The sequence below is a fragment of the Methylomagnum ishizawai genome, assembly GCF_900155475.1.
Lineage (GTDB): Bacteria > Pseudomonadota > Gammaproteobacteria > Methylococcales > Methylococcaceae > Methylomagnum > Methylomagnum ishizawai_A.
In genome coordinates, this window is the sequence record NZ_FXAM01000001.1 from 297,501 (window position 1) to 353,589 (window position 56,089).

Genomic DNA, 56,089 nt, shown 5'->3' on the forward strand with positions numbered 1-56,089 from the left:
CTCGGGTGAAGGAACTAGGCAAAATGGTACCGTAACTTCGGGAGAAGGTACGCCCCCGGTACGTGAGGCCCCTCGCGGGCGCAGCGGATGGGGGTTGCAAGAAAACGGTGGCTGCGACTGTTTATTAAAAACACAGCACTCTGCAAACACGTAAGTGGACGTATAGGGTGTGACGCCTGCCCGGTGCCGGAAGGTTAATTGATGGGGTCAGCGCAAGCGAAGCTCTTGATCGAAGCCCCGGTAAACGGCGGCCGTAACTATAACGGTCCTAAGGTAGCGAAATTCCTTGTCGGGTAAGTTCCGACCTGCACGAATGGCGTAACGATGGCCACACTGTCTCCACCCGGGACTCAGTGAAATTGAATTGGCTGTGAAGATGCAGTGTACCCGCGGCTAGACGGAAAGACCCCGTGAACCTTTACTATAGCTTTGCACTGGACTTTGACTTCGCTTGTGTAGGATAGGTGGGAGCCTGTGAAACCGGGACGCTAGTTCCGGCGGAGGCAACCTTGAAATACCACCCTGGTGAATTCGGAGTTCTAACCTAGGTCCGTGATCCGGACCGGGGACCGTGCATGGTGGGTAGTTTGACTGGGGCGGTCTCCTCCCAAAGAGTAACGGAGGAGCACGAAGGTGCGCTCGGCACGGTCGGACATCGTGCTATGAGTGTAAGAGCAAAAGCGCGCTTGACTGCGAGACATACAAGTCGAGCAGGTACGAAAGTAGGTTCTAGTGATCCGGTGGTTCTGTATGGAAGGGCCATCGCTCAACGGATAAAAGGTACTCCGGGGATAACAGGCTGATACCGCCCAAGAGTTCATATCGACGGCGGTGTTTGGCACCTCGATGTCGGCTCATCACATCCTGGGGCTGTAGCCGGTCCCAAGGGTATGGCTGTTCGCCATTTAAAGTGGTACGCGAGCTGGGTTTAGAACGTCGTGAGACAGTTCGGTCCCTATCTGCCGTGGGCGTTGGAGATTTGAGGGAAGTTGCTCCTAGTACGAGAGGACCGGAGTGAACGAACCTCTGGTGTTCCGGTTGTCACGCCAGTGGCACAGCCGGGTAGCTATGTTCGGACAGGATAACCGCTGAAAGCATCTAAGCGGGAAGCCCCTCCCAAGATGAGATCTCCCTGGGACCTCGAGTCCCCCGAAGGGCCCTGGTAGACCACCAGGTTGATAGGCTGGGTGTGGAAGTCCAGTAATGGATGAAGCTAACCAGTACTAATTGCCCGTGAGGCTTGACCATATAACACCCAAACGGTGTGGTGTTGACACATTACGCGACGTGTACGTTTTCCAGTGTTGTTGAGCTACGCAGCTCCGACCAACCAGTTTTGCCTGGTGGCCATAGCGAGCGGGAACCACCCGATCCCATCCCGACCTCGGAAGTGAAACCGCTTAGCGCCGATGATAGTGTGGTTACCCATGTGAAAGTAGGGAACCGCCAGGCACCCAAACAAGGAAAGCCCCTTGTCCTCCACAGGACATGGGGCTTTTTCTTTGGCCGTGAATAGCGAGGCAATATCCCTGAACGCTAAAATGGGCCATGGTCGATACCCTCATGCCCGCCGAGCGCAGCGAACTTATGGCCCGGGTCCGCTCCAAGGATACTCGCCCGGAAATCTTGGTGCGGCGTTTAGTCCATGCCATGGGTTATCGTTACCGTTTACATGTGGGGCGGTTGCCGGGTTCCCCCGATTTAGTGTTCCCGCGCCTGCGCAAAGTCTTGTTCGTACATGGCTGCTTCTGGCACCAACACCCAAATCCAAGATGCAAGATTGCCCGTTTGCCCAAATCCCGACCGGAATTCTGGCACCCCAAATTGGAAGGCAATCGCCGCCGCGATGAGCGGCAGCAGGAAGCCCTGCTCGACCTGGGTTGGCATTTCATGGTGGTCTGGGAATGCGAAACCTGGGATATTCCCAGCCTAATAGAAAAAATACAGATGTTCCTGGCGGAGGATGAATAAACCACATGCGGTCGGTTGAATTGTTCGCCGGAGCGGGCGGCTTGGGGATGGGGATCAGCCGGGCCGGGTTCGAGCCTGTGGCGGTGATCGAGTGGAACCGCCATTGTTGCCATACCCTGCGCCAAAACCAGGCTAAGCGGTTGGAACCTGTGGCGCATTGGCCCTTGGTCGAAGGCGATGTCCGCGACTTCGATTTCAGCGCGATCCGGGGTGGGGTCGATCTGGTGTCTGGGGGGCCGCCTTGCCAGCCGTTTTCGCTCGGGGGCAAGCATCGCGGTTGTCTGGACGAACGCGATATGTTCCCGCAGGCCATCCGGGCGGTGCGCGAACTCCAACCCAAAGCCTTCATGTTCGAGAACGTCAAGGGATTGACCCGCGCCAATTTCATCCCCTATCTCGAATACATCCGCCTGCGCTTGTCCTATCCCGAAATGACGCCCAAGCCCGGCGAAGATTGGACCACGCACCGCGCCCGTTTGGAAAAGCACCATTCGGGCGGCAAACACGACGGCTTGTATTATCACATCCTGACCCGCGGCCTCCTGAACGCCGCCAACTACGGCATTCCCCAGCGCCGCGAGCGCATTTTCCTGGTCGGATTCCGTGCCGATCTGGGTATCGAATGGTCTTTCCCGGAACCTACCCACGATCTGGACGCGCTGCTGTGGTCGCAATGGCATAGCGGCGAGTATTGGGAACGCCACCGGATCGCCCAGCGCCACCGCCCCGAGGGCGGCAAAGCCAAAGCCCGCGCTTTGACGCTCGCGGAAGAACCCAGGTCGCTTCCCTGGCGGACGGTGCGCGATGCCATCGCGGATTTGCCCGACCCGGAAATCCAGCCTACGGCGGCCGCGGCCTATGCCAACCACCGTTTCCAGCCGGGAGCCCGCAGCTATCCTGGGCATACCGGCAGTCCGCTGGACGAACCGGCCAAGACCTTGAAGGCGGGCGACCACGGGGTTCCGGGCGGGGAGAACATGTTGCTGCGTCCCGACGGCTCGGTGCGTTATTTCACGGTGCGGGAAAGCGCCCGCCTGCAAACCTTCCCGGACGATTTCCGGTTCGAGGGTTCTTGGACCGAATCGATGCGCCAAATCGGCAACGCCGTCCCGGTGGAACTCGCCGCCATCGTGGCGGGCAGCATCAAAGCCCATCTTGCCCAGGCGGCGACCCCGGACCGCGCCTGATGCCGGGCTATCGGGAATTCGAGTTCGATCTGCCCGCCGCGCTCTTGCGGAACCTGGTCGAGGTGTTCGGCGCGATGGCGGCCGCGCCCTTGTTGCCCGGCAATCTGGTGGGGATTCCCGAGACCCAGGGCGTCTACCAATTGTTGTTGCGGGGCGATTTGGTCTATATCGGCAAGACCGACGCCGAGGCCGGCCTGCGCAAGCGGCTGGAACGCCACGCCCGCACCATCCAGCACCGTGTCAAGCTCGAACCCGCCGAGGTGGCTTTCAAGGCGGTGCGGGTATTCGTGTTCACGGCGATGGACCTGGAAACCCAACTCATCAAGCACTACGGCAATATCGCGCCGGTGCCGTGGAACAACAGCGGTTTCGGCTCGAACGATCCGGGCCGCGAACGCGATACCACCAATCTCAAGCCCGAGGGTTTCGATGCCCAATATCCGGTGGATATCGACCGCGGCATTGAACTGGGCCTGCCTTTTCCCGCCACCGCCGCCCTGGCCTGCACCTTGCTCAAGGAGTGTTTGCCGTATACCTTCCGGGTCGAGAACGCCGGGCGCGGCAGCCGTAGGCCACATCCCGATCTTGTGAATACCCAGGTCGTCCCGCCGCCCAAGCCTTATACCACCCGCCAATTCATCGAAGCCGTCCTCAAGCGCTTGCCGCCCGGCTGGCAGGCGACCGCCTTGCCCAGCCGGGTGATCCTGTATAAGGAGCAACGGGCCTATGCCTTCGGGACGGTGATCGCACGTTCGGATTGAGCCTCTCCGTCGCCAGCCTCCCGTAAAGCTTCCAGTGCCGCGCCCAGGGCGGCGAAGGGAGCCACGGAAGTGGCGGCGGCATCGGTCAATTCCCGTGCCAGCCGTTGAAAGTGGGCCAGACGGGTTTGTAGCGCGGGGGTGGCGGACAAGGCCGCAGGCTCCTGGATTCCTTGCCGCGATAGAGATGCGCCAAGACGGGCCGGGGCGGTTTGGAAGCGGTCGATCAGCGCCAACCGCGCCCGGCGTTCCCAGCGGTCGCGGGACTGGACCGCCGCCAACCAGGCGATCAAGCGCGGCAATCCGAGCTGGGCGGCGATGGTATCGGACAGGCGCGCCACCTCGGCCAGCGCCAGACCTTGGGCTCCGGCCCATTCCAGCAAGGCCGGGAATTGGCCCAGCCGTTCGGCATGGACCAGCAAACACGCCTGTTCCTGGGTGAATCCCGCCGCGGTTAACTCGGCCAGGGTTCCGGTCGCGGTGGTGTCCGCGGCCAAATAATCCAGATAGTCCCGCAGTCCGCCGCGTCCGGCTGCGAAGGCTGGGATTGGGTTCCGGTCCAAAGAGCGGCGGCATAATTCCGCCAGCAAACCTTCCAGCCGCAAGAGCCCAAGGTATTGCCGGTCGATGGCCCAAGAGCCATCCAGCTTGTGGATTTGTTCCCGCAACGCGCGACCCCCGACGATGCGGTCGAACCGCGCATAGGCTTCCACGGCCCGAGCCAACAGGGTCGAATCTAATTCCTCCACCCAGGCCAGGAAACCCACCCCGGCTTGGTCGATGACCGCATTGGCGATCTGGGTGACGGTGATTTCCCGCGCCAGGGGATGTTCTGGCAGATAAGCGCCGAACTCCTCCCGCAACGGCCCAGGAAAATAGGCCGACAGGCAATCCTGGGTCCACTCGCCCGGGAAGTCCGGGCGGTCCAGCAAGGCCCGCTTCAACGCCAGTTTGGCATAGGCCATCAACACCGCGAGTTCCGGCCGGGTGAGTCCGCCACCCCGCGCCAGGATATCCTTGCGGGCGGGGAAGTCCTCGACCGCCCGGTCCAAAAGTCCGGCGTTGGCGAGCCGGTCGGCCACGTCCAGGAAGGGTTCGGCGTCCAAGGCGCAGCGCTGCCGGTCCAGCGACAGGCAGAGGCTTTGCGCGGCGTTGTGGGCCAGCACCGACCCGACCACCGCGCCGGAGAGATCGGCGAGCCGCCGGTTCCGTTCCTCTACGCCGTCGATCAGCCCGCGTCGGCGCAACAGGGCCAGCAGCATCTTGAGGTTGACCTCGTGGTCGGACAGGTCCACCCCACCGGAGTTGTCCACGGCGTCGGTATTGATGCGGCCCCCGGCCAGGGCGTATTCGATGCGGGCTTTCTGGGTGAAGCCCAGGTTCGCGCCTTCCCCGACCACCTTGGCCCGGACCTGGACCGCGTCGATCCGCACCGCGTCGTTGGCGCGGTCGGCCACTGATTCATGGCGCTCGGAACCGGCTTTGACATAGGTGCCGATGCCGCCCAGCCACAGCAGATCGACCGGCGCGGCCAGCAACAGCCGGATCAATTCCTCGCCATCGACCGAGGCATGGCGCAGGCCCAGCCAAGCGCGGACGGCGGGCGACAGCGGAATATCCTTGGCATCGCGGGGAAACACCCCGCCGCCCGGTGAAATCAAGGCGCGGTCGTAGGCTTCCCAACCGGGCGCGGCCAGTTCGAACAACCGTAGGCGCTCGCGGAAGGACACCGCCGGGTCGGGGTCGGGATCGAGGAAGATTTCGTGCGAGCCGAAAGCCGCCAGCAAGCGGATATTCTCCGACAGTAACATCCCGTTGCCGAACACATCGCCGTCCATGCTGCCGATGCCCACCACGCTGAAGGGGCGGTCCAGCGCCAGCCCGGCCTCGCGGAAATGCCGCTTCACGCATTCCCAAGCGCCCCGCGCGGTGATGCCCAGTTTTTTGTGGTGGAAACCCTGCGAACCGCCGCTGGCGAAGGCATCGCCCAGCCAGAAGCCATACTCGGCGGCGATGCGGTTGGCGGTGTCGGACATTCGCGCCGTGCCCTTGTCGGCGGCGACCACTAGGTAAGGATCGGCGGCGTCGTAGGCGATGCGGCGGTGGGGCGGTTCCACGGTGGGGTTGTCGGTCAGGTCGAGCAAGCCCCGCATCAGGGTGGCGTAGGCGGTTTGCGCCAGCCGCTCGCGTTCTTCCGGGCGTGGCTCGGTCGAATTCAGCACGAAACCGCCCTTGGCGCCCAAGGGTACGATGAGCGCGTTCTTGATCATCTGGGTCCGCATCAGGCCCAGGATTTCGCTGCGGAAATCGTCGGGCCGGTCCGACCAGCGGATGCCGCCCCGCGCCACCTTGGCCCCGCGCAGGTGGATGCCCTCCATCAGCCGCGAATGTACGTAGATTTCGAACAAAGGCCGGGGCGCGGGCATATTGATGATGCCCAGGCTGTTGATCTTGAAGGCGATGGCGTGTTGATCCGGGGCTTTGGGCAGGTAGTAGTCGGTGCGGAGGGTGGCGTCGACCAGGTTGAACACATCGCGCAGGATGCGGTCCTCGGCGCTGTCGGCCACGCCGTCCAGGAGGGTGGCGAGTTCCTGCCGCAGCGGCGACAAGGCTTCTTCCTCGCGCTGGCCGGGCGTGTCCCAGCGGCCATCCGGCTCGAAGCGGGCGGCGAAATAGCGGAACAACAAGCGGGCCACCCCAGGGTGGGCCAGCAGGGCTTGGTGGAAACGGAAGCGGCCAAAATGGCTGCCCAGTTGGAAGTAATAGTTGCGGTAGGCCCGGAACACATCGATTTCGCGCCAGGACAGCCCCGCCGATAGCAGCAGGCCGTTCAGCGCGTCGTTGTCCACCCGGCCCGCCAACAGCGCGTCCAAGGCTTCCAATACCTGGGCCTTATACGCCAGTGGATCGACGCCGGGGGCTTGCGGCCGCACCGCGAAACCGCGCAGGCACCAGCGCCGCGTCCCCAGTTCCAGCCGGAACGAGCTTTGGTCCAATACCCGGAAACCCAGGCTTTGGACCAGCGGCATGATTTCGTCCAGCCCGCGTTCCCGTCCGCTATAAAGCCGCAGTTGGTGGCAACCACCCAGGTCGGGATCGGGTTCCCACAGATCGAAGCCTTCGCCGCCATCCCGGTCCAAGGCGGCGAGGCGGAGGGCGTCGCGGGCCGCGAGTCCGGGCGGGGTGGTGGCGCGGTATTCCGGGGCGAAGACGGCGCTGGCGAGCGAATCGGGGCAGGGCTGGCCGGCCGCGGCCAGCCTACGGGCGAGGTCGGCCTTGAAGGCGCGTTCCCAGGACATGGCGAAACTCCCCCCGCGGGTTCGGGCGCGGGTGTTATTCGAGTTTTTTATACATTTCCAGCACGTTGCCGCTCTCGGTCTTGCGATAGGCGACGGTGTCCATCAGGGTGCGGATCAGGAAGATGCCCCGGCCCCGTTCGCAAGGGTCGTCGAAGTCGGGGGCGGGCACGGCGTCGAGGTCGAAGCCCTGGCCCTGGTCGTGGACATGGATGTTGAGTTCCTTGTCCGCGATGTAGATGCAGACCCGCACGGTTTTGCGGGGTTGGTTTTCGGGGCAATGTTCGATGGCGTTGACCATGGCCTCGGTCAGCACCAGGTTGAGATGGTAGGCGAGGGCGTCGCGGTCGCCGCTGTAGCCGTCCAAGACCCTGGCCAATTCCTCGGCGATATTGCCGATCAGGCCCAGATAGCGGGTCTGGTTGGGCACCACGATATCCAGGTGTATGCAGCAGCCTTCTTCGCACATGGCCACGTCCTCGCTTAGGCTTTGTTGAGGGCTCCTTCGACGCTGGGGTAGATATCGAACACCCGGTGCAGCCGGGTCAGTTCGAACATCGATTGCACCCTGGGCTGGAGTCCGGCCAGCACGAACGAACCCGATCTCAGCGAGGCGTTCTTGTAGCCGGAGAGCAGTGCCCCCAGTCCTGAACTATCGATGAAGCGGACGCCCGCCAGATCGACGATGAGTTGGGTGTCGCCGTTTTCCAGGAGTTTGAGGATATGGTCCCGGAGGTCGCTGGAATTGTGGGCGTCCAGCCGTTCTTCCTTGAGGCTCAGGACCGTTTTGCCGTCGTGTTTTGCGGTCGCGATTTGCATCTTGGCACCTTGTGGAGTTCTTGCGGAGCGGGGCGCGGTTTTTCCTTGCGGTGACGGCGGACCCTGCCCGCATCGGTGGGCGGAGGGCCGGGCGGTTCCCCGGTCCAAGCGGTGTGGAATCCCGGTCCTGCCTGCTTAGACGGGGCGGGGCGCGGTGGAATTCAATCTGCCGCGGCCCCTCAAGGAGAATATAAACCATGGGCGGTCGGATGGGGGGCCGGAGTGCCGGCTTGTTTCATATATGGGAGGTCCGGCATGTTTTCCCGCGCCGATTTCCGGCTTGGCTTCGCCTTGGCCGCGGTCTTGTCCCTGGCCGCGCCGCGTGCCGATGCCGCCCGCGTGTTCTCGCCGCCCGGCATCCTGGGCGGCGACGACCGCGCCCCCTTGGATTCGACCGCCTGGCCCTGGCAGGCCATCGGTCGGCTCAATCAACCCCATGGCGGCTATTGTACGGCTACTTTGATCGCTCCCGACGCCGTGTTGACGGCGGGCCATTGCCTGACCGACCGCCGCACCGGCCAGCGTCTGGCGGCGCGGGATTTGGTGTTCGTGGCCGACCTCCGGCGCGACGACGATTTGGGCTATGCCCGTGGCCGGACGCTGGACCACGCCCCCCCCGCCGGCCTGGGGACGGCCCCTGGGCTGGAAGCCTTGGCCGGGGATTGGGCGGTGGTCCGGCTCGAACATCCCCTGCCGATCCGGCCCGTGCCGATCCGCCCGTTGCCGGACGCGGGGCCGTCCCCCCGGCTGCAACGGGCCGGTTATGGCCAGGACCGGCCCAACCTCCTCTCCCTGCACGATGGCTGCCGGGTGAGTGGCAGGCTGGCGGAAGGCCGGGTGCTGGTCTGCGATTGCGACGGCACCCACGGCGATTCCGGCTCGCCGCTGCTGCTGCGTGAGGGGGGGCGGGCCTGGATCGTCGGCGTGTTGTCCGCCGCGGGGGCGGGCGGTGGCGGCAATTACGCCATCCATGCCGCCGTGTTCCAGGGCGCGCTGGCCGAGCCGGTACCGCCGCGCCGCCCCTGACCGGGGTTCCCGGCGGTCCGCTCGCCGTGCTTGCTCTTCCAGGGCAATCCGCCTACCCTTGCCCCGACGCCAGCCCGCCCCCAGTCCGACCGGCCACCGCACCGTCGTTCCATCCTCAAATAAGCCATATAGTCAAGGAAACTTCATGGATACCAGCTATCTCTCCGATCTGCAAAAGCGCTTCGGCCTATCCGGCACCGTGGATTTCACCGAGCGGCACGGGATGCCGGTGGTGGAGGTCAACAACGCCCAGGGTTCCGGCGTCCTGGCGTTGCAGGGGGCGCAATTGCTGACCTGGGCGCCCAAGGATCAGGCCGCCGTGGTGTGGCTGTCGCCCCAGGCCAAATTCGCCTGCGGGAAATCGGCGCGGGGTGGGGTGCCGATCTGCTGGCCCTGGTTCGGACCCCATGCCGAGGAGGCCGCGTTCCCGGCCCATGGTTTCGCCCGCACGGCGGCTTGGGAGGTGATCGAGGTCGCCACCCTGGAAGGCGGGGCCAACCGGCTCGGCTTCCGGTTATTGCGGAATGACGCCGACGACCTGTTATGGCCGCACTGCACGCCGCTGGAAGTGCGCTACACCTTCGGCGCGGCCCTGGAAATCGAACTCGGCACCCGTAGCCGCAGCCCGAATCCCCTGGTCCTGGGCGAGGCGTTGCACACCTATTTCGGCGTCGGCGATGTGCGCGAGGTCCGGGTGTTGGGCCTGGACGGCGTCGAATATATCGACAAGGTGGACGGTGGCCGCCGCAAACGGCAGGCCGGGCCGGTCACCGTGGGCGGCGAGGTGGACCGGGTCTATCTGGGCACCGGGTCCACCTGCCTGATCGAAGACCTGTCCCTGAACCGCCGCATCCGCATCGAGAAGAGCGGCAGCCGCGCCACCGTGGTGTGGAATCCTTGGGAGGACAAAGCCGCCAAGCTGGGCGACTTCGAGGCGGGTGGCCATCTCAAGATGCTCTGTGTCGAGAGCGCCAACGCGGCGGACGACGCCGTGGTGCTGGGACCGGGCGCGGAACATCGGCTGTGGGTGCGCTATTCGGTGGAGCCTTTGGCTTGAGGCCCGGACGACCCGCGCCAGTCGTCCGGGGTGGCCGCGCTTGATCGATATCCTTTATCAAGATGATTGGCTGGTCGCGGTGCATAAACCGGCGGGACTCTTGGTGCATCGCTCCGCCATCGACCGCCACGAAACCCGCTACGCCTTGCAAATGACCCGCGATCTGTTGGGACGGCGGGTGTATCCGGTGCATCGCCTGGACAAACCCACCGCCGGAATTTTGCTATTCGCCCTGGATGTGGACATGGCCCGGCGACTGACCGGCGTGTTCGCCGCGGGTGGTGTCGAAAAGCTTTACACCGCCGTGGTGCGCGGCCATACCGCCGGGTGGGGCGTCATCGACTACGCCTTGGCCGAGGAGGCCGACCCCATGACCGATGCCTTGGCCCAACCCGACAAACCCGCCCAGCCCGCCCTCACCCATTACCGCCGCCTCGCCACCACCGAACTGCCGTTTCCGGTTGGGCGCTATGCCAGTTGCCGCTATTCCTGGCTGGCGATCTCGCCCAAGACCGGCCGCAAGCACCAAATCCGCCGCCATATGAAACATATCTTCCATCCCGTGGTGGGCGACACCAGCCATGGCGATGGGCGGCATAACCAATTCTTCCGCGGCCATTTCGGTTGCCACCGGCTATTGTTGGCCGCGATCCGCCTACGTTTCGTCCATCCCGCCACCGGGGCTGGCTTGGCGCTCACCGCGCCGCTCGACCCGGAATTCCGCGCCATCCTGGCCGGACTGGGCTGGAACCCCGCGGCGCCCCTGGATTATCCCCTCCACCCCGATGGCCCCTGATTCCCATGTCACAACCGCCCAATACCCGCATCATGGCCTTGTACTGCGACTTCGAGAACGTCGCCCTCGGCGTCCGCGCCCTGAAATCCAAAGCCTTCGATATCCAGAAAGTGCTGGAACGCCTGCTGCTCAAGGGCAATATCGTCGTGAAAAAGGCGTATTGCGATTGGGAGCGTTACAAGGAATTCAAGGCCGCCATGCACGAGGCGGCGTTCGAGTTGATCGAAATCCCCCATGTACGGCAATCGGGCAAGAATTCCGCCGATATCCGCATGGTGGTGGACGCCCTGGACCTGTGTTACACCAAGGCCCATGTCGATACCTTTGTCATCATCAGCGGTGATTCGGACTTCTCGCCCCTGGTCAGCAAGTTGCGAGAAAACAACAAGTTGGTGATTGGCGTCGGGGTGAAGGAATCGACTTCCGACCTGTTGATCGCCAATTGCGACGAGTTCATCTATTACGACGATTTGGTGCGCGAGACCGAATCCAAGGAACAGCGCAAGGCCAAGCGCAAGCCCAAGGCCACGTCCGCTAAAGCGGCCAAGGCGCCCGCCGAACCCGTGGCCGAACCCGCCAAGCCGCCCGACAAGCGGCAACAGGCCTTGGATTGGGTGGTGGAGACGGTGGAGGATTTATTCGAGGAGCGCGGCGACGAAGGCAAGGTCTGGGGTTCGATGGTTAAGCAAGCGCTCAAGCGGCGCAAACCCGGCTTCAACGAAACCTACCATGGCTTCCGCAGCTTCGCCGATTTGCTGGAAGAGGCGCAGGCCCGCAAGCTCCTGGCCTTGGAATTCGACGAGAAATCGGGGGGGTATATCGTGCAGGGTTTGGCGCGGGAAGATTGAGGGGAGCCGAACGGCTGGGTTTGATAGCGGCTATTTTGTCTAAGTCAAGCAGGTTTAGACAAAAAATATGCGAACCAATCTGCGTTTCTCTCGATCCGGTAAGCCCGTGTGTCGGAATACTTTACGCAATCCGGGGGGAAACCATGGGCCGATCCCGGCGTGGGCCGACCCCCCTCCGCCGGGTGGATTGGGAAAACCTTTTTTTTCATGGCCTTATCCTGATCCAAAGCGGCGGAGAAGAGATGTCAAAAAGATTTACACGCTGGTTCCAGCGGCTGGGCTGAAAAAATAAATCTTTTATATTCAGTCATTTGAGTTATAGGCATGGAACATGCTTGATCGAAAGTATCGATAAGCCAAAAAGCGTTGATGTAAAAAAATCAAAACATCTTATCGTAAGGTTCGATCAACCTTAGTACATGGAGACCTCTCAGCATGAACATCAATTTAAAGGCGGTTGCCAGCGCCGCGGTTTTCGGTGTGGCAACCCTTGTGACCGCCCCGGCGCAAGCGCTTGGGATTACCGCTTCGCTTAGCAATATCACCCTGACCCTCAACGGCTTTTCGGGCGGTACTTATCTCAACACGGCTACCACCTTGAGCTTCGCTGCCAACCTCCCTAACGTCGCCAATCCCACACAGGACGGCACCAAGGCCGTCGCGGGTTCCGATGGTATCGGCGATATGGCTCCGACCGGTCCGATGCCCATAACGGGCGGTGAAATTACCGGCGCTTTTGACTTCAATGGCAGCGCCGTTGGTACCAACGGCAATATTTGGGCGCTAGCGGTGGGGACTTTATCTTCACCGATACTGAATTTTCTGCAATTCAATCGAAGCGGGAGTGTATTCACTTTCGACCTGACGAGTATCAGTAGCATCGCCCGCAACCTTTTGGCGACCACTCCCACGGTCCAGGCGAACCTGAGCGTCGCGACCTACGGCATTTTGCACGATTCCTCCCATACCCGGGCCGATACCTTCGCGGCGTTGACCTTTTCTTTCAGCCAAACGGGTAGCGCGTTGTCGGGTTCCGCCACACTCAACTCGCCCGCGACCCCTCCCAGCCTGCCCGAACCCGCCACCCTGCTGCTGTTCGGTACCGGATTGGCGGGCATGGCCACCCGCGCCCGCCGCAAATCCATTTAAGCGCCGCGCCCGTGGCGAAAAGGCAATTCAATCACAGACCATTGGGGGGCGGGCACAGGGGGAAAGAGGCTTGAATGTCAAGCCATTATTTGTCCGAATTTTTGACAATCGCCGGGGTTACAATGGGCGCTTGGTTCGCGGGGTTGTCTAGGCCGATGAAATATAACTATAAATTCTCGCAGGCATGGATGCTGCTAAAAACGGATAACTTTAATTAACGGCATCAGCAGCCTTTAAGGGTCTTTTTCGACCCTGCTTTGCAAGATGGAGCAAGCGACATGTTTAACCGAAAACCAGCCTACTTGGCCCTGTTGGCCGCCTTGGCCGGCGCATCCACGGGCGCGGACGCCCTTATGGTGGATAACTTCAAAAACCCCAATCCCGCCAACGATACTTTTTTAAACCAGCAGACGGATACATCGGCTTGGTCGACGGACGACAGCGCGAGCGGGGCTATCGGTGGCTATCGGGACCTGTATTTGAACCATCCTAGCGGGGGTTCCGATAGTACGTTCACCTGCCTTTCCGCCGGAGATTCCTCGGGCAATTGCGCGCCCTATATCGGGACTACCGGCTTGGTGGTTTACAACGAAGGCGCTGTCAACGCGACCGCGCAGGTCTTGTGGGATGGCACTAATAGCGCTCTCGAATCCGGCTCGACCACGCCCGCGATGGGCTTGACCGGCGCAAACCTCTCGGCTTCCGGGGCTCAAGGATTCTATCTGGATTTGAACTACCTCAGCGCGGGCGTGGACCTGACCATCACCGTGTGGTCGAATTCGGGCGCGGTATCGGCCAGCAGTACGCTGCATAATTTGCTGGATTGTCCCCTCAGCAGCCCTCTGTGCGGTTCCCTCTATAAGTTTTTCTCCTTCAGCAGTTTCACGGGCGGCGCGGTGGACTTCGCGGATGTTAACGCCATCGCCCTCAGCATCAGCGGTCCGCTCGGGTATTATCTCGAAGCCACCTCCCTGGAAACCCGTAGCGATCCGGGCGTCCCGGAACCCGCCACCCTGGCGCTCACCGGCCTGGGCCTCCTGGGCATGGGGTGGTCCCGCCGCCGCAGCAATGCCAGGCGATAGGTCTCCGCCAACACGGGCCTAAAAAAACCGGGTCGCCCCCGGTTTTTTTAGGCCCCGCTATTTCTTCGCATGTTTTATCAGCCTGCGCCGCTTGCGGATTTGCCGTTCCGTGAGCGGGTTGCGCCTGCCCTGGTAGGGATTTTCCCCGCCCTTGAATTCCAGCCGGACCGGCGTGCCGTGCAGGTCCAGCGCTTCGCGGAAGGCGTTGCCGAGGTAGCGCTTGTAGCTGCCGGGGATTTCGTCGGTCTGGTTGCCGTGGATGACGATGGTGGGCGGGTTGCTGCCGCCTTGGTGGGCGTATTTCAGCTTGATGCGGCGGCCGCGCACCAAGGGTGGCTGATGGGCGGCGACCACGTCCTGGAGCAAGCGGGTCAGCCGGGCGGTGGACATGTCCAGCATCGAGGCGGCATGCACGCCTTCCACGGCGTCGAACAAATTGCCGACCCCGGTGCCGTGCAGGGCCGAGATGAAATATTTCTCGGCGAAATCGACGAAGCCGAGCTTGAGGTCGATCTGGCGGCGGATTTCTTCCTTGTGGTCGTGGGCCAGGCCGTCCCATTTGTTCAGGCCGACGATGAGCCCCCGGCCGATCTCCAGCACCATGCCCAACAGGGTCGCGTCCTGGTCGGTCACGCCCTCGCGGGCGTCGATGATATAGACCACCACATGGGCCTTCTCGATGGCCTGCATGGCCTTGATGACGCTGAACTTCTCGATGGTCTCGGCGATGCGGCCGCGGCGGCGGATGCCGGCGGTGTCGATCAGGGTGTAGGGCTTGCCCTGGCGCTCGAAGGGGATATAGACGCTGTCGCGGGTGGTGCCGGGCTGGTCGAACACGACCACGCGCTCCTCGCCCAGCATCCGGTTGACCAGGGTGGATTTGCCGACGTTGGGACGGCCCACCACGGCGACATGGATGCCGGGGGCTGCGTCGGCGGAATCTCCCGGGTCTTCCGCCGGGAGCTTGTCCCGCACGGCGTCGAGCAGGTCGTCTATCCCCAGGGCGTGGGAGGCGGACAAGGGATGCGGCTCGCCCAGGCCCAGGGCGTGGAATTCGTGGGCGGCGAGGGTCTGGCCGGGCCGGTCGAGCTTGTTCACCGCCAGCAGCACCGGCTTGCCGATCCGCCTGAGATGGGCGGCGATGGCCTCGTCCCCGACGTTGAGGCCGTCGCGGCCATCGACCAGGAACAACACCAGGTCGGCTTCTTCCAACGCGACCCGCACTTGGCGCATGGCCTGCTCGTCGATGCCGAGTTCGGTTTCGACGATGCCGCCGGTGTCGACCACGAAGAAATTCCGCTGCCCGCCACGCTTGACCCGGCCATATTGGCGGTCGCGGGTCAGGCCGGGGTAGTCCGCGACCAGGGCGTCGCGGGTTTGGGTCAGATAATTGAACAGGGTGGATTTTCCCACATTGGGGCGGCCCACCAGGGCGACTACGGGTAACATGGCTACTCCAGCGCGACGGCGGCGAGCACACCGCCGGCGGTATATACGTAAATGATATCGTCGTAGACGACGGGCGCGGCGCGGATCGGTTGGTCGTCGTCCAGGCGCACCCGACCCAACAAGCCGCCGTCGTCCTGGGACAGGGCGTGCAGGTAGCCCTCGAAATCGCCCAGCACCAGATAATCCTTGACCAAGGCGGGGACGGTGAGGCGGCGCATGTGCAAATCGGTTTGTTTCCACAGGTCGTTGCCGCTGTGGATATCCAGTTCCCAGACATCGCTATTGGCGTCGGTCAGGAACAGGCCGCGGCGGTCGCCGGCCAGGCCGTGGCTGGAATAGACCTGTTCCTGCCGCCACTCCACATCGCCACCGTGCAGATCGACCGCCGCCACGCCCGCCTGATAGCCGGTGACATAGGCGGTGCCGCCTTTGATATAGGCGTCGGCGTCCAACTCGACCAGGCGCTCGACCTCGGAACGGCCATGGGGGAGGGCGACCACGGCTTCCCAGGCCGGTTTGCCGTCGGTGATCCCGAGCGCGGCCAGTTTGCCGCCGCCGAAGCCGTCCAGCACCAGATCGCCCGCCAGGGTCGGCGAACCCAGGGAACGCACCGACAAGGGCGGGATGCTGCGTTCATAGGACCAGCGGGTGCCGCCGCTCGGTTCGTCCAGGCCGATGACCCGGCCATCGCTGGTGCGGACCACGATGGTGTGGTTTTCGACACGGGGCAGGGCCAGGATTTCGCTGGTCAAGGTGGTTTTCCAGGCCAGCGAGCCATCCAGCGCGTTCAGGGCCACCAATTCGCCGTTGCTGGTGCCGAACAAAAGCTTGTCGCCCGCCGCCACCGGACCCGAGGAAAACGCGAATTCGGTTTCCACCGACCAGAGCTTGTCGCCCTTGAGGCGGTTGTGGGCTTCGACCACGCCCTTGCGGTCGGCGGCGTAGACCCGCTCCTCGGTCACAGCGGGCACCAGGTTCACCACTTGTTCGTCGTAGCCGTCGCCGACGGTGGCGTCCCACAGCACGGTGAGCTTGACCTTGGGTTCCAGGGGTTGCAATTCGTTGGGTGGGTCGGCGTTGTCGGTGCCCGAGATCAAGCCTTGCACCGATTCGGCCAAATCCTTGAACGCGCTGAATTCGGCGCAGCCCGACAATAGTCCCAAGCTCAGCAAAAGAAGGGTCAGGCGCATCAGTTCGCCGTGCCGGGCAGGTCGTTGAGTTTGAGTTCCAACAGGGGGGAGTTTTCGCCGAGTTCCTTGGCTTTCCCGTAGGCGAGGCGGGCATCCGCCGGACGTTTGGCGGCGGCGTAGAGATCGCCCTTGAGTTCCTCGTACAGCCCGGCCAGCTTGCCGGTTTGCTGTTCGGTGACCGGCTCGATCAGCTTCAAGGCCACGTCGGTTTCGCCGCCCGCCAGCAAGGCCCGGCCCAACCGCAGCCGGGCCAGGGCTTTGAGGTTGTCGTCATGGCTCTTGGCCAATGCCTGTTCCAGGGCTTGTTTGGCCCCGGCCAGATCGCCTTTGTCGGCCTTGGCCTTGGCGAGGAAAAGACGGGCGTATTCGGCGTAGCTGGTCGAGCCATATTGCTCGATGAGGCGCTCGCTCAGCTTGAGGGCCGGGTCGGTTTGCCGGGCTTCCGAGGCTTTGAGCAATTGCTGGTAGAGGTTGCTGGCCTGTTCGACGGTGCCGCGGCGGTTGTTTTGCCACATGTTCCAAGCGCCCACCATGGCGAGTCCCAGCAGGACGCCGAGGAACGCCGATTGCTTGTTGGTTTTCCACCAGCGGTGTAGCGCTTCGAGGCGCTCTTCTTCGGATAAATCTTCCATTCCGGTCCCTTCGCCGTCAGATGAGTGTTTGTAGGAAAGACACCAGTTCCGCCTGGGCCAGCGTGGTTTGCCCGGCGTCGGTGCGCAGGTGCTTGATGCCGATGGTCAGGTCACGGGCCTCGTCGTCGCCGAGGATCAAAGCCACCTGGGCACCGCTCTTGTCGGCTCGCTTGAACTGGCTTTTGAAGCCGCCGCCGCCGCGATGTTCTTGTAGGCGCAAACTCGGCAGGGCGTCGCGCAGGGATTCGGCCAGGGCCACGGCCTTGCGTTCGGCCAAGCCACCCACGCTGATGAGATAGGCGTGTGGCTGGGCCGCCGCCTCGAAGCGCTCGGGCTCGTCCAACAGGTCGATGAGCCGCTCCATGCCCAAGGCGAAACCCACCGCCGCCGAGCCTTTGCCGCCCAGTTGCTCGATCAGCCCGTCGTAGCGGCCCCCGGCGCAGACCGTGCCTTGGGCGCCTAGTTCCTGGGTGACCCACTCGAACACGGTGCGGCAGTAATAATCCAGCCCGCGCACCAACCGGGGATTGACCCCATAAGCGACACCGGCCTCATCCAGCCGTTCCAAGAGTCCTTGGAAATGGGCCTTGGATTCTTCGCCGAATTCCTCGGCCAGCACCGGAGCACCTTCGATGACTTCCCGCAACTCGGGATTCTTGCTGTCGAGGATGCGCAGGGGATTGGTTTCCAGCCGCCGCCGGCTGTCCTCGTCCAACTGTTCATAATGCGCCCGGAAGTATTCGACCAGCTTGGCGCGGTAGGCCAGGCGCTCTTCCGCCGTGCCCAACGAATTGAGCTGCAATTCCAGCTTGTGGCCTAACCCGAGTTCGCGCCACAGCCTCCGGCACAGCAGGATCAGTTCCGCGTCGATATCGGGGCCGGGCATCCCGTAAGCCTCGACGCCGAGTTGATGGAATTGGCGGTAGCGGCCTTTCTGCGGGCGCTCATGACGGAACATCGGCCCGGCGTACCACAGCCGGTGGGCTTGGTTATGGATCAAACCATGTTCCAAACAGGCCCGCAGGCAACCCGCCGTGCCTTCCGGGCGCAGGGTCAGGGAATCGCCGTTGCGGTCCTCGAAGGTGTACATTTCCTTCTCGACGATATCGGTGACTTCGCCGATGGAACGCTTGAACAACTCGGTCTTTTCCACCAGCGGCATACGGATTTCGCGGTAGCCATAGGCCGCCATGACCCGGCGCAGCACCGCCTCGACATGGTGCCAGCGCGGCGTTTGGTCCGGGAGGATATCGTGCATCCCGCGGATCGCCTGGATGTTTTCAGCCATTGATACTCCTGATGAAGATTCGCCCCGGCGGTACGGGGCGGCGGATGCTCGGGGCTATTTGCCGCCGGGGAAGCGCTGCCTGAGCGTGGTGGCGTATTCCTGGGCGGCTTCCTCGTTGCCCAGCGCGGTTTCGATTTCGATGCCGAGCTTGAGCGCTTCGGGATTGGGGCCGGCGGCGGCGAAATAGCGTTCTAGGAAGGCCCGCGCCGACATGAGCTGGCGGTTCTCGCGGCTCAGTTTCGCCATTTCCAGCAAGCTGGGCGGGAAATTGGGTGCGGCGTCCAAAGCCTGCCGCAAATAGCCTTCGGCCTCGGTTTTCTTGCCCGTTTTGCGGGCGCAGATGCCGGCATTGGTCAGGACCACCCAGGGCTGGTCGTACAGCTTGTTGCCGATGATCTGGTTGAATTGCTCGAAAGCGTCCTGGGCCTTGCCGTGGTTGCACAGGAAGCGCCCGTAATTGTTGCGAGCCCCGTAATTATCGGGCTTGAGCGACAGCGCCTTCTTGAAACTGGCGTCGGCGTTGGGATAGTCGTCGATGCGTTCGTAGAGTACGCCGATGGAGTTATACGCCTCGCTGTTGTCGTCGTCCAAGTCGATGGCCCGCTTCATATCCTGCAAGGCGATTTCGTAGCTGCCCGCTTCCATGTATTTCACGCCTTTTTCGACATAAATCTTGGAAGCCTCTTGCGGGCTGTATTTGACGGGCGCGGGTTGCGGCAAGGTTTGGATGGTTTCTGGACTCGACGAACAGGCTCCGAGCAAGCTTGCGAAAACCCAGGCGGTCGAGCGGTGGACGTTCATGGCGCGGCGGTGGCGGCCTGTTGCAGGCGGATTTGCCTACGGGTGCGGTCGTTGACCTTGCCCACCAATTGGCCACAGGCTGCGTCGATATCGTCGCCGCGGGTCTTGCGGGTGGTGGTGATCAGCCCGGCTTGTTGCAGGATTTCGCTGAACCTACGGAGGTTTTCCGGGGTGGAACAGCGGTAGTCGGTGCCGGGGAAGGGATTGAACGGGATCAGGTTCACCTTCGAGGGCACATGGCTGAGCAGGCGCACCAGCGCCTTGGCATGGGCCGGGCTGTCGTTGATGCCATCCAGCATGACGTATTCGAAAGTCACTTTGCGGCGGCCATCCTGGCCGATATAGCGCTTGCAGGCGGCCAGCAATTCCCGGATCGGATATTTGCGGTTGATCGGCACCAGCACATCGCGCAGTTCGTCGTGCGGCGCGTGCAGGGATACGGCGAGGCTGATATCGGTGACTTCGGCCAGCCGGTCCAGCGCGGGCACCACGCCGGAGGTGCTGAGCGTCACCCGCCGCTTCGATAGCCCATAGGTGAAATCGTCCAGCATCAACGAGATGGCGGACACCACGTTGTTGAAGTTGAGCAAGGGTTCGCCCATGCCCATCAGCACCACGTTGGTGATGCGGCCTTCGCCCAATTCGCGCTGGGCGGTCCACACTTGGCCGATGATTTCGGCCACGCTCAAATTCCGGTTGAAGCCTTGCTTGGCCGTGGAGCAGAACGAGCACTCCAGGGCGCAGCCGACTTGCGAGGACACGCACAAGGTGCCGCGGCCTTCCTCCGGGATGAACACGGTTTCGACCCGGTTTTGGGAGTCGGTTTGCAACACCCATTTGCAGGTGCCGTCGGCGGATTTCTGTGCCAGGACGATCTCGGGGGCGCGGATTTCGCAAGTGTCGGCCAGCTTGGCGCGGAATACTTTGCTGAGATTGGTCATCAAGGCGAAGTCGTCGACGCCGCGCTGATGGATCCATTGCAGCAACTGCGAAGCGCGGAACGGCTTTTCGCCGATCCCGGCGCAGAAGGCCTCCATGGCCTTCCGGTCGAGACCGAGCAGGTTGGTGGTTCCGGGGATTTCGCCGGAATCAACGGGTGCGGGGACAGAGTTCATTCGGTTGGAAGAAGTAAGCGATTTCCTGCGCCGCCGTTTCCGGGCTGTCGGAGCCGTGCACCGCGTTCTCGTCGATGCTGACGGCGAAGTCGGCGCGGATCGTGCCGGGGGCGGCGTCCTTGGGGTTGGTGGCACCCATGATTTCGCGGTTTTTGAGGATGGCGTCCTCGCCTTCGAGGACTTGGACCATCACCGGGCCGGAGATCATGAAGCCCACTAGGTCGTTGAAGAAGCCGCGCTCGCGGTGGACGGCGTAGAAGCCCTCGGCCTGTTCGCGGCTGAGGTGCAGCATCTTGGCCGCCACGATCTGGAGGCCGGCCTGCTCGAAGCGGCTGTAGATCGCGCCGATCACGTTCTTGGCAACAGCGTCGGGCTTGATGATGGAAATGGTGCGTTCGACCGCCATGGAATCTCCTGGGTTCTTGGGTTGCGGGTAAAAGTCGCGGATTTTACTGGAATTATGTGCGGGAAGTAAGAAAAGCCGCGTCAGACCGCGAAACTTTCGCCACAGCCGCAGGTGGCCTTGATATTGGGGTTGTGGAATTTGAAGGCTTCGCTGATGCCTTCGCGGCGGAAATCGATTTCGACGCCGTCCAGGTAGGCAAGGTCGCCTTGTTTGACCACGACCTTGGCCCCGTGCTGCTCGAACACCGTATCGTCGGCCTCGATGGCGTCGGCGTAATCGACCACATAGGCGAAGCCGGTGCAGCCTGCGGGCTTCACGCCCAGCCGTAGCCCTAGCCCGGTGCCGCGTTTCGCCAATTGCTTGGAGACCTGGGTCGCGGCGGGTTCGGTGAGTATGATGGACATGGTGGGGAATCCTCTGGGTGGGGATGGAATGAGTCGGGCTGTGTGCTTTAGACGGGGTTCCGTCAGTTTATCACGAGGTTTCAGCCGCGTAGGGTGCTGGTCAGGGTTCGCAAAGCGGCCAGGAAGCGCTCGATATCGGCTTCGGTGTTGTCCTGGCCCAGGCTGGCCCGGATAGCCCCCTTGGCCAAATCCGCCGGAACGCCCATGGCGGTCAAGACCGGGCTGGGCTCGCCGCCGCCGCTGGCGCAGGCCGAACCGCTGGAGACCGCGATGCCCTGGCGGTCCAGGTTCATCACCAGGGTTTCGCCGTCGAACCCTGCGATGGCGAATTGCACGGTATTGGGCAGGCGCTCGGCCCGCTCGGCAAAAATGTTGATTCCGGGCAGTTCCCGCAAGCCCGCTTCCAAACGCTGGCGCAGTTGCAGCAGCCGGGCGCTACGCGCTTCCAGTTCGGTGAGCGCCAGTTCCGCCGCCTGGCCGAAGCCGACGATTGCCGCCACGTTTTCGGTGCCGCCGCGTTGGCCGCGCTCTTGTCCGCCGCCGTGCAGCAGGGGTTCGAGCGGCACCGAGCGGTCCACCACCAAGGCACCGACGCCCTTGGGACCATAAATCTTGTGTGCCGACAGCGCGAGCGAATGCGCCCCGCCGCGCTTGAAGTCCAGCGCAATCTTGCCCGCCGCCTGCACCGCGTCGCAATGCAGGAAGCCGCCGCGTCCGGCCACCCACTCCGCCAGCGGGCCGATATTGTGGATCACGCCGGTTTCGTTGTTGGCGAGCATCAGGGTGGCGAAGCGGAAGCCATCGCGGGGCAGCGTATCGAGATGATCGGTCTCGGGCTGTCCAGCGCGGTCCACTGGCAGGGTTACCACCCGCCAGCCCAGTTGTTCCAGGAAGCGCAAGGGTTCGCTGACGGAGGGATGTTCGGTGGCACCGGCCACGGCGAGGCCGGGCGGCAGCGCCTGGGCCAAGCCTTTCAACGCGAGGTTGTTGGCCTCGGTGCCGCCGCTGGTGAAGATGACTTCGGCAGGATCGGCCCCGACCAGGGCCGCGACTTGTTGGCGGGCGGTGTCGATGGCGCTGCGGCTCAGGCGGCCGAGCTTATACAAGCCGGATGGATTGCCGTAGAAAGCCTGGAGATAAGGCCGCATCGCCTCCCACACCCGCCCGTCCAGCGGGGTGGTGGCGTTGTGGTCCAGATAGACCATGGTCTTGAGGGATCACATCATGAGGTCGCGTTGCAGCGGTATGTCCAGGCCGAAGGTGGTGGCTTGCTTGTCCTGGCGTTCGGCGACCTGGCGGACGTTCTTGCGTTGCAGGACGTCTTGCAGGCTGATGGAATCCAAATACTGGCGGATTTGGTCGCTGAGGCCCATCCACAGATCGTGGGTCAGGCAGGGCTGGCTGTTCTGGCAGTTGCCCTTGCCGCCGCAGCGGGTGGAATCGATGGTCTCGTCCACGGCGGCGATGATATCGGCGATGCTGATCTGGCCGGCGTCGCGGCTCAGTTGGTAGCCGCCACCCGGACCCCGGACGCCTTCCACCATACCGGCCCGGCGTAGACGGGCGAACAACTGTTCCAGATAGGACAGCGAGATATGCTGTCGCTTGGCGATGTCGGTCAATGTCACCGGCCTTTTTTCGCTATGATAGGCAAGATCAAGCAAGGCGGTGACCGCATAGCGGCCTTTGGTGGTTAAGCGCACGGTGTGGCTCCCTGGAATTCACACGGATAGCATGTAAATTGTAGGGTTACATATCCTAGCAAAAGAGTCAACTATTTCGCCCGCCGCCGGGATTTCCCGCCGTTTCCTCCCCCTTCCAATCCTATGACGACTTGGCAATTCTGGATTGACCGTGGCGGCACCTTCACCGACATCGTGGCCCGCCGTCCCGATGGCGCTTTGCTGACGCATAAGCTGCTGTCCGACCATCCCGAGCGCTATGCCGATGCCGCCTTGCAAGGCATCCGCGATATTCTGGGGCTGGCCGCCGACGCGCCCTTGGCGGGGATCGAAGCCGTCAAAATGGGCACCACGGTCGGCACCAATGCCCTGTTGGAGCGCAAGGGCGAACCCACGCTGCTCGCCATCACCCAAGGCTTCGCCGATGCGTTGCGGATCGGTTATCAGAACCGGCCCGATATCTTCGCCCTGGAAATCCGCCGCCCCGCGCCCTTGTATGCGCGGGTGCTGGAAATCGAGGGCCGCCACGATGCCGAAGGCCGCGAACTCGCGCCGCTGAATCTGGACGCCGCCGAGCGGGATTTGCGTGCCGCCTACGACGCGGGCTACCGCGCCCTGGCCGTGGTGCTGATGCACGCTTGGCGGGCGCCCGATCACGAACGGGCGCTCGAAGCCCTGGCCCGCCGCATCGGGTTCACCCAGGTTTCGCTGTCGCACCAAGTGAGTCCCGGATTGCGGCTGGTCGGGCGTGGCGATACCACGGTGGCCGATGCCTATTTGTCGCCGGTATTGCGCCGCTATGTCGAACGGGTGGGCGAGGGTTTGGCCGGTGGCGAATCCGCGCCCCGCTTGTTGTTCATGCAGTCGAACGGCGGCTTGGTCGAGGCCGGGCGTTTCCAGGGCAAGGACAGCGTTTTGTCGGGTCCGGCGGGCGGCATCGTCGGGGCGGTGGCGACGGCGGAGGCGGCGGGTTTCGGCAAGATCGTCACCTTCGACATGGGCGGCACTTCCACCGATGTGGCCCATTATGCCGGTGAATTGGAACGCGCCCTGGAAACCGAACTGGCCGGGGCGCGGTTGCGCGTGCCTATCCTGCATATCCATACGGTGGCGGCGGGCGGCGGTTCCATCCTGGCTTACGACGGGCTGAGTTTCCGGGTAGGACCGGAATCCGCCGGGGCCAATCCCGGCCCGGCTTGCTACCGGCGCGGCGGACCGTTGTGCGTGACCGATGCCAATGTGCGGCTGGGCAAACTCCGCCCCGAATTCTTCCCCCAGGTATTCGGCCCAGAGGGGAATCTGCCCTTGGATACCGCCAGCGTGGAGCGCGGTTTCGCCGGATTGGCGGAAGCGGTACGGGCCGCGACGGGCCGGGCGGTGACGCCGGAAGCGGTGGCCGAAGGTTTCATCGAGGTCGCCGCCACCCATATGGCCGCCGCCATCAAGCGGATTTCGGTGCAGCGCGGCTACGATCTGGCCGATTACGCCCTGTGCTGTTTCGGCGCGGCGGGCGGGCAGCACGCTTGCCGGGTGGCGGATCGTTTGGGAATTTCCCGGATTTTGCTGCACCCCCTGGCCGGGGTGTTGTCGGCCTATGGCATGGGTTTGGCCGATTACCGGGTGTTGCAGGAACGGGCGGTGGTGGCGGTGTTGGACCAAGCTTTGATGGCGCGCTTGGCGGCCCTGCTCGCCGAACTCGAAAGCGCCGGGCGGCGGGAGTTGGCGGAACAGGCCGTCGCGCCGGAGCGAATCCAGGCCCGGCCCCGGCTGATGTTGCGCTACGAAGGCACGGAGACCACGTTCCCCGTGGCTTTCGGCGAACTGGCCGGGCTGAAACAGGACTTCGAGGCGCTGCACCGGCAGCGTTTCGGCTTCGTCTACCCGGACAAGCGCTTGCTGGTCGAAACCGCCGTGGTGGAATTGGTCGGCCTGAACCCGCGCCCGGATAGCGGGGTCGCCTTGCCCGCCGCGGGTTTGCCGCCCGTGCCTATCGCCCGCGTGCCCATGTATTCTGGCGACCGCCACCACGATACGCCAGTGTTCCGGCGCGAGCATTTAGCGGCGGGCACCCGGCTGATCGGCCCGGTCCTGTTGATCGAGCCGACCGCCACCACGGTCATCGAACCGGGCTGGTGCGGGGAAATCACCTCGCGCGGCGATTTGATCCTGACCCGCGCCGTGGCCTTGGCGCAAGAATCCACCGGGGACGCCGGGGTCGATCCGGCTCGGCTGGAAATCTTCAATCGCCAGTTCATGTCCATCGCCGAGGAAATGGGCTACGCCCTGCAAAACACCGCCCATTCGGTGAACATCAAGGAGCGGCTGGATTTTTCCTGCGCCCTGTTCGATGGCGCGGGCGATTTGGTGGCGAACGCACCGCATATCCCGGTGCATCTCGGTTCCATGGGCGGCAGCGTGCGGGCCTTGATCGAAAACCACGGCCCGGAACTCCGCCCCGGCGATGCCTGGCTCATCAATTCCCCCTACCACGGCGGCACCCATCTGCCGGATATCACCGTCGTCACGCCGCTGTTCGACGCCGCGGGCCGGTCCATCCTGTTCTATCTGGCCTCGCGCGGCCATCACGCCGATGTGGGCGGTATCACGCCGGGTTCCATGCCGCCCTTTTCCCGGAGCATCGACCAGGAAGGCGCGTCGAGCCCGGGTCTTAGGCTGGTCGAGGCCGGGCAAATGCGGGAAGACACCGTGCGGGCCTGGCTGGCCGCCGGCCTTTATCCCGCCCGCAACCCGGCACAAAACCTCGCCGACCTCCGCGCCCAGATCGCCGCCAACGCCAAGGGGGCCGAGGGCTTGCGGCGTTTGATCGAACGCTACTCATTGCCCACGGTGCGGGCCTATATGGGCCATGTGCAGGATTACGCCGAAGCGGCGGTGCGGCGGGTCATCGAGCGGCTGGCCGATGGGGAATTCGCGGTCGAGATGGATTCGGGGGCGATGATCCGGGTGGCGGTCGCTATCGACCGGGAACGGCGGGCGGCGCGGATCGATTTCACCGGCACCTCGCCCCAGCAACCCGACAATCTCAACGCGCCCGCCGCCGTGTGCCAAGCCGCCGTGTTGTATGTGTTCCGCACCCTGGTCCGCGAGGAAATCCCGCTCAACGCCGGTTGTTTGCGTCCCTTGGAGATCATCATTCCGGCGGGTTCCTTGCTGAATCCGCGCCCGCCCGCCGCCGTGGCCGCAGGCAATGTCGAGACCTCCCAGCAGATTTGCGACGCGCTGTACGGGGCTTTGGGCGTGCTGGCGGCCTCGCAGGGCGGCATGAATAATTTCACCTTCGGCAATGCCCGCCACCAGTATTACGAGACCATTTGCGGCGGGGCGGGCGCGGGCCGGGGTTTCGACGGCGCGGACGCCGTGCAGACCCATATGACCAATTCCCGCATCACCGACCCCGAAGTGCTGGAATGGCGCTTCCCGGTGCGGCTGGAAAGCTTCGCCATCCGCCGGGGCAGCGGCGGCGCGGGCGCTTGGCGCGGCGGCGATGGCGTGGTGCGCCGCATCCGGTTTCTGGAACCCATGACCGCCGCCATCTTGTCGGGACGCCGCTATCACGCGCCGTTCGGGCTCGAAGGCGGGGCGGCGGGCGCGACCGGACGTAATCGCGTGGTGCGCCAGGATGGCACGGTCGAAGCCCTGGATTTCCGGGCCGAGGTGGCGATGGCGGCGGGCGATGTATTCGTGATTGAAACGCCGGGCGGCGGTGGCTACGGACCCCCGGACACCGGGCCATGAACACAAGCGGCGCGATCTTGGTCGCGGCGGTGCGCAATGAGGGGCCGTGGCTGCTGGAATGGATCCTCTACCACAAACTCATCGGCTTCGATGACATCTTGATCTTTTCCAATGACAACGACGACCACGGCGACTTCCTGCTCGACCGGCTCGCCGCCTTGGGCTTGATCCGGCATGTGTCCACCACCGACCATATCCCCGAGGACCAATCGCCCCAGGCATTCGCTTATCAATCGGCCATGCGCTCCGATTATGTCCGCTCGTTCCACTGGATATGCGTGTTGGACGCCGACGAATTCCTGTGTTTCAAGCGCCATGCGCGGCTAGTCGATTTCTTGAGGGAGCATGAGTGGTGTTCGGTGATCTATATCAATTGGTTCCTCATGGGGTCCAGCCATCGCTTCCAACGTGGACCGGAGCCGGTGATCCAGCGTTTCACCAGGGGTATCGCCAACCCGTTTATAAAAACCCTCGCCAAAACCCAGGTGATTGCGGACTGGAAAGACCCGCATCTGCCCGAACTCCGGGTGGAAAATACCGTATTCACCCGGCAGGTTCCCGCCCATGGAAATTCTGGGGAGGCCGCGCCCCATTATATTTATCAGCCGGATAGGGCCATCGTCCAGGTGAACCATTATGTGGTGAAATCCCTGGAGGAGTTCCTGATTAAACGGGGACGTGCCAGAGGGGCCGCCAATATCGGCGGCATCCGGCGCGGGACGGCGGAATCCCAACGCGACCTGCTGTTTTTCGTCTCCCATGACTGGAACAGTATCGAGGACACCACGCTGGCCGGGCGTTATGGTGCCTTGGTGGGCGAAGCCATGCGGAAATTCGTGGAGCAATTCCAACTCGGCGATCTATTGCGCGGCATAGAAACCCGGTATGCCGAAAAAGTCCGGCAGGCCATCGCCGCTGCCGGGATCGACCCTGGAATACCTTGTGGTCAAACCTCGCCGTCCGCCTTGATCCTCAAGCGGGAATTGGGCGATCAAGTCGATGATGAGTTATTGGCTGGGTTCGACGGAGAATGGTATCTCCAGCACTATCCCGATGTCGCGGCGGCTTATATCCATCCCCTATTGCATTATGTGCTATATGGTCGCCAAGAAGGCCGGGAATGGCGGTCCTTATAACCGGCGGGAGTGATGTCATGCGAAGAATTTGCGTTTTCTGCGGCTCCCGGTCGGGGGCGCGACCCGAATACCAGGAAATAGCCGGACAACTGGGCCGCCTACTGGCCGGGCGCGGCGTGGAACTGGTCTATGGCGGCGGCAATATCGGCCTGATGGGCGTGGTGGCGGATGCTTGCCTCGCGGCGGGCGGCGGCGTGATCGGGGTGATTCCCCGGTCCCTGGTCGGGCGCGAGGTCGCGGGCCGGGCGGTGGAACATGCCGGCCTGACCCGGCTGGAAGTGGTGGATTCCATGCACGCCCGCAAGGCGCGGATGGCGGAATTGGCCGAGGGTTTCATCGCCTTGCCCGGCGGCTTCGGCACCTTCGAGGAATTGTTCGAAATCCTCACCTGGGCGCAACTCGGGTTCCACCGCAAGCCCGTCGGCCTGTTGAACGTGGCGGATTATTACCGGCCCTTGCTGGCGTTGTGCGATCAGGCGGTGGCGGAGGATTTCCTCCGCGCCGATGACCGGGGCTTGTTGTTGGACCGGGCCGAACCTTCGGCCTTGCTCGAAGCCTTGGCGGCGTATCGGCCCGTGACGGTGGAGCCGTGGTTGCGCGAGGAGCGGGAGCTATGAAGCCTTCAGCAATCCGGCGATCAAATCCCGGTGCCGCTCGGCTTGCCGCGCCCTCCGCATCCGGTGGGCGATGACGATGGCGCGTAATTCCCGCAAGGCCACGGCGAAATCGTCGTTCACCACCAGATAATCGTATTCCCCATAGTGCGACATTTCGGAAATCGCGTCGCCCATCCGGCGGGCGATGGTTCCGGGATCGTCCTGGCCGCGCCCGGTGAGGCGCTGTTCCAGGGCCGCGAGCGACGGCGGCAGGATGAAGACCGAGACGCTGTCCGGCAGCAGGGTCCGCACCTGCCGGGCACCTTGCCAATCGATTTCCAGCAATACATCCCCGCCTTGCTCCAAGGCCGCTTCCACCGTGGCGCGGGCCGTGCCGTAATGGTTGTCGAACACGCGGGCATGTTCCAGGAATTCGCCCGCCGCGATCATGCGCTCGAATTCGGCCCGGTCCACGAAGCGATAATCCCGCCCGTCCTTCTCGCCCGGCCGCGGTGCCCGTGTGGTGTGCGATACCGAAACGGTGAAGCCGTCCATCCCCTTGCGCAGCGCCTTCACCAAGCTGGTTTTGCCCGCCCCGGAAGGCGCGGACACCACGAACAGCGTACCTTTGCACATGGCTATACCCGTATCTTGTGGATTTTGAAGGCTGCGGATTATCGCATAGCGGGGCGGGGCGGTGCCGCCGTGGAGGGGAAAGGAAAAAGCCCGGCCTAACGAGGGATGTGGGGGGGAGGGGTTAAGCCGGGACGACGGCAGCGTCTGTCCGTCAAAAAACATGGCCCGTGACACAAAGCAAAGCCCGCGCCAGCGGCACGGAGCAAAGCGGGGCCGGAAATTCAAGGGCTTGGCGTGCCGTCTCCGTGGGTGGGACGGGGACCGGCGTATATCCACCTGGGGGCTGGTGCATAGACACCGTATGACAGCGGGCTTGCGGTATCCCGGATTCTTCCGTAAGCTGGAATTTATGTGATGTTATCACAATACCCCAGCCGCCTACGGAAGACCCCCATCATGCACCGCGCCCTTGCCCCATTCACCCTTTGCGCCTTGGTTCCCCTGGCCCAGGCCGAGGAAGCCGCCCAACCCTTGGAAGAAGTGGTCGTCAGCGCTCCCTTGGAGCAAAAACTGTCCGAGGTCGCCCGTCCCGCCACCGTGCTGACGGGCGACGAACTCGACTTGAAAGTGGGCGCCACCATCGGCGAAACCCTCAAGAACGAAGCCGGCGTCACCAGCCAGTCGTTCGGTCCCGGCGTCGGCACCCCGGTGATCCGGGGCCAGAGCGGTCCCAGGGTCCGGGTGATGAGTAACAGCCTCGGCAATGGCGACGTGGCCCAACTCAGTCCCGACCACGCCAACAGCATCGAGCCGGTGCTGGCCGACCGGATCGAGGTCTTGCGCGGGCCCGCGACCCTGCTCTATGGCAGCGGGGCCATCGGCGGCGTCGTCAACATCCTCGATAACCGCGTCCCGGAACGGCGGGCGGAACAGCCGGTTTCCGGCGTGTTCGAGCAACGCTATAACTCGGTATCCGACCAAAGCATCAGCAATCTCAAGTTGGAAGGCGGGCAGGATGCGTTCGCCTTCCATCTCGACGGCTTCTACCGCGACGGCGGCAATCTGCATATCGGCGGCCCGGCCATCGCCGAGAACGCCGCCCGCCAGAGCGACGCCGCCTTGCAGGGCGTGGATATCCAAAATTCCGACGGCGTCATCCCCAACACCAGCGCCAGGGCCAAGGGCGGCACGGTGGGGTTTTCGCTGGTGGGGGAGCAGGGTTATGCCGGGGCGTCGATCAACTATCTGGGCAACAACTACGGCATCCCGCCGGATGGCGCGGGCGGTCCCGATACCCGCATCAATATGAAGCAGACCCGCTACGACTTCAAAAGCGAACTCAAGCACCCGCTGGCCGCCATCGAGGCGCTGCGCCTGCGCTTCGCCCATGTCGACTACACCCACACCGAACTGAGCGGGGGCGAGGCCGCCACCCTGTTCAACAACCAGACTTACGAGGGGCGGTTGGAACTGGCCCATGCGCCCATCGGGCCGGTCAAGGGTGTGCTGGGGTTCCAGGCGGTGTCCAGCGATTTCGGCGCGATATCGATGGAAGACCCGGTGCCCTTGGTGCCGAATTCCCAAATCCAGAACTACGGGGCCTTCGCGGTCGAGTCTTTCGAGCATGGGCCGGGCCGCTATGAATTGGGTTTGCGGGGCGAATCGGCCTCGGTGTCGCCGCAGGGCGGGCCGGGCCGGGATTACGCGCCGATCAGCGCATCAGGGTCCGGGCAATGGAAGATCGACGAAGCCCACGCGGTCAGCTTCGCCGTGACCCGCTCCCAACGCGCCCCCCAAGTGCAGGAGTTGTTCTCCCATGGCTTCCACGACGCCACTCACAGCTATGAGAGCGGCGACCCCAACCTCAAGTTGGAAACCTCCTACAACCTCGATTTGGGCTACCGCTTCAAGGCGTCGTGGATGAGCGCCGAACTGGACCTGTTCCAGAACTGGGTGAACGATTACATCTATCAGCAACAGACCGGCGGTGTGTTCAACGACGATTTGGGGGTTTTCCAGGCCAGTTGCTCTTCGCCCGGTGCCTGCGCCCCGGTGGTGCAGAGCAGCCAAGCCGACGCCACTTTCAAGGGCTACGAGGCCAAGGCCATTTTCCCGCTGATGGAGAATGCTTACGGCATGGTCGATTTGACCTTGTTCAGCGATTTCACCCGCGGCGAATTCGTCGCGGGCGGCGATGTGCCGAGGATGCCGCCGCTGCGCTATGGCTTCCAGGTCGATTACGCCTACGACGACCATTGGTCGTCCAACCTGCGCCTGACCCGTGGCGAGAAGCAGGACCATCCGGGAGCCAACGACACCGAGACCAATGGCTATGTGTTGTTGAATCTGGCGGTGCAGTACGAGGTCCAGGCGTTCGAGGGGGCCAAGCTGCGGGTGTTCGCCCAAGGCAACAACCTGCTGGATGACAATATCCGCAACTCGACTTCCTACCTCCGCAATTTCGCGCCCGAACCGGGGCGCGGCGCGGAACTGGGCGTGCGGATCGCCTATTGAAGAACAGGAGCAACCGATGGATGCAATGCTGAAATCCCAGGCGGCGGGGGAGAAACTGCCGGTCACGGTGCTATCGGGCTTTCTCGGAGCCGGCAAGACCACCCTGCTCAACCACATCCTGGCCAATCGCGCCGGTCTCAAGGTCGCGGTGATCGTCAACGACATGAGCGAGGTCAATATCGACGCCGCCCTGGTCCGCAACGAGGTCCAACTGAACCGGGCCGAAGAAAAGCTGGTGGAGATGAGCAATGGCTGTATTTGCTGCACCTTGCGGGAAGACTTGCTGGTGGAGGTGGGCCGTTTGGCGCGGGAGGGCCGCTTCGATTATCTGGTGATCGAATCCACCGGCATCGCCGAACCCCTGCCCATCGCCGAGACCTTCACCTTCCGCGACGAGGATGGCTTGAGCCTGTCGGATATCGCCCGGCTGGATACCCTGGTGACGGTGGTGGACGCGGTGAACTTCCTGTCCAACTATCTGGAAGCCCAAGACCTGCGGGAGACCGGCCAGGGGTTGGGCGAGGAGGATGAGCGCAACCTCGCCGACCTGCTGGTCGATCAAGTCGAGTTCGCCAATGTCATCCTCATCGGCAAGGCCGATCTGGTCAGCGGCGAAGAACTCCGCAACCTCACCGCCATCCTCCGCCAACTCAATCCCGACGCCGATATCCTGCCCGTGGTGATGGGCCGGGTGCCTTTGGAACGGGTGCTGGACACGGGGCGTTTCGACTTCGCCCAGGCCGAGCAAGCCCCCGGCTGGCTCAAGGAACTGCGCGGCGAACACGTCCCGGAAACCCAGGAATACGGCATCGCCAGCTTCGCCTACCGGGCGCGGCGGCCCTTCCACCCGCGGCGCTTCCATGCCTTTTTGCACGAGGGCGGCTGGGACAATGGCACGCTCTTGCGTTCCAAGGGCTTCTTTTGGTTGGCGTCCCGCCCCGACCACGCGGGGGGGTGGTCCCAGGCCGGTGGTGTCATGCGCCACGCCCTGGCGGGCCGTTGGTGGGCCTCGGTGCCGCCGGAGGATTGGCCGGACGATCCCGAGACCCTCGCCGCCATCCGCGCCGAATGGGCCGAACCCTACGGCGACCGCCGCCAGGAATTGGTGTTCATCGGCCAAAACCTGGACGAAGCCCGGCTCCGCGCCGAATTGGACGCTTGCTTGTTGACCGATGCCGAACTCGCCGCCGGGCCGGTGGCATGGCGCGGCTACCCGGATGATTTCCCGGCTTGGACCGGGGGCGGGGACTGAGCCGCCATGGAGCCTTGGTTAGCCACCAGCCTCTACGCCCTGGCCGCCGGTCTCGTGGTCAGCCTGGTCGCGTTGTCCGGCGCTTTCGTGCTGTGGCTGCCGCCCGAACGCTTGCGGCGCTGGGTGCCCAACCTGGTGGCGCTGGCGGTGGGGATATTGCTGGGCGATGCCTTCATCCACCTGATTCCCGACGCCGTGGCCCGTCATGGCGACGTGGGCGGGGTCTGCCTCGCGGTGCTGGGTGGCTTGTTCCTGTTTTTCGTGCTGGAAAAATGGGTGCGCTGGCGGCACGACCACGCGCCCGCCCAGGGTCCGGGGTCCGCCAGTGTGCAACCCATGGCCCGCATGAACCTGATCGGCGACGCCGTGCATAACTTCATCGACGGCATCCTCATCGCGGGGAGTTTCTGGGCCGATCCCTGGATCGGCACCACCACCACCCTCGCCATCGTCGCCCACGAGATTCCCCAGGAAATCGGCGACGTGGGCGCTTTGATCCATGGCGGCTACCGGCCCGCCGAGGCCATCCGCTACAACTTCTATTGCTCCCTGACCGTGCTGGCCGGTATCGCCGCCACCCTGTTGCTCGGCCATTACGCCGAGGCTTCGTTGACCCTGCTGCTGCCGATGGCGGCGGGCGGGTTCATCTACATCGCCGCTTCCGATTTCATCCCCGCCCTGCATGAGCCCGCTGCCGATACCGGCTGGGGGCAAGTGCCAGCTTTCGCCCTGGGCGTGGGTTTCATGCAGTCGGTGGTGGTCCCCGAACCCTTGATCGCCACCCATTGATTCCCCCGCAGGAGATTCCCATGGCCAGCGCCGCCCCCTTGTCCGCTCCCATGGCATGGCCCCATGCCATCGAAACCACCCAGCCCGCCGACTTGGCCTTGATCTATCGGCCCGAAGTCAACCTGTGCGTGCTGCGCCGCCCGGTCACACCTTGGATGCAAGGCTTCGTGGCGCGGCTATTGTCCGGCCCTTGGGTGTTCGAGCGCGAATTGCGGATCGGGATGGAACGCCCGCCGGTCGCGTCCCTATTACCGGACGAAGTCCACGCCCTACCCGGTGCCGAGGCGTGGTTGGCCGATGTCGAGTATCTGGTGGAATTGTTCCGCGACCTGTTCGGGCCGGAAGGGCTGGGCCTGCGGCTCCGAACCTTGGAGAAAGCCATGTGCCCGCGTTTCCATGTGGACAATGTGCCGGTGCGCTTGATTTGCACTTATGGCGGGCTGGGCACCGAATGGCTGCCGGACGCCACCGTCGACCGGACCCGGTTGGGCCGGGGCGCTTGCGGCCAGCCGGACGAGGTTTCCGGCTTGGTCCTCGATCCTGGGATGGCGCGGGCCGTGCCGGCCTATGCCATCGGCCTGCTCAAGGGCTGCCGCTGGGAAGGCAACGAGGAACGGGGCATCGTCCACCGTTCGCCCACGCCGACCCCGCAACAGCCGCGCCGTCTGCTATTGACCCTGGACCCGCTGTGAAGCGGATTTCCCCCTTTCCGAACCGCCTGCCCAGGAGCAAGCCATGACCGACACCCACCCCATTCCCGTCACCCTTCTCACCGGCTTCCTCGGCGCGGGCAAGACCACGCTGCTGAACCGCATCCTCCAGGAACCGCACGGCCAGCGCATCGCCGTGATCGAGAACGAGTTCGGCGAGACCGGCATCGACAACGAATTGCTGTTCCAGGCGGGCGAGCAGATCGTCGAGATGAACAACGGCTGCATCTGCTGCACGGTGCGTGGCGACTTGCTGCGCATCCTGGGCGATCTGGCCGGCCGCCGCGAGGCTGGGGAAATCCGCTTCGACCGGGTCGTCATCGAAACCACCGGGTTGGCCGACCCGGCCCCGGTGGCGCAGACCTTCTTCGTCGAGGAAACCATCCGGGACGATTACCGGCTCGACGCCATCCTCACCGTGGTGGACGCCAAGCACGCGCCCCGGCAGTTGGACGAACACCACGAGGCGCAGGAACAGGTGGGCTTCGCCGACCGCATCTTGCTGTCCAAGACCGACTTGGTGGACGCCGCCGCCCTGGCGGAACTCGAAGCCCGGCTGCGGGCCATGAACCCGCGCGCGCCGATCCAGCCGGTGCATTTCGGGCAAGCGCCGCTGCGGGATATCCTGGATATCCACGGCTTCGACCTGGACGCCATCCTCGGCATCGAACCGGATTTCCTCAACGACCTCGGCCATGAACACGATGACGAGGTCCATGCCTTCGTCTACCGTGCCGAGCGTCCGTTCGACGCCGCCAAACTGCTTGCCCTGATGGATTTGCTGATCTCCGAATTCGGGGTCGACCTGTTGCGCTACAAGGGCATCCTGCATATCGCGGGCAACCCGAACAAGATCGTATTCCAGGGCGTGCATGGGCTGCTGGACGAAAGCCTGGGCGCACCCTGGCGCGAGGATGAAAAGCGCGAGTCGGTCCTGGTGTTCATCGGGCGCAACCTGCCCCGCGAGCAGATCGTCGCCACCCTCAAGACCTGCCACGCCCATGGCTGAGATAGCGCGCCTGCCGATCCTGGTCCTGACCGGCTTCCTGGGCAGCGGCAAGACCACCCTTTTGAACCGGCTGCTGCGCGACGGGCCGCGCACGGCGGTCCTCATCAACGAATTCGGCCAGACCCCGGTGGACCATGAATTGCTGGAACGGCAAGACCTGCCGTTGATGACCCTGTCGGGCGGTTGCCTGTGCTGCCAGATCAAGGGGGCGCTGGCCCCGGTCTTGAAGAACCTGTGGCTGGCTTGGGGCAAGCCCGGTGCGCCCCGGTTCGACCGGATCGTCCTGGAAACCAGCGGGGTCGCCAGTCCCGAGCCGGTGCTGGATACTTTGCTGCGCGACCGCTGGCTGGCCGGGCACTACGCCTTGCAGGGCGTGGTCGCCACCCTGGCGGTCCCGGCGGCGGCGGGGCAGATCGACCATTTTCCCGAAGCCAAGGCCCAGGCGGCCTGGGCGGATGCCTTACTGTTGACCCAGGCCGACCTCGGCACGCCCGCCGATCTCGCGCTGCTTGAATCCCGTTTGGACGCTTTGGCCCCGGCCGTGCCGCGTTTCCAGGCCGCGCACGGTGCCATCGACCCGGCGGCGCTGTTGGCCGCGATGCTGGGCGCTGAGCGTAAAATGCCCGGCGGCACGGAAGTGCCCGGACATGGTTTCCGTAGCCTCTCCCTGCATTTGCGTACCGCCGTGTCCTGGCCGTTGTTGCGGGAAGTCCTGGAAAACTTGCTCGACCGCCACGGCGCCCGGCTGGTGCGGATCAAGGGCGTGGTGCATTTGCGCGAGCGCTTCGAGCCGGTGGCGCTGCACGGCGCGGCGGGGCGTTTATATCCCCCGGCGGTGCTGGCCGTGCGGGCCGGGCAGGATGGCTTGGGTCGGCTGGTGTTCATCACCGCCGGTCCCCTCGACGGGCTGGACGGGGAATTGCTGGAAGGCTTGCGTGGCCATCTGGCCGAAGGTTCGCTGCGCTGGCATTGAAGCGCGGCGGCACCGGACGCCGGTCAAGTCTGGGCGGCGAGGCGGATTTCCAGGAAGGTGACATCGTCGTCCAGCCGGATGGCGTTGGAATATTTGAGCAAGGCCGCTTGCAGCGCTTCGATCCTGAGCCCGGCCCGCGGATAGTCCAGGCTTTGCAGGATGGCCAAGAGTCCTTCGGTTCCCAATAGCCGCCCCTGGTCGTTTTGCACCTCGACGGCCCCGTCGCTGAACAGCAGCAGGCTGTCGCCCTCCGCCAAGGCCACTTCCAATTCCTCATACTGGGCTTCCCCCACCACGCCGAAGGGAAAACCGGACACGCGCAATTCTTCGATGGTCCCCGTGGCCCGGCATAGGAGCATGGGCGGGCCGCCCGCCGAGACGAAGCGCAGGCGCTTGGCCGCCACATCCAGCATCCCGCACAACCCCGTGGCGAAGGATTCGTCCTTGGCGACCTTGCCCAGTTCGAGGTTCATGCGCCGGGCGAATTCCGCCGGGGTGGTGAGGGTGTCGGAAGCGCGGACCCAGAGCGAATTCAGGTGCATGGTATGGAGCGCCGCGGCGAAGCCATGGCCCATCACGTCGGCCAGGAAGAAGCCGTAGCGGTCGCCGTCCAGGGGGCGGATGGAAAAGAAATCGCCGCCGACCAGGTCATGGGGCAGGTAGAAGGTCGAGAACGCCACCCTGGGGTCGGCGGGCAGATCGTGCGCCAGGGATAGGCTTTGGATCCGCTGGGCGCGTTCCAGGTTGGCGTAGGACTCGCTGAAATCGTGGAAGGTCTCGATGTCGCCGTCGCCATCGCGCATCGGCGAGACCGAAACCACCAGGGGCACCCGCCGTCCGTCCTTGGCCTGGGCGAACAGCAGCACCGGATAGGTGGCGGATTTGCCGGTAATGATGCTGCGGTGCAAGGGACAGAATTCCTCGCCGCAGAGTTGCCGCCCGTCCTTGTCGGTATGGCAGAGGAGGTTGTCCGAGCATTTGCGCCCGATCACCTCCTGGGAATGCCAGCCGGTGATCCGTTCCGCCGATTTGCATCCAATACAGGATGCGGCGCTCTGTGTCGCAGACATAGAGGCCGTCGTTCAGCGAGTCCAAGATGGACCTTGAAAATTCATAGGTGTCGTTTTTCATGGCGGTACTTGCCGGGATGGCGCTGGGGAAGCGGGGGCGATGCGGGGCAGTCTTCGCCATCTAAGCATGGCGTAGTTTTTCGGGATCGTAATGCCTTGGACGGCCCATTCCGCCGCTTGCCTAAAACTGTTTAAACCGGGTTCAATATGCGTTCGACCTTTCGTCGTCAAACCGATAACTGCCAACGAGAAACCTATGAGCAAACCCAAGAAAGTCGCACTCCTCACCGCCGGTGGTTTGGCCCCTTGCCTCAGCACCGCCGTGGGTTGCCTGATCGAGCGCTACAACGAGATCGATCCGTCCATCGAGATCATCGCCTACCACGGCGGCTACAAAGGGCTGCTGCTGGGCGACTCCTATCAGATCACCCCGGAAATCCGCGCCAACGCCGGTCTCCTGCTCAAGTTCGGCGGCTCGCCCATCGGCAATAGCCGGGTGAAGCTGACCAACGTCAAGGACTGCGTGAAGCGCGGCCTGGTCAAGGAAGGCGAAGACCCGCAGAAGGTCGCCGCCGACCAGCTGGTCAGGGACGGCGTGGATGTCCTCCACACCATCGGCGGCGACGACACCAACACCGCCGCCGCCGACCTCGCCGCCTTCCTGGCCAAGAACGATTACGGCCTGACCGTGATCGGCCTGCCGAAGACCGTCGATAACGACGTGTTCCCCATCAAGCAATCGCTGGGCGCTTGGACCGCCGCCGAGCAGGGCGCGCGCTACTTCTGGAACGTGGTGGCCGAGACCGGCGCGAATCCCCGCATGTTGATCGTCCACGAAGTCATGGGCCGCAACTGCGGCTGGCTGACCGCCGCCACCGCCCAGGAATACCGCAAGCTCTTGGACGCTGCGTCCTGGCTGCCCGGTATCGGCCTCAGCCGCGACTGCTATGAAGTCCACGGTGTGTTCATCCCCGAAATGGAGGTCGATCTGGCCGCCGAGGCCGCCCGCCTCCGCGCCGTGATGGACAAGCACGATTGCGTCAATATCTTCATTTCCGAAGGCGCGGGCGTCGAAGCCATCGTCGCCGAGATGCAGGCCAAGGGCCAGGAAGTGCCGCGCGACGCCTTCGGCCATATCAAGCTCGACGCCGTGAACCCCGGCAAGTGGTTCGGCGAGCAGTTCGCGCAGATGCTGGGCGCGGAAAAAACCCTGGTGCAGAAGTCCGGTTATTTCGCCCGCGCCGCCGCTTCCAACGCAGAGGACATCCGCCTCATCAAGTCCTGCGCCGATCTGGCGGTGGAATGCGCGATGCGGCGCGAGCCGGGCGTGATCGGCCACGACGAGGACAACGGCAACGTGCTGCGGGCCATCGAGTTCCCGCGCATCAAGGGCGGCAAGCCGTTTGACATCGACACCCCGTGGTTCGGCCAGATGCTTGAGGAGATCGGGCAGGCCAAGGGTGGGAAGGTCCACGTTAGCCACTGAGGTTTGACCGTGAAAGAGGGCGGGCAGGGTTAAACTGTCCGCCTTTTTTATGGCGGATGATTCTAAGGGAATACCGTGCGGTCGCCATCTATGATCTACGTAAGTGGCTCGGGGCCATGGGCGCACAACCAGGGGCCAAGTCGGCCCGGTTTGACACCCCCTTCATCGCCCCGGCCACAAACGATACCATTCCCCGGCCCCGGCCCAGCGTCGCCGGGGTTCTCCCGGCCCCGGTAAAAAACCAGAGGAATCCCAATGTCTTGGAATCGATTATTACGTGTTTGGTGGATCGTGCCCCTGCTGTCCCCCGCCACGGTGGCCGCGCTGACGGCGGATATACAAGGGGTGCGCTTGCAGCCCGAGATGGAGGCCGCGAGCTGCGTCGCCATCGCCGGGGACTATCCGGGCGTCAGGATCGAGGCCGACCAGCCGGGCCAGACCGCCAGGATTTGCCACAACGCCTCGCGGGTCAATTCGATCAGCATCGCCAACGCCACCCTCATCGCCACCGCGCCCCTGCAAAAGGAAATCGTGATCCGCTTCGAGCATGATTTCCCGTCCGGGGTCAACGGCAAGATCACCGCCAGGACCAAGCTCCAGGGTTATTTCGCCACCGAGAGCGGCGTGGGCGTGCCGACCGGCGACAAGCTCAATCTACGTTCCTTGTTCTCGCAGGGCAAATCCGAGGACCCGATTGCCGAAGCCTTCGATTTCACCGTGGGGGCGGAATTGGATTCGGCCATGTTCGAGCATTCCGCCAAGAAACAATATCTGGCGGTGGGACCGCGCAGCCTGCGGGGTATCCTCAAGATCAATTTCAAGAAGCCCGGCCACAAGGTGACGTTTCCCGACAAATGCGTGATTTCGTTGGATACCGGCTACACCCTCGCCGACAAGCTCGACACCATGGATTTCCCCGCCGAGGAAGGGGCCGCGCCGGGCGGCGAGACCCCCGCGGGCGAGGCCGCGCCGCCGCCATCGCCGACCGCCCCGCGGGATTTGGAGCCGGTGACTCCACCCAAATCCAAGAAAGAAAAGGCTCCGCCGCCGGCCGCTCCGGCGCTCGATTTGCCGCCATTGCATAATCCGCCCGGCCTCGAACCCTTGCCGGACGCCAAAACGCCCTGAAAGCGTATTTTCCCGTAGGCAAAAACAAACCCGGCGCGGGTCGTCCCCGCGCCGGGTTTGTCGTTTTCGGCGCTTCCCGCCGTCTTACATGGCTTTGAACACCGGCTCTCCCGGCTGGGGCGGGGGCTGGGGCGCGGGCTGCGGCTGGGGGCCCGGCATGAGGTGGCGGACTTCCCGCAGGCGCTGTTCCAGCTTGACGATGCCCTGTTCCAGCGAAGCGTCCATCACCACCACGTTGCCCATCGACAGGATGATGCGGGTGAGTTCGGGAATCCGGGTGCCGCTGGTCGAGGAAAGATAGACCGGCTGCACGTACAGCACCGAATGCCCGACCGGCAGCACGATGATGCGGCCCCGTAGCACCTGCGAACCCTTCTGGTCCCACAGCGAAAACTGCCGCGAGACTTCCGGGTCCTGGTCGATCAGGGCGCTGACCTGGGCCGGGCCGTCCACCTGGATTTCCCGGCTGAAGCGGTAGAGCGCGATTTGCTTGCTATAGCCCTGGGTGGGTGCGATGTTCGCGCCGATGGTGGGCGTGCCCGCGACCGCCAGCACGCTGAGGTTGCTGCGGGCGATGGGCGTCATCGGGTTGATGAGGATGAAGCTCTGCTGGTTGTCCAGGTAATCCTGCAGGGTGGTCGTGAAATAGAACGGCTTCATCACATTGCCGTTGACCTTGGCGAAATCCCAGGTTTCGGCCTGTTCGTAGAACAATTCCGGGGCGGTCTGGTGGTAGCGGGCGTAGATTTTCATCTGCGCCGTGAACTGGTCCTTGGGATAGCGCAATTGCTCCTTGAGGGCGGGCGGCAGGGTGTTGATGTCTTTGAACAGACCCGGATAGGCTTTGCGGTAGCCCTGGATGATGGGGTCGTTGGGGTCGGCGACGTAGTAATCGACATGGCCGGAGAAGCTGTCGATCACGATCTTGACCGAGTTGCGCAGATAGTTGAAATCCTGGTCTTCCCGGTCGTTGTTGAAGCGGGCGGAGGAGCGCTTGGAAACCGGATACCAATCCGAGGTGGTGTAGGCGTCGATGATCCAGTGCAGGCGCTTGGAGGTCACGACGATATAGGGATCGTGGTCGAGTTGCAGGAAGGGGGTTAGCGATTTCACCCGGTCCACGATGTTGCGGTGGAACAAGGCCCGGCTCTTATCGTCGATATTGATGGAGAAGAACAAATTGCGGTCGCGGAAATACAGCGCGAACAACAGCTTGCGGAACAATGAGGAAATCGGCACGCCGCCGCCGCCGGTGTAGTTGAAGCTGGATTCCTCGTCGAAGCTGGGGATGCCCACGATGTTCAGCTTGTTGGGGACGATGGCGTAGGTCAGGTCTTCCTCGCCGTAATAGATATCGGGTTTCTCGATGGTGAAGCCTTCCTTGGTTTGCAGGTTCAAATCCCTTAGATACCAGCGCATCGGGGTTTCGCCGTCCTGGGCGGCGGGCGTGACGACCACGCCATAGCCGTGGGTATAGCGCAGATGGGTGTTTTCCCAATTCTGGGCGGCTTGGGGGAGCCGGGTGATATTGACCTCGCGGGCGGCGAGGTTCACTTGATAGAGCTGGTTGTTGATGAGGTAGCGGGCCACGTCCACATCGGTGAAATGATAATAGGGCCGGATGCCCTGCATTTGCTGGTAGACATCGTCCAGGAATTCGGGGTCCCAGACCGGGATGTTATAAAGGTGGGCGCGGAGTTCGGGGTCCAGCACATCCTCTTCGGGCAGGCCCGGCACCATGTCGATGATCTTGATGTTTTTCAGGTCGTAGGCGGCGAGGGTGGCGTCGATGTTGTTCTGCATGTACCCCCGCTCGGTCTTGACCGGGTTGGGCTTCACGATGAATTTATCGATGCCTTGGGGGATGGAATCGATCTTGCGGAGTCCCACCGACACCAGGAGCAAGGCCATCAGGCCCACGACCAGGGCCAGCCCCAGCCGGTTGCGCCGGTTCAGGTAATACAGCACCGCGATACCCAGGCCGAACAAGCTGGCGACCGACAGCCAGATCAAGGGCAGGTGGTAATGGAAATCCACGAAGCCGGGGCCGAAGAACTGCGGCTCGTGGGCATCGGTATAGAGCAGTTGGAAGCGGTCGAGGACGAAATCCCAGCACAGCACCAAGGTGGTGAGTATCACCAGCCCCGCCATATGCAGCTTGGCCCCGGTCGGCCAGGGTTTTTGCCGTCCCGGTAGCAATTGGTGTTCCAGCAAATAGAGGACGCCCACGCCCAGGGTGAGGATGATCGCCGCCATCAGCAACTCGAACTGGATCAGCTCGAACACCGGGTAGGAGAATAGATAAAAGCTGACATCGTTGCCGAACACCGGATCGTTGGTGCCGGCCTCGGGCCCGAACACGAACAACAGCGCCTGTTGCCACTGGTCATAGAACGGTAAGGCGATGGCGATGGCGAGGATCAGGGAAACCGGGATATAAACCTGCATCGATCCGGTTTGGAACAAGGCCAGGAGTTTCCGGTAGCGGCTGGTTTCGCCGCGGCCGAGGCGGGCGAAGGCGTCCTCGTCCACGCCCAGGAAGCGCGAGGCCGCCAGGAAGTTCAGGAAGAAGATCAGGAAGAAGAACAGGGTGACGCTGCCCGAGAGGATGTAGCGGTAAAGCAGCTTCAGCCAGAAATAGCCGCCGTAGCCCAGTTCGGTGTGCCACCAATAATCCACGATGAAGTCCGTGAGGGCCATGCCCGACGCCAACAGCACCCCGGCCAGCACGAACACCGACAGGGCCATGACCATCAGGAGCCTTTTCCAATTTCGCATAGAGTCCTCGTGGATTTTTTGATTGTTGTGTGATCGACGCGGGGAAGGGGGGCGGTGTCGGCGTATCCGCCCGCGGGGCTGGAATGACGGATTTTTGGAGCGTTTTGGGGCGGTCCGGCCAGGGCGTAAGATAATACCTAGCCTTGGGACGGGCAAGGGGCGGGGGAACCGCCTTCCCGCCGTTCCCGCTGGTACTCCAGTGGACCTGGAAAAACCTTGTAGTTCGAGTGGATTTGCCGAATGGATTATTTCGCCATCCGGGCCATGTTCCCGGAATCGCCTGTTAATATTTGTGTGAATGGAACAACGCCAAGGAGACCGTCATGCCCCTTTCCGACGCCGACCTAGTCCATCTGAGAGCCATCGTCGCCCGCCATGGCGGCGAACCCACCGAACTCCTGCAAATCCTCCGCGAAGTCCAAGCCCATCTACACCATGTGCCGCACGAGGCCATGGTGTTTTTGTATGAGGCTTTGCAAGTGCCGCCCGCCCAAATCCAGGGCGTGGTGGAGTTCTATAGTTTCCTGTCCACCATGCCCAGGGGGCGCTACGACCTCCGCATCAGCGATTCCATCACCGACCAGATGCTCGGCAGCCGCGCCCTGGCCGACGACCTCTGCCAACGCTTGGGCGTGAAGTTGGGCGAGACCCGCGCCGATGGCGCGGTCAGCGTGGATTACACCTCCTGTACCGGGATGTGCGAACAAGGCCCGGCGGGCTTGGTGAATGGCTTGGCCTTGACCCGGCTGGACCGGGCGCGGGTCGAGCGCATCGCCGAGCTGGTCGAGGCGGGCACGCCGCTGGAAGCTTGGCCCGAGGCATTCTTCGCCGTGGCCGACAACGTCCATAAACCTGGCCTGCTGTTGGCGGACGGTTTCGAGCCGGGCGCGGCGCTGGCGAAAGTGTTCGAGCGGGGCCGGGAAGCCACCTTCGCCGAATTGGAGCAATCCGGCCTGCGCGGACGTGGCGGTGCCGGTTTCAACACCGCTTGGAAATGGCGGTTCTGCTACGAAGGGCCGGACGAGGATTCGTTCTGCCCGATGGATAAGCGTGCGGAAGTCCAGCGCTTCGTGATCTGCAACGCCGACGAGGGCGAACCGGGCACTTTCAAGGACCGGGTGTTGTTGAACAGCCACGCCCACCGGGTGTTCGAGGGCATGACCGTATGCGCCGCCCTGGTCGGGGCCAAGCGGGGATTCCTTTATCTACGTGGCGAATACCTGCACCTTTATCAGCCCTTGCTGGCGGTGTTGGAAGAGCGCCGCCGCTTGGGGCTGTTGGGCCGGAATATCCAGGGCCGCGAAGGCTTCGACTTCGACATCAAAATCCACCTGGGCGCGGGCGCTTATATTTGCGGCGAGGAATCGGCCTTGATCGAATCCTTGGAAGGCAAGCGCGGCAATCCGCGCAACCGCCCGCCCTATCCCGTGACCCATGGCTATCTGGGCCAGCCCACCGTGGTCAATAACGTGGAAACCTTCCTGTCCGCCGCCATGATCGCCTTGCACGGCGGGGTGTGGTTCGCGGCCCACGGCACCGAGAAATCCAAGGGCAGCAAAATCCTCAGCATCTCGGGCGATTGCGCCCGGCCCGGCATCTACGAATATCCGTTCGGAACCACGGTCGCGCAAATCCTCGAAGATTGCGGCGCGGTCGATCCGTTCGGGGCGCAGGTGGGCGGACCGTCCGGCACCTTCATCTCGGATAAGGAGTTTGGCCGCAAGCTGGCCTTCGAAGACCTCGCCACCGGCGGTTCCTTCATGGTGTTCGGCCAGGGCCGCGACCCCTTGGAAGTCGCCCGCAACTTCACCCATTTCTTCGCCCATGAAAGCTGCGGGTTCTGCACGCCATGCCGGGTCGGGACTGCGCTGTTGAAAAACATCCATGACAAGATTTGCGCGGGCCATGGCACGCCCTACGATCTGGCCGAATTGGCCGACCTCGGCAAGATCATCAAGGGAGCCAGCCATTGCGGCCTCGGCCAGACCGCCGCCCATCCCATCCTCACCACGCTGGAACGTTATCCCGATTTGTACGCGGCGCGGCTGAAGGAAACCGTGTTCCAGCCCGGTTTCGATCTGGATGGGGCGCTGGAAGTCTCCCGGCGACTCACCGGGCGCGACGACGCCCATGCCCATTTGGCACAGGCCAACCAGTAAGGTGACAAGATGAAGCCGTATCACATCAGTATCGACGGGCAAGCGGTTCCCTACCAACCCGGCCAAACCCTCATGGAAGCGGCCACCGCCGCCGGGGTGTATATCCCGCACCTCTGCCACAACCCGGAATTCAAGCCGCACGGCAGTTGCAAACTCTGCACGGTCAAGGTCAATGGCCGCAGCGCCTCGGCCTGCACCCTGCCAGCCGGTGAAGGCCAGGAAGTCCAGAACAACACCCCTGAACTCAACGCAACCCGCCGGGCCATCACCCGGATGCTGTTCGTCGAAGGCAACCATATTTGCCCCGGCTGCGAAAAGACCGGTAATTGCCAGTTGCAGGCGGTGGGTTATTTCGTCGGGATGCTCGACACCCATTACCCGCATTTCTTCCCGACCCGCCGGGTCGATGCCTCCCACCCGGATGTCATGCTGGATTTGGACCGCTGCATCCTATGCGAACTCTGCGTCCGGGCCAGCCGCGACGTGGACGGCAAGAACGTGTTCGGCCTCGCCGGGCGCGGCCTGCAAACCCGCCTGGTGGTCAATTCCGCCTCGGGATTGTTGAAGGACACCGCTTTCTCGGTCGGGGACAAGGCCGCCCAGGTGTGTCCGGTCGGCGCGATCCTGGTCAAGCGCAAGGGCTACGAAGTGCCCATCGGCGAGCGGGTGTTCGACCACCACAACATCGGCGAAGTCAGCCTGGAACACGATCAGGCGGTATTAGGAGCGGACCATGGCTAATAAACTCAAAGTCGCGACCACTTCGCTGGCGGGCTGCTTCGGCTGCCATATGTCGTTGCTGGATATCGACGAGCGCTTGCTGGATTTGTGCGAGGTGGCCGAATTCGACCGCAGCCCCATCACCGACATCAAGCATTGCTCGGAGGTGGTGGATATCGGCTTGATCGAAGGCGGGCTGTGCAATGCCGAGAATGTCCACACCTTGCGGGAATTCCGCAAGCATTGCCGGATTCTGGTGGGGGTGGGCGCGTGCGCCTTGAACGGCGGGATTCCCGCCCTGCGCAACCACATCCCTTTGCAGGAATGTTTGGAGGAAGCCTATCTCCAGGGCGTCGGAGTCGAGAACGCCCAGATTCCCAACGATCCCGAATTGCCCTTGCTGCTCAGCAAGGTCCATCCCATCCATGAAGTGGTGAAGGTGGATTATTTCCTGCCGGGCTGCCCGCCGTCCGCTGATGTGTTCTGGAAATTCCTGACCGATGTGGCCTCCGGCAAGGAACCCGAATTGCCCTACGAGCTAGTGCATTACGACTGATGGGTTTTTACACCCATAAAAAAAGGCGGAATCCTGTGGGGTTCCGCCTTTTTTCGTATCGGGGAGCGCGTTATCCGGCGCGGCGTCTCAGGAAGGTCGGGATATCGTAATCGATGCCGTTGTCCCAGGCCGGGCGGTGCGTAGGCGAGGCCCAACCGGCGAATCCGGGGGCGTGGCCGATGTGGAACAGCCGCAGCAAAGCGGGCAGGAGGCGGCGGAGTGGCTTCAACATAGGGGGATATCCTTACGGGTTTTTCTGGGTTGGGAATTGGAGTGTGATGTTTTTCACATTTCGCTGAAGATTTGACCGGATGCAGCGCCCAGGTTCAGTGATATGTTCACGGGTTTGGTGGTGAATATTCACGGTTGCGCTGTCATTCATCCCGCATGAAGCAGGCACCCCGCCAAACTGCCGCCGCATGTCTCCCCGCCCAACGTATCCCTCAATGTGCCCGCGCCCCGATCCACTTGGCGATCATCGGCGGAATCTCCTTCTGCGCCCGGCCACTGACATAAATCCCGATATGCCCGCCCTTGAAGGCGAAGGCGGTGTAATCCCGACTCCCGACATGCTTTTCCAGGGCAATGGAGGCGGAGGGCGGCACCAAGTGGTCCTCGGTGGCATAGACATTCAGCACCGGCATCGTGACCCGCGACAGGCTGGCCTTTTTGCCGCCGATTTCCAGGCTGTCGTTGACCAGCCGGTTTTCCTGGTAGAACCATTTGATGAACTGCCGGTAGGCTTCGCCCGCTTGGTCGGGGCTGTCGAAAATCCATTTCTCCATGCGCAGGAAATTCTTCAGCTTCACCGGGTCTTCCAAGATTTCCGCCATGTCCACGTATTTCTGCCCGGTCAGCCGGAATGGCTTCAGCGACAGGAACCCCCAGTTCAGCAATTCCCCCGGCACATTGCCCAGCGTGTCCACCATCAGGTCGGTGTCGAGTTGGCGGGTCCACAGGCTCAGGAGGTTGTCGGGGGTCTGGAAATCCACCGGCGTGACCATGGTCACGAGATTGCGGACCTTCTCTGGATGCAGGGCGGTGAAGCACAGCGAGAAGGTGCCACCCTGGCAAATCCCCAGGAGGTCGATGGCGGGCAGCTTGTGCGCCCGGCGGATGAAGTCCACGCAGCGGCGCAGATAGCCGTTGAGATAGTCGTCGAGTTCCAGGAAGCGGTCGGCGGCGTCTGGGTAGCCCCAATCGACCAGGTACACATCCAGCCCTTGGTCGAGCAGGCCGCGCACCAGCGAGCGGTCTTCCTGTAGATCGGCCATATAGGGCCGGTTGACCAGGGCGTAGACGATCAACACCGGCACCTTGGCCGGGTCCGCCACCCTGGGATGGTAGCGGTAGAGGGTCAGCTTGTCTTCCCGATGGACGGCTTCCCGCGGGGAGACGCCGGTTTCGATCTGGCCGACCTGGCCCAGGGTGGTCATCCCGGCGGCGATGCGGCGGTTGAAGTCGAAGGCTTCCTGAACGATTTGGTCCGGGCGCAGCATGGTGGTGCCTCCTGCGGCTTAGGCGGTGGGTTGGGCGGCGCGGGGAGGTTTGCCGCCCTTGGATGGGTTGGAGTCGGCGCGGAGGGCTTCGAGTTCCCGGCGCAGCCCCGCGACCTCCTCGCGTAGGGCGGCGATGCCCGCTTCCTCCAAATCTTCCTGCAAGCGCCAAACCTGCCGCTGGAGCTGGTGGATGCGCTGGTGGCTGGTGTCGAGCTCGCGGCGGGTGGGCATGTTGAAGGCGCTGAGGAACTCGTCCACCATCTTTTGCTCTTGGCGCTTGGCCGCCAGGAGGGTGTTGACCATACGGGCCTGGGCCTGGGTGAATTCCGGGGTGGGGGCCAGGGCGGCATAGGCGTCCTCGCCGCAATCCACCCAGAGGTTGTAGAACTCGCGTAGGGATTCCGGGGTCTTGCCTTGCGCCGCGAGGTCGTGGAGCTTCGCCATGAGCGCCTCCCCGGCCTTGGCGCTCACTTTCGCCAGCGCCCCGCCGGCGTATTCGCGCAGCGCCCGGCTATGTTCGAGCCAGAGTTGCCCCAGGCGCTGCATTTCCTCCTGGGCTTCGCGGGTATAGCCCAAGGTCGGCAGCGACAGCCAGCGGCTCAGCGCGGTTTCGGGCGTCCCGGCCCCCGGTCCCATGAAGCCGCGCAAGGCGGTTTCGATATCGCCCGGCATGGCCGAGTAGGCCGAGCAGACCCGCCGCCAATTGTCGATGGGCATGCCCCAGAAGGTGGCGAATCCGGCCCAGGGGTCTGGGTTGTTGTGGGATGGGGCCGCGAAGCTATTCTGCATGGACTTGAAGCCTTGGCTGACCATTTCCCACCAAGCTTGGGGATCGGGTGGCGGATTCTGCCCCGCCGACAGCGTTTTCCACAGATGTTCGCCCATTTGCAGATAGCCTTTGTTCAGGGCGGTCAGCTTGCCGATCCAGTCGCGGTTTTCGGGCGGCGCGGCCTGCGGCATGAGCTTGGCCCAGAAGTCGAAAGCCTGGGTCCAGGGATTGGGCGGGGGTTCCGGGGGTTGGGTCAGGGTCGCGGCGGCTTGTTGGGAAAGGTCGAGCCAGCTTTGCCAGTATTTTTGCTGGGCGTCGGCCCATACGGCGGTCCAGTCGCCGGGGTCGCTGGAAGCTTTGGAACTCATGGAAGCACCTCGCTGGATGGATGGAATCGGGGTCCGCCCGGTCACTATAGCAAGCTTTTGGTGCGATGCAACATGGCGTGGTGGATTTTTACGTTCCGCGTATCGGGGCGGTTTTCCTACCATATTGCTGGGTATTGGCCGAGTTTGGTGCGTGATATGGTAAATTTAAAAAGCTTTGACAAGCCTATTTCCGGGGTCTATGCTGCGATGCACAACGAAATGTTTCGTTGTGCCCAGGCGCTCACAAAGGAGGTAAGCCATGAACGCAGATTTGTTTGGACAATGGGTGGAAGCGAACCGGGCCGCGTGGGTTCCGGTGGTGCGTTGGCAGGAAGTCACCGCCGAGACGGCGCAGAAAGCCGTGGCGCAAGGTTTGGCCGTGGCCCAGGATTATGTGGAATTCGGCACCCGCAACGCCCAATTGCTGGGCGAGGTGAAAGACCCCTCGCGCTGGGCGCTGGAGCAGGGCAAGCTGGCTTCGGAATTCGGCCAGAAGCTGGTGGCGCGTACCGCCGATTATTTGAAGTTCGCGCTGGAAACCCAGGACGCTTTCGGCCAGATCGCCGAAAGCTTGGCCAAGACCGCCGCCGGGGCCAACAACAACGGCGGCGATAACAAAGCTACCCTCTAGCGGCCCGGCGACCGGATCGGGGCGGGACCGGTGTCCTGGCTTCGGTCCGGCGGCGGTATGGATTAATCCATGGCGTCGTTTAGGGTTTTGGCGCAATCGGGGGAAAGCTGGGCGGCGTGGCTTTTGAGGCAGCCGAGCCAAGCGCCGTGGTGTTTATTGTCGGCGCAGAACTGTTTGATATCGGTCTTGCAGGCCGCTTTGATGGCTTGGTTTTCCGCTTTCTTTTGCGCGTGTTCGGCCTTGCAGGCGGCGGAGACTTGGTCGGCGTGTTCGTCCAGGCATTTCTGGATGCGGCCCTCGCCTTTTTGGACGCCCGCGCACAGGGCTTGGATATCTTGATAGCAAGCGCTTTTGGCCTTGTGGGCGGGCGCGGTGGCGGGAGCCGCCGCCGGGGTTGGGGGCGTGGCTGTTGCCGGTGCCGCCGGAGCCGGGGTTTCGGCCTGGGTGGCGGAGGCGGCGAACAGCAGCGAGGCGAACAGGATCAAGCTGGATTTTTTCATAGGTCGGTTCTCGATGGGGGAAAGCGATGCGAGGCTCGGCACCCGGTCGGCGGGCGCGACATCATTTAACCCCCATGGGCAACCCTAGGCAATCATGCCCGTCGGTCTTTCCAAGATATAGAGAGGAACCCCCATCATGGCAGCAGTGGTTATCGTCGCGGCGGCGCGTACCGCCATCGGTAAATTCGGCGGCGCCTTGGCGAATATCCCCGCCGCCCGGCTCGGCGCGAACGTGATCGCCGGGTTGCTCGCCAGGACCGGGCTCGAAGCCCGGCAGGTCGATGAAGTCATCCTGGGCCAAGTCCTCGCCGCCGGGGCCGGGCAGAATCCCGCCCGCCAAGCGGCGTTGTACGCGGGACTGCCTTACGAGACCCCGGCCACCACTTTGAACAAGGTCTGCGGCAGCGGCCTCAAGGCCATCCAATGGGCGGCGCAGGCCATCCGGTGCGGCGATGCCGGGATCGTCGTGGCCGGTGGCCAGGAAAACATGAGCCTCGCGCCCCACCTCCTGCCCCATTCCCGCGATGGCCAGCGCATGGGCGATTGGTCCCTGGCCGACAGCATGATCGTCGATGGCCTGTGGGATATTTTCAACGACTACCATATGGGTTGCACGGCGGAGAACATCGCCCAGCGCTTCGGCCTCACCCGCGAGGAGCAAGACGCTTTCGCTGCCGCTTCCCAGCACAAGGCCGAGGCCGCTATCGCGGCGGGCCGGTTCCGGGATGAAATCATTCCCATCGAAGTGCCCCAGGGCAAAAAGCCGCCCCTGGTGTTCGATACCGACGAATTCCCCCGCGCCGGCACCACGGCCGAGGCGCTGGCCAAGCTGAAACCGGCGTTCCGGCCCGAGGGCACGGTGACGCCGGGCAATGCTTCCGGCATCAACGACGGGGCCGCCGCCGTGCTGCTGATGGCGGAAAGTACGGCGGAGCGGCTGGGCTTGACGCCCTTGGCCCGGATCGCCGCTTTCGGCTGTGCCGGGGTCGATCCGGCGGTCATGGGCCTGGGGCCGATAGAAGCGACCCGCAAGGCGCTGGACCGGGCCGGTTGGAGTATCGACGCACTGGATTTGGTGGAAGCCAACGAGGCGTTCGCGGCCCAGGCCATCGCCGTCAACCGTGAACTGGGCTGGGATACCGCCAAGGTGAACGTCCATGGCGGAGCCATCGCCTTGGGCCATCCCATCGGGGCTTCGGGGGCGCGGATTTTGGTGACTTTACTGTACGGGATGGCGTTGCGCGATGCCAAGAAGGGCTTGGCGACCTTGTGCATCGGCGGTGGCCAGGGCATCGCGGTGGCGGTGGAACGTTGAACGAGTAGCGGTATAACCAAGCTAAGGAGTTGATCCATGAGCGGAAGAGTAGCGGTCGTCACGGGCGGTACCGGCACCATCGGCACCGAAGTCTGCAAGCATCTGGGCGCGGCGGGCCACCGGGTGGTGGCGCTGTGCTTGCCGGGAACGCCCGATTGCGTGCCCGACACCTGGGAAGCGGCCCGCAAGGCCGAGGGTTATGACATGAGGGTCGTGGGCTGCGACGTGGCGGATTACGAGGATACCGCCCAGGCTTTCGCCCAGATCGAAGCCGATATCGGCCCGGTCGATATCCTGGTCAACGCGGCGGGCATCACCCGCGACGCCACGTTGCGCAAGATGGACCCCAAGCAATGGCGCGAGGTCATCGCGGCCAATCTCGACAGCGTGTTCAATACCACCCGCTGCGCGTTCCCCGGCATGATGGACCGGGGTTTCGGGCGCATCGTCAATATCTCCTCGGTGAACGGCATGAAGGGCCAGTTCGGCCAGGCCAATTACGCCGCCAGCAAGGCCGGCATCCATGGCTTCACCATGTCGGCGGCGCGGGAAGGCGCGCGCAAGGGCGTCACGGTCAACACGGTGTCGCCCGGCTATATCGAATCGCCCATGATCATGGCGGTGCCGGAAGAACACCGCGCCAAGATCATGGCCGAAATCCCGGTCGGGCGTTTCGGTAAGCCCGCCGAGATCGGGCGCTTGATCGCCTTCCTGACGGCGGACGAATCCGGCTTCATCACCGGGGCTGAAATCGCCATCAACGGCGGCCAGCATATGCAATAAGCCGATGGCCTGACGGCGCGGTGGAAACAGCCGGAATCCCATGCGCCGTCCAGGACCGTCCCTTTCAAACCTCCCTCACTCTCCCTAAAGTTGTGCAACCAGAACGCATCATCAAAAAATATTCCAACCGCCGCCTCTACGACACCGAGATCAGCGCCTATGTGACCTTGGACGATGTGCGGCGGCTGGTGAAAGCCGGCGTCAAGTTCAAGGTGGTGGACGCCAAGACCGACGAGGACATCACCCGTTCCATCCTCATGCAAGTCATCCTCGAACAAGAAGAACGGGGCAAGCCGATCTTCACCCAGGAGATGCTGGAGCAGATCATCCGCACCTATGGCGACGCCATGCAGGGGTTCATGACCCGCTATCTCGAACAGAGCATGGCGGTGTTCCTCAAGCAGCAACAGGCGGTACAGGAACAGATGGCGAACCTCATCCAGACCGCGCCCGCGTCCATCTATGCCGACCTCGCCCAGCACAACCTCAAACTGTGGCAGACCCTGCAGGAAGGTTTCCTCAAGGCGTATTCCCAGGAACGAGCATCGAACCCGCGTAGCCCGGATGGGGCATAGCGCCGGTTTCCCGGATTCTGTCGCGCTGATCCGCCACCTGCCCCCGCACCGCCAATTCGTGAGAAAATCCCCTATCGCGCCCGGACTGGGGCGCGGGATTTTTTCACCACCCCGGTAATTCCATGTCTTTGAATATCGCCGTTCTGGGCGCGGGCCTGATGGGGCGGTTGCTGGCCGTCGAATTGGCACGCTCCGGGCATCGCGTCGCGGTCTACGAGCGCGGCGGTTCCGACGGCCAGACCGCCGCGGCCCATATCGCCGCCGCCATGCTCGCGCCCTGGGCCGAATCGGTGGTCTCCGAACCCGTCATCGTCGAGCTCGGCCTGGCCAGCCTGGAACGCTGGCCCCGGATCATCGCCGCTTTGCTCCGCCCGGTGTTTTTCCAACAGGCGGGCACCCTCGTCGTCTGGCATCCCCAGGATCGCGACCAAGCCATCCAGTTCTCGGCCCGGCTGCGGACCCTGGACCCCGGTTTGCGCGGCGGCGACCGGGTGCGCGAAATCTCCGGCACCGATATCCAAACCCTGGAACCCGCCTTGGGCCAGCGTTTCGCCCAAGGGATTTATCTCGCGGGCGAAGGCCAGCTGGACAACCGCAGCCTGTTGGACGCCTTGCTGGCCCAACTTGAAGCTAGCGCAGTGGCTTTGCACTGGCATACCGAAACCGCGCCGGACCACATCCGGGCCGATTGGATCATCGATTGCCGGGGCTTGGGGGCCAAGCCGGAATGGCGGACCCTGCGCGGCGTGCGCGGCGAGGTGGTGCGGGTACAATCGTCCGAGGTGGGCCTGACCCGCCCGGTGCGCTTGCTGCATCCGCGTTATCCGCTCTATATCGCGCCCAAGCCTGGTGGGGTCTACGTCATCGGCGCGACCCAGATCGAGACCGAGGATACTTCCCCGGCCAGCGTGCGCTCGGCGCTGGAACTGCTGTCGGCCTTGTACGCGGTGCATCCCGCGTTCGGCGAGGCCCGCATTCTGGAACTGGCCGCGCACTGCCGCCCGGCCCTGCCCGATAATTTGCCGGAAATCCGCTGGGATGGCGGGCGTTTGATCCAGGTCAACGGCCTGTACCGCCATGGCTATCTGATCGCCCCGGCGGTCATGGAGGCCGCCCTGGCCTTGCTGCGGCGGGTGGCGGAGCGGGGTGGCGCGGACCTGGAATCCTGGTGCGCCGCCCAGCCGTTCCCCTCGCTCTACCGGCGTTAATAGCGCAACGCGCTCCATTTCCCATGAGCATACGCATAACCATCAACCAAAAGCCCTATGATCTGCCCGAGGACGCCACCTTGGCGGAAGCCCTCGCCCGTTTCGGCGCGGCCCCGCCGTTCGCGGTGGCGGTCAACCTGCAATTCGTCCACCGCCATTTGTACGGCGAAACCCGGCTGCGCGCGGGCGATCAGGTCGAGGTCGTCCAACCCGTCGCCGGGGGTTGAACCTTATCTGTGAGTGAAGCCATGAATCTTCCTACCGAAACCGCCGACGCGCTCATCCTCTACGGCCAATCCTTCGCCGGGCGTTTGCTGCTGGGGACGGCGCGGTATCCTTCCCCCAAAATCCTGGAGCAAGCGGTCGTGGTCGCCGCGCCCGCCCTGCTCACGGTGTCGCTGCGCCGCCAAGCCGCCGCCCACCACGAAACCGGCGGCCAGGCCTTTTGGCAATTGCTCGCCCGGTTGGGCGTGCCGATCCTGCCCAATACCGCCGGTTGCCATAGCCCGGAAGAGGTCTACGCCACCGCCATGATGGCGCGGGAAATCTTCGATACCGAGTGGCTCAAGCTGGAATTGATCGGCGACGACTACACCTTGCAGCCCGATACCCTAGGCATGGTGGCGGTGGCCGATAAACTGCTGCGCGAGGGCTTCAAGGTATTGCCCTATTGCACCGAGGATTTGGTGCTGTGCAAGCGCTTGGTCGATGTCGGCTGCCAAGCCGTGATGCCCTGGGCCGCGCCCATCGGCACCGGCAAGGGTCCGGTCAATCCTTATGCCTTGCGGCTGCTGCGCGAGCGCATCGAAGTCCCCATGCTGATCGACGCCGGGTTGGGCCTGCCGTCCCATGCCTGCCAGGTGATGGAATGGGGCTACGATGGCGTGCTGCTGAATACCGCCGTGGCCTTGGCCGGCGATCCGGTGGCCCTGGCCCGGGCCTTCGCCCAGGCGGTGGCGGCGGGGCGGCTGGCCTATCTCGGTGGGGCCATGGCGGAGCATGATTCGGCCCAGGCCAGCACGCCGGTCATCGGCACGCCGTTCTGGCATCAACAGGCCTGAGGGGGAGGACAGGATGCGGCCCGCGACCCAGACCCCGGCGCAACACCACCCACATTGGATCGCCTGCCATGATTGCGACGCGCTCTATCCCGTGCCCAGGCTGGCCGTGGGCCAGAAAGCCCTGTGCGTCCGCTGCGGGGCGGTATTATTGCAACGTAAGCGCGATACCCTGGGCCGCAGTTTGGCGATGGCGTTCGCTTGCCTGGTGTTGTTCACGCTCGCCAATAGCTTTCCCTTGCTGGGCCTCAATATCGAGGGCCGGGTGGAATATGGCGCCGTTATTTCCGGGGTGTTCGAGTTGAAACATCAGGGTTTCTCGGCGATGGCGGCCTTGGTGTTCGGGGTCAGCATCCTGGCGCCCGGCCTCAAGATCGCGGGTTGGCTCTATGTGCTGTTGCCGCTCCGGCTGAACCGTAGGCTGCCGGGCATGACCACGGTGTTCCGCTGGATCGCGCTGTTGGGGCCGTGGGCCATGGCCGAGGTGTATATGCTCGGCATCCTGGTCGCCGTGGTGAAACTGGCTGATCTCGCCACCATCGAGCCGGGCTTGTCGCTGTATTCCTTCGCCGCCATGATCGTCGCCATGGCCGCGACCGACGCCATGCTCGAACCCCACGAAATCTGGGAGCGTCTGGAGTCCTTGAAATGAATCCACCCCTCGCCACCGCCCGCAGCGCCGGTTTCTGGAATTGCGACGCCTGCCACCTGCTGGTCCGCGCCCGGCCCCTGGCGCAAGGCTGTCATGCCCGTTGTCCCCGCTGCGGGGCGGAATTGCGTTCGCGCAAACCGAACAGTCTTAGCCGCACCTGGGCGCTGACGATTGCCGCCTATATCCTGTATATTCCGGCCAATCTGCTCCCGGTCATGACCGTGATCATGTCGGGGCACGGCGAGCCGGACACCATCTTGAGCGGCGTCAAGGAATTGATCGAAAGTGGCATGTGGCCGCTGGCGCTGCTGGTGTTCTTCGCCAGCATCACCGTGCCGGTGTTGAAGCTGTTGACGCTGACCTATTTGCTGATTTCGGTGGGCCGCAAATCGCACATCCGGCCCCGCCAACGCACCTTCCTTTACCGGCTGACCGAGAGCGTTGGGCGCTGGTCCATGATCGATATCTTCGTGATCTCGATCTTGGTGGCCTTGGTCAAGGTCGGCGCCCTGGCCACCATCGAGGCGGGCGCGGGTGCCGTCGCCTTCTCGGGGGTGGTGGTGATTA

52 protein-coding genes and 2 rRNA genes (2 of these 54 only partly in view) are annotated in these 56,089 nt (G+C 63.5%); 34 read left to right on the forward strand and 20 right to left on the reverse strand.

Annotated elements, in window-relative coordinates:
• The 5 genes from B9N93_RS01205 to B9N93_RS01225 all read left to right on the forward strand — a co-directional run.
• Positions 1-1,248 (forward strand): 23S ribosomal RNA (locus tag B9N93_RS01205) (it extends 1,643 nt beyond the left edge of the window).
• 91 nt (positions 1,249-1,339) lie between these two features.
• Positions 1,340-1,452, forward strand: a 5S ribosomal RNA gene (gene rrf, locus B9N93_RS01210).
• A gap of 96 nt (positions 1,453-1,548) precedes the next feature.
• Positions 1,549-1,971, forward strand: coding sequence for a very short patch repair endonuclease (locus B9N93_RS01215; protein WP_085210139.1), 423 nt, complete (start codon positions 1,549-1,551; stop codon positions 1,969-1,971).
• A 5-nt stretch (positions 1,972-1,976) separates the two neighbouring features.
• A complete protein-coding gene (locus tag B9N93_RS01220) occupies positions 1,977-3,158 on the forward strand; it encodes a DNA cytosine methyltransferase (RefSeq protein WP_085210141.1) in 1,182 nt (393 codons plus the stop codon).
• Positions 3,158-3,919 (forward strand): GIY-YIG nuclease family protein, encoded by a 762-nt coding sequence (locus B9N93_RS01225; protein ID WP_085210144.1) that lies wholly within the window; start codon positions 3,158-3,160, stop codon positions 3,917-3,919. The genes B9N93_RS01220 and B9N93_RS01225 overlap by 1 nt, the downstream gene beginning before the upstream one ends.
• Here the strand turns inward: B9N93_RS01225 and B9N93_RS01230 are convergent.
• The 3 genes from B9N93_RS01230 to B9N93_RS01240 are packed head-to-tail and all read right to left on the reverse strand — an operon-like array spanning position 3,883 to position 8,031.
• Positions 3,883-7,215 carry an NAD-glutamate dehydrogenase domain-containing protein gene (locus B9N93_RS01230; protein WP_085210146.1) on the reverse strand — a complete coding sequence of 1,111 codons (3,333 nt, stop codon included), beginning with the start codon at positions 7,213-7,215 and terminating at the stop codon, positions 3,883-3,885. The two genes, B9N93_RS01225 and B9N93_RS01230, sit on opposite strands and share 37 nt — an antisense overlap.
• 34 nt (positions 7,216-7,249) lie before the next feature.
• Entirely contained in the window at positions 7,250-7,681 is a 432-nt protein-coding gene (locus B9N93_RS01235) for an ATP-binding protein (protein ID WP_085210148.1), read from the reverse strand.
• 14 nt (positions 7,682-7,695) lie between these two features.
• The gene (locus B9N93_RS01240) at positions 7,696-8,031 is read right to left on the reverse strand and encodes an STAS domain-containing protein (RefSeq protein WP_085210150.1); all 336 of its coding nucleotides are present in this window, start codon (positions 8,029-8,031) and stop codon (positions 7,696-7,698) included.
• A gap of 255 nt (positions 8,032-8,286) precedes the next feature.
• Here B9N93_RS01240 and B9N93_RS01245 point away from each other — a divergent pair, with 255 nt between their 5' ends.
• From B9N93_RS01245 to B9N93_RS01270, 6 genes are all read left to right on the forward strand, one after another.
• A complete protein-coding gene (locus tag B9N93_RS01245; RefSeq protein WP_085210152.1) occupies positions 8,287-9,057 on the forward strand; it encodes a trypsin-like serine peptidase in 771 nt (256 codons plus the stop codon).
• Between the two features lie 145 nt (positions 9,058-9,202).
• The gene (locus B9N93_RS01250; RefSeq protein ID WP_085210154.1) at positions 9,203-10,114 is read left to right on the forward strand and encodes a D-hexose-6-phosphate mutarotase; all 912 of its coding nucleotides are present in this window, start codon (positions 9,203-9,205) and stop codon (positions 10,112-10,114) included.
• 40 nt (positions 10,115-10,154) lie between these two features.
• Positions 10,155-10,910 (forward strand): pseudouridine synthase, encoded by a 756-nt coding sequence (locus B9N93_RS01255; RefSeq protein ID WP_254899315.1) that lies wholly within the window; start codon positions 10,155-10,157, stop codon positions 10,908-10,910.
• A gap of 5 nt (positions 10,911-10,915) precedes the next feature.
• Positions 10,916-11,758 (forward strand): NYN domain-containing protein, encoded by an 843-nt coding sequence (locus B9N93_RS01260; protein WP_085210156.1) that lies wholly within the window; start codon positions 10,916-10,918, stop codon positions 11,756-11,758.
• 435 nt (positions 11,759-12,193) lie between these two features.
• Complete coding sequence (locus B9N93_RS01265; protein ID WP_085210158.1) at positions 12,194-12,907, forward strand: PEP-CTERM sorting domain-containing protein; 714 nt, start codon at positions 12,194-12,196, stop codon at positions 12,905-12,907.
• Positions 12,908-13,185: 278 nt separating this feature from the next.
• Complete coding sequence (locus tag B9N93_RS01270) at positions 13,186-13,989, forward strand: PEP-CTERM sorting domain-containing protein (RefSeq protein ID WP_085210160.1); 804 nt, start codon at positions 13,186-13,188, stop codon at positions 13,987-13,989.
• Between the two features lie 57 nt (positions 13,990-14,046).
• Here B9N93_RS01270 and der read toward each other — a convergent pair whose 3' ends face one another.
• The 10 genes from der to iscR form a co-directional block, all read right to left on the reverse strand.
• A complete protein-coding gene (der, locus tag B9N93_RS01275) occupies positions 14,047-15,438 on the reverse strand; it encodes a ribosome biogenesis GTPase Der (RefSeq protein ID WP_085210162.1) in 1,392 nt (463 codons plus the stop codon).
• A gap of 2 nt (positions 15,439-15,440) precedes the next feature.
• Positions 15,441-16,628, reverse strand: coding sequence for an outer membrane protein assembly factor BamB (gene bamB, locus B9N93_RS01280; protein ID WP_254899316.1), 1,188 nt, complete (start codon positions 16,626-16,628; stop codon positions 15,441-15,443).
• Positions 16,628-17,260 (reverse strand): YfgM family protein, encoded by a 633-nt coding sequence (locus B9N93_RS01285; RefSeq protein WP_085210167.1) that lies wholly within the window; start codon positions 17,258-17,260, stop codon positions 16,628-16,630. Before B9N93_RS01285 ends, bamB begins: the two co-directional genes overlap by 1 nt.
• Positions 17,261-17,276: 16 nt before the next feature.
• Positions 17,277-18,548 (reverse strand): histidine--tRNA ligase, encoded by a 1,272-nt coding sequence (gene hisS / locus B9N93_RS01290; protein WP_085210170.1) that lies wholly within the window; start codon positions 18,546-18,548, stop codon positions 17,277-17,279.
• A gap of 54 nt (positions 18,549-18,602) precedes the next feature.
• Positions 18,603-19,349, reverse strand: coding sequence for a type IV pilus biogenesis/stability protein PilW (gene pilW / locus B9N93_RS01295; RefSeq protein ID WP_085210172.1), 747 nt, complete (start codon positions 19,347-19,349; stop codon positions 18,603-18,605).
• Positions 19,346-20,464, reverse strand: coding sequence for a dual-specificity RNA methyltransferase RlmN (rlmN, locus tag B9N93_RS01300; RefSeq protein ID WP_085210174.1), 1,119 nt, complete (start codon positions 20,462-20,464; stop codon positions 19,346-19,348). The genes pilW and rlmN overlap by 4 nt, the downstream gene beginning before the upstream one ends.
• On the reverse strand, positions 20,439-20,870 hold the full coding sequence (ndk, locus tag B9N93_RS01305) for a nucleoside-diphosphate kinase (RefSeq protein ID WP_085210176.1): 432 nt from the start codon (positions 20,868-20,870) through the stop codon (positions 20,439-20,441). Before ndk ends, rlmN begins: the two co-directional genes overlap by 26 nt.
• Before the next feature lie 80 nt (positions 20,871-20,950).
• Entirely contained in the window at positions 20,951-21,274 is a 324-nt protein-coding gene (locus tag B9N93_RS01310) for a HesB/IscA family protein (RefSeq protein ID WP_085210178.1), read from the reverse strand.
• 80 nt (positions 21,275-21,354) lie between these two features.
• Complete coding sequence (locus B9N93_RS01315; protein WP_085210180.1) at positions 21,355-22,479, reverse strand: cysteine desulfurase family protein; 1,125 nt, start codon at positions 22,477-22,479, stop codon at positions 21,355-21,357.
• Positions 22,480-22,491: 12 nt separating this feature from the next.
• Positions 22,492-22,977, reverse strand: coding sequence for a Fe-S cluster assembly transcriptional regulator IscR (iscR, locus tag B9N93_RS01320; RefSeq protein ID WP_085210182.1), 486 nt, complete (start codon positions 22,975-22,977; stop codon positions 22,492-22,494).
• A 123-nt stretch (positions 22,978-23,100) separates the two neighbouring features.
• On the opposite strand from iscR, the gene B9N93_RS01325 reads away from it, so the two are divergent.
• Genes B9N93_RS01325 through B9N93_RS01335 form a run of 3 tightly spaced genes read left to right on the forward strand, consistent with a single transcriptional unit; the run spans position 23,101 to position 28,465 of the window.
• Positions 23,101-26,712, forward strand: coding sequence for a hydantoinase B/oxoprolinase family protein (locus B9N93_RS01325; RefSeq protein ID WP_085210184.1), 3,612 nt, complete (start codon positions 23,101-23,103; stop codon positions 26,710-26,712).
• The gene (locus B9N93_RS01330; protein WP_085210186.1) at positions 26,709-27,848 is read left to right on the forward strand and encodes a glycosyltransferase family 2 protein; all 1,140 of its coding nucleotides are present in this window, start codon (positions 26,709-26,711) and stop codon (positions 27,846-27,848) included. The genes B9N93_RS01325 and B9N93_RS01330 overlap by 4 nt, the downstream gene beginning before the upstream one ends.
• Positions 27,849-27,865: 17 nt before the next feature.
• Positions 27,866-28,465: an LOG family protein gene (locus B9N93_RS01335; protein ID WP_085210188.1), complete on the forward strand. Its 600-nt coding sequence runs from the start codon at positions 27,866-27,868 to the stop codon at positions 28,463-28,465.
• Here B9N93_RS01335 and gmk read toward each other — a convergent pair.
• Positions 28,460-29,080 carry a guanylate kinase gene (gene gmk / locus B9N93_RS01340; protein WP_085210190.1) on the reverse strand — a complete coding sequence of 207 codons (621 nt, stop codon included), beginning with the start codon at positions 29,078-29,080 and terminating at the stop codon, positions 28,460-28,462. The two genes, B9N93_RS01335 and gmk, sit on opposite strands and share 6 nt — an antisense overlap.
• Before the next feature lie 396 nt (positions 29,081-29,476).
• Here gmk and B9N93_RS01345 point away from each other — a divergent pair, with 396 nt between their 5' ends.
• Genes B9N93_RS01345 through B9N93_RS01370 form a run of 6 tightly spaced genes read left to right on the forward strand, consistent with a single transcriptional unit; the run spans position 29,477 to position 36,267 of the window.
• On the forward strand, positions 29,477-31,534 hold the full coding sequence (locus tag B9N93_RS01345; RefSeq protein ID WP_085216132.1) for a TonB-dependent receptor: 2,058 nt from the start codon (positions 29,477-29,479) through the stop codon (positions 31,532-31,534).
• 16 nt (positions 31,535-31,550) lie between these two features.
• Entirely contained in the window at positions 31,551-32,786 is a 1,236-nt protein-coding gene (gene zigA / locus B9N93_RS01350) for a zinc metallochaperone GTPase ZigA (protein ID WP_303246059.1), read from the forward strand.
• A 6-nt stretch (positions 32,787-32,792) separates the two neighbouring features.
• Positions 32,793-33,575, forward strand: a complete 783-nt coding sequence (locus B9N93_RS01355; protein WP_085210194.1) for a ZIP family metal transporter — start codon at positions 32,793-32,795, stop codon at positions 33,573-33,575.
• A gap of 20 nt (positions 33,576-33,595) precedes the next feature.
• The gene (locus tag B9N93_RS01360; RefSeq protein WP_085210196.1) at positions 33,596-34,267 is read left to right on the forward strand and encodes a DUF1826 domain-containing protein; all 672 of its coding nucleotides are present in this window, start codon (positions 33,596-33,598) and stop codon (positions 34,265-34,267) included.
• 43 nt (positions 34,268-34,310) lie between these two features.
• Complete coding sequence (locus tag B9N93_RS01365; RefSeq protein ID WP_085210198.1) at positions 34,311-35,294, forward strand: CobW family GTP-binding protein; 984 nt, start codon at positions 34,311-34,313, stop codon at positions 35,292-35,294.
• A complete protein-coding gene (locus tag B9N93_RS01370) occupies positions 35,287-36,267 on the forward strand; it encodes a CobW family GTP-binding protein (RefSeq protein ID WP_085210200.1) in 981 nt (326 codons plus the stop codon). Before B9N93_RS01365 ends, B9N93_RS01370 begins: the two co-directional genes overlap by 8 nt.
• 23 nt (positions 36,268-36,290) lie before the next feature.
• Here the strand turns inward: B9N93_RS01370 and B9N93_RS01375 are convergent, their stop codons facing one another.
• Positions 36,291-37,337 carry a SpoIIE family protein phosphatase gene (locus B9N93_RS01375; protein WP_085210202.1) on the reverse strand — a complete coding sequence of 349 codons (1,047 nt, stop codon included), beginning with the start codon at positions 37,335-37,337 and terminating at the stop codon, positions 36,291-36,293.
• A gap of 256 nt (positions 37,338-37,593) precedes the next feature.
• Between B9N93_RS01375 and B9N93_RS01380 the strand changes: the two genes are divergently transcribed.
• Positions 37,594-38,823: a pyrophosphate--fructose-6-phosphate 1-phosphotransferase gene (locus B9N93_RS01380; protein ID WP_085210204.1), complete on the forward strand. Its 1,230-nt coding sequence runs from the start codon at positions 37,594-37,596 to the stop codon at positions 38,821-38,823.
• A 255-nt stretch (positions 38,824-39,078) separates the two neighbouring features.
• Positions 39,079-39,951 (forward strand): hypothetical protein, encoded by an 873-nt coding sequence (locus B9N93_RS01385; RefSeq protein ID WP_125468786.1) that lies wholly within the window; start codon positions 39,079-39,081, stop codon positions 39,949-39,951.
• 84 nt (positions 39,952-40,035) lie between these two features.
• Here B9N93_RS01385 and B9N93_RS01390 read toward each other — a convergent pair whose 3' ends face one another.
• On the reverse strand, positions 40,036-42,729 hold the full coding sequence (locus B9N93_RS01390) for a UPF0182 family protein (protein WP_085210208.1): 2,694 nt from the start codon (positions 42,727-42,729) through the stop codon (positions 40,036-40,038).
• 323 nt (positions 42,730-43,052) lie between these two features.
• Here B9N93_RS01390 and B9N93_RS01395 point away from each other — a divergent pair, with 323 nt between their 5' ends.
• Genes B9N93_RS01395 through B9N93_RS01405 form a run of 3 tightly spaced genes read left to right on the forward strand, consistent with a single transcriptional unit; the run spans position 43,053 to position 46,164 of the window.
• The gene (locus tag B9N93_RS01395) at positions 43,053-44,888 is read left to right on the forward strand and encodes an NAD(P)H-dependent oxidoreductase subunit E (protein ID WP_085210210.1); all 1,836 of its coding nucleotides are present in this window, start codon (positions 43,053-43,055) and stop codon (positions 44,886-44,888) included.
• 9 nt (positions 44,889-44,897) lie between these two features.
• Positions 44,898-45,629, forward strand: a complete 732-nt coding sequence (locus B9N93_RS01400) for a 2Fe-2S iron-sulfur cluster-binding protein (RefSeq protein WP_085210212.1) — start codon at positions 44,898-44,900, stop codon at positions 45,627-45,629.
• Complete coding sequence (locus B9N93_RS01405; RefSeq protein ID WP_085210214.1) at positions 45,622-46,164, forward strand: NADH-quinone oxidoreductase subunit B family protein; 543 nt, start codon at positions 45,622-45,624, stop codon at positions 46,162-46,164. Before B9N93_RS01400 ends, B9N93_RS01405 begins: the two co-directional genes overlap by 8 nt.
• A gap of 70 nt (positions 46,165-46,234) precedes the next feature.
• On the opposite strand, the gene B9N93_RS25265 is transcribed toward B9N93_RS01405, so the two are convergent.
• From B9N93_RS25265 to phaE, 3 genes are all read right to left on the reverse strand, one after another.
• The gene (locus B9N93_RS25265) at positions 46,235-46,396 is read right to left on the reverse strand and encodes a hypothetical protein (RefSeq protein WP_176225082.1); all 162 of its coding nucleotides are present in this window, start codon (positions 46,394-46,396) and stop codon (positions 46,235-46,237) included.
• 211 nt (positions 46,397-46,607) lie between these two features.
• A complete protein-coding gene (locus tag B9N93_RS01410) occupies positions 46,608-47,663 on the reverse strand; it encodes a class III poly(R)-hydroxyalkanoic acid synthase subunit PhaC (RefSeq protein ID WP_085210216.1) in 1,056 nt (351 codons plus the stop codon).
• Positions 47,664-47,681: 18 nt separating this feature from the next.
• Complete coding sequence (phaE, locus tag B9N93_RS01415) at positions 47,682-48,800, reverse strand: class III poly(R)-hydroxyalkanoic acid synthase subunit PhaE (protein ID WP_176225083.1); 1,119 nt, start codon at positions 48,798-48,800, stop codon at positions 47,682-47,684.
• Positions 48,801-49,059: 259 nt separating this feature from the next.
• On the opposite strand from phaE, the gene B9N93_RS01420 reads away from it, so the two are divergent.
• Positions 49,060-49,431 carry a phasin family protein gene (locus tag B9N93_RS01420; protein ID WP_085210220.1) on the forward strand — a complete coding sequence of 124 codons (372 nt, stop codon included), beginning with the start codon at positions 49,060-49,062 and terminating at the stop codon, positions 49,429-49,431.
• Positions 49,432-49,493: 62 nt separating this feature from the next.
• Here the strand turns inward: B9N93_RS01420 and B9N93_RS01425 are convergent, their stop codons facing one another.
• On the reverse strand, positions 49,494-49,931 hold the full coding sequence (locus B9N93_RS01425) for a hypothetical protein (protein ID WP_085210222.1): 438 nt from the start codon (positions 49,929-49,931) through the stop codon (positions 49,494-49,496).
• A gap of 136 nt (positions 49,932-50,067) precedes the next feature.
• On the opposite strand from B9N93_RS01425, the gene B9N93_RS01430 reads away from it, so the two are divergent.
• The 8 genes from B9N93_RS01430 to B9N93_RS01465 form a co-directional block, all read left to right on the forward strand.
• Positions 50,068-51,246 carry an acetyl-CoA C-acetyltransferase gene (locus B9N93_RS01430; protein WP_085210224.1) on the forward strand — a complete coding sequence of 393 codons (1,179 nt, stop codon included), beginning with the start codon at positions 50,068-50,070 and terminating at the stop codon, positions 51,244-51,246.
• Between the two features lie 36 nt (positions 51,247-51,282).
• The gene (phbB, locus tag B9N93_RS01435; RefSeq protein WP_085210226.1) at positions 51,283-52,029 is read left to right on the forward strand and encodes an acetoacetyl-CoA reductase; all 747 of its coding nucleotides are present in this window, start codon (positions 51,283-51,285) and stop codon (positions 52,027-52,029) included.
• A gap of 92 nt (positions 52,030-52,121) precedes the next feature.
• On the forward strand, positions 52,122-52,604 hold the full coding sequence (gene phaR / locus B9N93_RS01440) for a polyhydroxyalkanoate synthesis repressor PhaR (protein WP_085210228.1): 483 nt from the start codon (positions 52,122-52,124) through the stop codon (positions 52,602-52,604).
• A gap of 122 nt (positions 52,605-52,726) precedes the next feature.
• Positions 52,727-53,812: an FAD-dependent oxidoreductase gene (locus B9N93_RS01445; protein ID WP_085210230.1), complete on the forward strand. Its 1,086-nt coding sequence runs from the start codon at positions 52,727-52,729 to the stop codon at positions 53,810-53,812.
• Between the two features lie 23 nt (positions 53,813-53,835).
• Positions 53,836-54,039, forward strand: a complete 204-nt coding sequence (gene thiS, locus B9N93_RS01450; RefSeq protein WP_217807248.1) for a sulfur carrier protein ThiS — start codon at positions 53,836-53,838, stop codon at positions 54,037-54,039.
• A 21-nt stretch (positions 54,040-54,060) separates the two neighbouring features.
• Positions 54,061-54,873 (forward strand): thiazole synthase, encoded by an 813-nt coding sequence (locus B9N93_RS01455; protein ID WP_085210232.1) that lies wholly within the window; start codon positions 54,061-54,063, stop codon positions 54,871-54,873.
• Positions 54,874-54,886: 13 nt separating this feature from the next.
• Positions 54,887-55,522: a paraquat-inducible protein A gene (locus tag B9N93_RS01460; RefSeq protein ID WP_176225084.1), complete on the forward strand. Its 636-nt coding sequence runs from the start codon at positions 54,887-54,889 to the stop codon at positions 55,520-55,522.
• A protein-coding gene (locus B9N93_RS01465) for a paraquat-inducible protein A (RefSeq protein WP_085210236.1) crosses the window boundary here: on the forward strand, positions 55,519-56,089 show its 5' portion. It continues 77 nt past the right edge of the window; only the first 571 of its 648 coding nucleotides appear in the window; the start codon lies at positions 55,519-55,521; its stop codon lies beyond the right edge, outside the window. The genes B9N93_RS01460 and B9N93_RS01465 overlap by 4 nt, the downstream gene beginning before the upstream one ends.

Excerpts from the sequence above, each read along its gene's own strand:
- B9N93_RS01215 (WP_085210139.1), top strand. The coding sequence starts at position 1,549 with ATGGTCGATACCCTCATGCCCGCCGAGCGCAGCGAACTTATGGCCCGG.
- B9N93_RS01220 (WP_085210141.1), top strand. The coding sequence starts at position 1,977 with ATGCGGTCGGTTGAATTGTTCGCCGGAGCGGGCGGCTTGGGGATGGGG.
- B9N93_RS01225 (WP_085210144.1), top strand. The coding sequence starts at position 3,158 with ATGCCGGGCTATCGGGAATTCGAGTTCGATCTGCCCGCCGCGCTCTTG.
- B9N93_RS01230 (WP_085210146.1), bottom strand. The coding sequence starts at position 7,215 with ATGTCCTGGGAACGCGCCTTCAAGGCCGACCTCGCCCGTAGGCTGGCC.
- B9N93_RS01235 (WP_085210148.1), bottom strand. The coding sequence starts at position 7,681 with ATGTGCGAAGAAGGCTGCTGCATACACCTGGATATCGTGGTGCCCAAC.
- B9N93_RS01240 (WP_085210150.1), bottom strand. The coding sequence starts at position 8,031 with ATGCAAATCGCGACCGCAAAACACGACGGCAAAACGGTCCTGAGCCTC.
- B9N93_RS01245 (WP_085210152.1), top strand. The coding sequence starts at position 8,287 with ATGTTTTCCCGCGCCGATTTCCGGCTTGGCTTCGCCTTGGCCGCGGTC.
- B9N93_RS01250 (WP_085210154.1), top strand. The coding sequence starts at position 9,203 with ATGGATACCAGCTATCTCTCCGATCTGCAAAAGCGCTTCGGCCTATCC.
- B9N93_RS01260 (WP_085210156.1), top strand. The coding sequence starts at position 10,916 with ATGTCACAACCGCCCAATACCCGCATCATGGCCTTGTACTGCGACTTC.
- B9N93_RS01265 (WP_085210158.1), top strand. The coding sequence starts at position 12,194 with ATGAACATCAATTTAAAGGCGGTTGCCAGCGCCGCGGTTTTCGGTGTG.
- B9N93_RS01270 (WP_085210160.1), top strand. The coding sequence starts at position 13,186 with ATGTTTAACCGAAAACCAGCCTACTTGGCCCTGTTGGCCGCCTTGGCC.
- der (WP_085210162.1), bottom strand. The coding sequence starts at position 15,438 with ATGTTACCCGTAGTCGCCCTGGTGGGCCGCCCCAATGTGGGAAAATCC.
- bamB (WP_254899316.1), bottom strand. The coding sequence starts at position 16,628 with ATGCGCCTGACCCTTCTTTTGCTGAGCTTGGGACTATTGTCGGGCTGC.
- B9N93_RS01285 (WP_085210167.1), bottom strand. The coding sequence starts at position 17,260 with ATGGAAGATTTATCCGAAGAAGAGCGCCTCGAAGCGCTACACCGCTGG.
- hisS (WP_085210170.1), bottom strand. The coding sequence starts at position 18,548 with ATGGCTGAAAACATCCAGGCGATCCGCGGGATGCACGATATCCTCCCG.
- pilW (WP_085210172.1), bottom strand. The coding sequence starts at position 19,349 with ATGAACGTCCACCGCTCGACCGCCTGGGTTTTCGCAAGCTTGCTCGGA.
- rlmN (WP_085210174.1), bottom strand. The coding sequence starts at position 20,464 with ATGAACTCTGTCCCCGCACCCGTTGATTCCGGCGAAATCCCCGGAACC.
- ndk (WP_085210176.1), bottom strand. The coding sequence starts at position 20,870 with ATGGCGGTCGAACGCACCATTTCCATCATCAAGCCCGACGCTGTTGCC.
- B9N93_RS01310 (WP_085210178.1), bottom strand. The coding sequence starts at position 21,274 with ATGTCCATCATACTCACCGAACCCGCCGCGACCCAGGTCTCCAAGCAA.
- B9N93_RS01315 (WP_085210180.1), bottom strand. The coding sequence starts at position 22,479 with ATGGTCTATCTGGACCACAACGCCACCACCCCGCTGGACGGGCGGGTG.
- B9N93_RS01325 (WP_085210184.1), top strand. The coding sequence starts at position 23,101 with ATGACGACTTGGCAATTCTGGATTGACCGTGGCGGCACCTTCACCGAC.
- B9N93_RS01330 (WP_085210186.1), top strand. The coding sequence starts at position 26,709 with ATGAACACAAGCGGCGCGATCTTGGTCGCGGCGGTGCGCAATGAGGGG.
- B9N93_RS01335 (WP_085210188.1), top strand. The coding sequence starts at position 27,866 with ATGCGAAGAATTTGCGTTTTCTGCGGCTCCCGGTCGGGGGCGCGACCC.
- gmk (WP_085210190.1), bottom strand. The coding sequence starts at position 29,080 with ATGTGCAAAGGTACGCTGTTCGTGGTGTCCGCGCCTTCCGGGGCGGGC.
- B9N93_RS01345 (WP_085216132.1), top strand. The coding sequence starts at position 29,477 with ATGCACCGCGCCCTTGCCCCATTCACCCTTTGCGCCTTGGTTCCCCTG.
- zigA (WP_303246059.1), top strand. The coding sequence starts at position 31,551 with ATGGATGCAATGCTGAAATCCCAGGCGGCGGGGGAGAAACTGCCGGTC.
- B9N93_RS01355 (WP_085210194.1), top strand. The coding sequence starts at position 32,793 with ATGGAGCCTTGGTTAGCCACCAGCCTCTACGCCCTGGCCGCCGGTCTC.
- B9N93_RS01360 (WP_085210196.1), top strand. The coding sequence starts at position 33,596 with ATGGCCAGCGCCGCCCCCTTGTCCGCTCCCATGGCATGGCCCCATGCC.
- B9N93_RS01365 (WP_085210198.1), top strand. The coding sequence starts at position 34,311 with ATGACCGACACCCACCCCATTCCCGTCACCCTTCTCACCGGCTTCCTC.
- B9N93_RS01370 (WP_085210200.1), top strand. The coding sequence starts at position 35,287 with ATGGCTGAGATAGCGCGCCTGCCGATCCTGGTCCTGACCGGCTTCCTG.
- B9N93_RS01375 (WP_085210202.1), bottom strand. The coding sequence starts at position 37,337 with ATGTCTGCGACACAGAGCGCCGCATCCTGTATTGGATGCAAATCGGCG.
- B9N93_RS01380 (WP_085210204.1), top strand. The coding sequence starts at position 37,594 with ATGAGCAAACCCAAGAAAGTCGCACTCCTCACCGCCGGTGGTTTGGCC.
- B9N93_RS01385 (WP_125468786.1), top strand. The coding sequence starts at position 39,079 with ATGTCTTGGAATCGATTATTACGTGTTTGGTGGATCGTGCCCCTGCTG.
- B9N93_RS01390 (WP_085210208.1), bottom strand. The coding sequence starts at position 42,729 with ATGCGAAATTGGAAAAGGCTCCTGATGGTCATGGCCCTGTCGGTGTTC.
- B9N93_RS01395 (WP_085210210.1), top strand. The coding sequence starts at position 43,053 with ATGCCCCTTTCCGACGCCGACCTAGTCCATCTGAGAGCCATCGTCGCC.
- B9N93_RS01400 (WP_085210212.1), top strand. The coding sequence starts at position 44,898 with ATGAAGCCGTATCACATCAGTATCGACGGGCAAGCGGTTCCCTACCAA.
- B9N93_RS01405 (WP_085210214.1), top strand. The coding sequence starts at position 45,622 with ATGGCTAATAAACTCAAAGTCGCGACCACTTCGCTGGCGGGCTGCTTC.
- B9N93_RS25265 (WP_176225082.1), bottom strand. The coding sequence starts at position 46,396 with ATGTTGAAGCCACTCCGCCGCCTCCTGCCCGCTTTGCTGCGGCTGTTC.
- B9N93_RS01410 (WP_085210216.1), bottom strand. The coding sequence starts at position 47,663 with ATGCTGCGCCCGGACCAAATCGTTCAGGAAGCCTTCGACTTCAACCGC.
- phaE (WP_176225083.1), bottom strand. The coding sequence starts at position 48,800 with ATGAGTTCCAAAGCTTCCAGCGACCCCGGCGACTGGACCGCCGTATGG.
- B9N93_RS01420 (WP_085210220.1), top strand. The coding sequence starts at position 49,060 with ATGAACGCAGATTTGTTTGGACAATGGGTGGAAGCGAACCGGGCCGCG.
- B9N93_RS01425 (WP_085210222.1), bottom strand. The coding sequence starts at position 49,931 with ATGAAAAAATCCAGCTTGATCCTGTTCGCCTCGCTGCTGTTCGCCGCC.
- B9N93_RS01430 (WP_085210224.1), top strand. The coding sequence starts at position 50,068 with ATGGCAGCAGTGGTTATCGTCGCGGCGGCGCGTACCGCCATCGGTAAA.
- phbB (WP_085210226.1), top strand. The coding sequence starts at position 51,283 with ATGAGCGGAAGAGTAGCGGTCGTCACGGGCGGTACCGGCACCATCGGC.
- B9N93_RS01445 (WP_085210230.1), top strand. The coding sequence starts at position 52,727 with ATGTCTTTGAATATCGCCGTTCTGGGCGCGGGCCTGATGGGGCGGTTG.
- thiS (WP_217807248.1), top strand. The coding sequence starts at position 53,836 with ATGAGCATACGCATAACCATCAACCAAAAGCCCTATGATCTGCCCGAG.
- B9N93_RS01455 (WP_085210232.1), top strand. The coding sequence starts at position 54,061 with ATGAATCTTCCTACCGAAACCGCCGACGCGCTCATCCTCTACGGCCAA.
- B9N93_RS01460 (WP_176225084.1), top strand. The coding sequence starts at position 54,887 with ATGCGGCCCGCGACCCAGACCCCGGCGCAACACCACCCACATTGGATC.